This window comes from Luteimonas sp. A478, assembly GCF_054052025.1.
In genome coordinates this window covers 1-57,671 of sequence record NZ_JBSVRF010000008.1, presented here as the reverse complement: position 1 = coordinate 57,671, position 57,671 = coordinate 1, and the positions used below count along the sequence as shown (strand labels likewise).

The window sequence follows — 57,671 nt, the reverse complement described above, 5'->3', positions numbered from 1 at the left end:
TCGCGATCGCGCTGGCGCTGTTCAGTGCAATCAAGATCCTGCGCGAGTATGAGCGTGCGGTTGTATTCCAGCTGGGCCGGTTCTGGAAGGTCAAGGGGCCGGGCCTGATTTTCCTGATCCCGGTGCTGCAGACCATGGAGCGGGTGGACATGCGCACCATCGTCATGGATATCCCGCCGCAGGACCTGATCTCGCGCGACAACGTGTCGGTGAAGGTCAACGCGGTGGTGTATTTCCGCGTGGTCGATCCGCAGAAGGCGATCATCAATGTGGAGCGCTACTACGAAGCCACCAGCCAGCTGGCCCAGACCACGCTGCGCTCGGTGCTCGGCCAGCACGAACTGGACGAGATGCTGGCCGAGCGCGACAAGCTCAACGGCCAGATCCGCGCGATCCTCGACGAGCAGACCGACGCCTGGGGCATCAAGGTCGCCAACGTCGAGATCAAGGATGTGGACCTCAACGAGACCATGGTCCGCGCGATCGCCCGGCAGGCCGAAGCGGAGCGCCAGCGTCGGGCCAAGATCATCCACGCCGAGGGTGAGCAGCAGGCCGCTGAAAAGCTGGTCGAGGCGGCCAAGCTGATGAGCCAGGACCCGCGTGCGATCCAGCTGCGCTATCTGTCCACGCTGACCGAGATCGCCGGCGACAAGAGTTCGACCATCGTGTTCCCGCTGCCGATCGACTTCATCGAATCGCTCAGCAGCAGGCTGCTGGACCGCAAGCCGGACCGCGGAGACTGACCATGGGCCAGAATGCCGAACGTGTGTATACATCCGATGCGGACATCGCCCGGCTGGAGGCGCTGGTGCAGCAGTTGCCGGATGAGGCGCGGGTGGAACTGCTGCTGGCCGATGGGAGCAGCATCACCGGCGCGGTGGTGGTGCGCCCCACCGTGCAGACCTTCCGCGGCCCCGACGGGTCAGAAGGCATCAACGGCAGGTTGAGGGTGGATGACGCCGGTGATCCGGCGCGCTCGCATCTGATATGGCTGGATGTGATCCGCGAGGTGCGTCGTCTCGATCCTATCGCCGACCCCATGCCGCCGCCGCGCTCGCCACCCCGGGAGGGATAGCGCCGCGCCGGCGGTCAGCGGTCAGCGGCAATCATCCGCGGCCACCACCACCACGGGGTCCACCACGCGGCCCGCGCGGGGCCGGGCGGCGGTTGCCGCCGCCAGCCGGCGGACGGGGTCCGCGCGGGCCGGCAGTGCGAGCGCCCGGGGTGGCGTGATCGGAAGGAAAGTTCGGTGCACTGTCGGGATGACCATAGGGGCGCGCGCTGCGCTTCTTGGCCGCGCCCGGGCCTCTGGCCTGCGGACGGCCCGGTCCGCCCTTCTTGGCCGGCGGCTTCTTCGGGCCGCGGCCGTCAGCGTTGCGATGACCGCTGGGGCCGGTATCCACGCCGTCGGGCACGTACCAGCTGCGGAAAGCGGCCGGGTTGCCCTCCGGCAGTGCCCGCGCGCTCTTGTCACGGCGCTGCTTGAAGGGTTTCTGCGACTGGTTGGCAGCCGCTTCGCCGCTGACGGTCAGGCCGCCGTGCGGCTTGCGTCCACCGCGGCGGCCGCGGTCCTCGCGCATGTTGTCGAAGCGGCGCAGCTCGCGGCCTTCGTCGGCCGTGGTGTGGCCACCGACATAGCCGGCCGAACGATGCTGGCCGCCCACGTGCACGGTGGATTTGGCCGCCTTGCGCTGGCCGATCACCGGCAGCAGCGTGAGCGCGGGAGGAGGGCCTTCCTCGAGCTTCAGTTCGCGCCGCAGTTCTTCCACCTGGGCGGTGGGCAGTTCCTGCGACTGGCCGCGCAGCAGCGGCTGGGGCAGGGACACGCCGCCGTAGCGCACGCGCTTGAGGCGGCTCACCTGGCAGCCCTGCGATTCCCACAGCCTGCGGACTTCGCGGTTGCGGCCTTCGGTGACCACCACCTTGAACCAGTCGTGCGAATCGGTACCGCCGATCCGCTCGATCCTGTCGAACTTCGCCGGGCCGTCTTCAAGGGCGACGCCGCGGGCCAGCCGCTCGATGATCTTCTCCGACACGGTTTCCTCGCCCTCGGGGGCGCGGACCCGGCACACGTATTCCCGTTCGATCTCGAACGAGGGGTGCATCATCGAGTTGGCCAGCTCGCCGTCGGTGGTGAGCAGCAGCAGGCCGGTGGTATTGATGTCCAGACGACCGATCGCGATCCAGCGCGCACCCTTGAGGGCGGGCAGGGAGTCGAAGATGGTCGGGCGGCCTTCGGGGTCCTCGCGGGTGGTCACTTCACCCTCGGGCTTGTTGTAGATCAGCACGCGGGCCGGTTCGGTCAGCGCACTGGCGACGAAGGTCTTGCCGTCCAGTGCGATGCGGTCTCCGCCGCGCACGCTCATGCCGACCTGCGCGGTCTCGCCGTTGACCTGTATCAGGCCATCGGCAATGCGCTGTTCAAGCGCGCGTCGCGAGCCGAGCCCGGCCTGGGCCAGGACCTTGTGCAGACGTTCCTCCAGCCGCGGCGCGGCGGAATCTTCGCCATCGCGCTTGAGTGAAAGTTTGCGGGTGCCCTTTGCGGGCTGGGTGTTGCGGTCGTTCATTGAATGCTCCGGTCGCTGTCGCCTTCTTCGGCGAGGGCGCTGTCATGGTGTGGTTGTTGTGGATGGGAAGTGGGGTCGGCGCCAGTGGTCACCGGGCCGGCCGGGGTGTCGGTAGTGGGGGTGTCGGTAGTGGATCGGGCATCGCTGTCGGGTCCGCTGGATTCGCTGCCTGCGTCGAGGGGCGTGTCGCCCACCGGCAGGGCTTCGTCGCCGGCTGATTCATCACCATTGAGCCGCAGCTGCGGCTCCAGGTCGCCGAAATCCTTGAGTTCGGACAGCGGCGGCAGTTCATCCAGGCGTTTGAGGCCGAAGTAATCCAGGAAACCCCTGGTGGTGCCGAGCAGCTCCGGGCGACCGGGCACATCACGATGGCCAACCACCCGGATCCATTCCCGCTCTTCCAGGGCGCGGATGATGTTGCTGTTGACCGCCACGCCGCGCACCTGTTCGATCTCGCCGCGGGTGATCGGCTGCCGATAGGCGATCAGGGCCAGGGTTTCCAGGGTGGCGCGGGTGTAGCGGGTCTGGCGTTCGGTCCACAGCCGGGCGACCCAGGGGTGCACTCCGGCCTTCACCTGGAAGCGCCAGCCGGTGGCCACTTCAACCAGTTCCACGCCGCGCTCGGCGCAGCCGGCCTGCAGGAACTCCAGGGCCTTTTCGATGCTGTCATCGGGCGCGGGCTCATCCAGCGGAAACAGCTCGCGCAGCTGGACCACCGTCAGCGGCTGGCTGGCGGCGAGCAGGGCGGCCTCGACGATGCGGTTGATCAGTGACTGGTCCATGGCGGCAGGGTGTCAGCTAGTGGAAAAGAACGGCGCGAAACACGCGGCGTCAGAGGTCGTTGGCGGCGGTGGGTTCATCGTCGAACTCGCTGGACAGTTCCAGCGCGGTGTCGCCGTCGCGCGTGGCCAGCGATTTGACGTAGATCGATGGTGGTGGCTGCTCGGGAACGGCGTCTTCCCAGTCTTCCTGGACGATGTCCAGCAGCCGTTCCTTGGCCAATTCAAGCAGCGCCAGAAGCGTCACCACCACGCCGAGCTTGCCTTCGCGCGGCTCGAACAGGGTTTCAAAACGGTGGAAGCTGCCGTCATCCAGCCGCGTCAGCACTTCACCCATGCGCTGGCGAACGCTGAGTGCGTCGCGCCGGATCGCATGGCCGGTGAACAGCTCGGCGCGCTTGAGCACATCGTGCAGCGCCAGCAGCATCTCGCGCAACTCCACCGGTGGCGGCAGCCGGACTTCGGCACGGTCCGGCACGTGGGCCGATACCGGCGCAGTGTCGCGCTCCATGCGCGGCAGGGTGTCCAGATCTTCCGCAGCCTGTTTGAAGCGTTCGTACTCCTGCAACCGGCGGACAAGGTCGGCGCGGGGATCGTCTTCCTCATTTTCATCAAGTGGAGGCCGCGGCAGCAGCATCCGTGATTTGATCTCGGCCAGGATCGCCGCCATCACCAGGTACTCGGCGGCCAGTTCGAACCGCAGCTCCTGCATCACCCCGATGTAGTTGACGTACTGGCGTGTGATCTCGGCCACCGGAACATCCAGGATGTCCAGGTTCTGCCGGCGGATCAGGTACAGCAGCAGGTCCAGTGGGCCCTCGAACGCTTCCAGGATCACTTCCAGCGCATCCGGCGGGATGTACAGATCCTGCGGGATCTGCAGCACCGGCTGCCCGTGCACCACCGCCAGCGGTATTTCCTGCTGTAGCGGATGGACGCTCATGGGCTGTGCGGTCTCCATCGGGATGGAGGCGTCGGGTCCGGGTTGTGTCATGCGTTGCGGCCCCCTCCGGGCCGGCAGTGATCTGTGGGTTGCGGCGTGATTGCGCGCGGAATGTTCTTATATCCAGCTCCGGGTGCACAGGACCGGCGGGGCCGGGAGCCTGGTGACCTGCGGAGATCTGCCCGGGGCGCGGCGCGAGCCGCCGGTCGCAGCCGGGGACGGCGACAGGGGAACTGGCGGAGGCGTAGGGCGGGGCCGGTTGGAGGCAGCGATATGGCGTTGCGGGGGCGACGGCCGCTGCTGTCCGGCCTTAAACACGTGCCCAGAGTACGGGCAGGCTGGGCCGCTGTCCAGCACCGGCCTTGGCTACAATTCATCCGTGCCCGGCGTTGGGTCGGGTTGGGGAATGGCATGTGGTATCTGATCGAAGGATATGACGGTTCGCAGGGACTGGAGCGGCGTGCGGCCGCACGACCGGCGCATATGGAACGGCTGGTGGCGTTGCGTGACGCCGGCCGGCTGCTGTTGGCCGGGCCATGCCCGGCGATCGACGCCGCGGATCCCGGCCCGGCAGGTTTCAGCGGCAGCGCGGTGGTGGCGCAGTTCGAATCGCTGCTGGCGGCACGCGAATGGGCGGAGACGGATCCCTATGTGGACGCCGGGGTATACGAGCGGGTCGAGGTGCGGCCGTTCAAGCCGGTGCTTCCCTGACCCTGTGCTCCGTTACAGGCTGATGTCCTCGTAGCTGCGCGGGTCTGAAATCGGCTCCAGGTGGCCGGTCACGCGCATGGCCGGGAACTCGGCCACGATCTTCTCGATCAGGTCTTCCATGGCGTCATGGCCGCGCAGCACGGTCCAGTCGCCGGGAACCAGCATGTGCATTTCCATGAACTGGCGGGCGGCGGACTCGCGGGTGCGCACGGCGTGGAATTCGATTCGGCCCTTTTCCGTATGCGCCTCCAGGATGGCGAGGATCCTGGCGTTGTCTTCTGGCGACAGCGACACATCCATCAGGCCGGCGGCCGACTCGGAGATGAGTCTGTAACCGGTGACGAGGATGTTCACTCCCACCAGGATGGCAACCACCGGGTCGAGCCATTCCCAGCCGGTCAGCCAGACCAGCAGCAGGCCCAGCACAACGCCGACCGAGGTGTAGACGTCGGTCATCAGGTGCCTGCCGTCGGCGCGCAGCGTCACCGAGCGGTGGCGGGTGCCGACCTTGATCAGGATCCGGCCGACAACGCCGTTGAGCAGCGCGGCCACCAGTGAGATCACCATGCCGATGCCGATCGACTCCAGCGGGCGCGGGTTCACCAGCCGGTCGATACCCAGATAGATGATCGAGGCCGCAGCGATGAACACCATGACCCCTTCCAGAGCCGCGGAGAAATATTCGGCCTTGGTGTGACCGAAGTGGTGGTTGTCATCGGCCGGCCTGGCAGCGACGGTCAGGGCAACGAGGGCTGCGATGGCGGCCACCAGGTTGACCATGGATTCGGCAGCGTCCGACAGCAGGCCCACCGAGCCGGTAATGGCCCAGGCGCTGCCCTTGAGCAGGACCGTGACCACCGCGGTCCCGATTGCCAGCCAGGCGTACTTCGTCAGATCGGTTGTGCCCGCCGATTTTCCGGTTCGTTTCATGGCCATATGGTACTTCCCGGCCATGAAACGGCTCGACCATCCAAAGACGTTCGCCGGGCGGTCGGTTGCGGTGGGCAGCGGCTTTGGGGGAGGCTCAGGGGCACCAGTGCACGTGCAGCGGCGCCCCCGGGGTCAGCAGGGCGATGCGGGCCGGGTATTCCAGCGGGTCGTCACCGGCGACGATTTTTTCCAGCAGGGCGCGTTTTTTGGCCCCGCGGATCAGCAACATCCGGGACCGGGCCGGCTGCAGGCCCGCCGGTGTCAGGCTGATGCGCCGCAGCCAGCGTCCGGCACCGGAGCAGCCGCTGGCGTCTACCGCCACGTAGGCGGCGGGGCTGGACAGCGCCTGCTCCAGCCCGATCATCCGCGGGAACAGTGAAGCCGTATGTCCGTCTTCACCCATGCCCAGTACCACCACGTCGGCCGGGGTGCGGGCGTGCATGTTGGCCACTGCGACCGCTTCCTCGATCCCGCGTCCGGGCTGGGTCAGGGTTTCAAGGCGCGCTGCCGCCGCCTGGTGGCGCAGCAGCGATTCGCGCACCAGCCGCGCGTTGCTGTCCTGGTCATCGGGCTGCAGCCAGCGCTCGTCTACCAGCGCCACATCCACGCGGTTCCAGTCCAGTGGCGCCTTGGCCAGGGCCGAATACACCGGCCCGGGCGTGCTGCCGCCTGACAGCAGCAGCCGCGCGCGCAGCTTGCCATCCAGCGCCTGCTGCAGTGCCGCAGACAATGCCACCGCCGCGCCCCAGGCCCACTGGGTCGGCGAGTCGTAGGTATGCAGATGCATGGGCACGCCGGCGCGAGTGCCGTCCGCAACAGTCTGCTGCTGGCTCATCGTGGTTCTCTCCCCTGCTGCTGGCCTGCGATCGCCGCTGCGCCCAACAGGCCCGGATGGCGATGCAACACTGCCACGGATGGTACCCGGGCCATGGTGGCCGAAAACCGCCCCTTGTGTTCGAAGCGCTCGCGGAATCCGGAGCGGCGCAGCTGTTCAAGCAGCCTCGGCACCATGCCGCCGGTCAGGAACACGCCCTGCCAGGCGCCAAGGGTCAGCACCAGGTCGCCGGCGATCGCGCCGAATACGTTGCAGAACACCTCCACCGCCTGCGCGCTGTGCGGGTCGCCGGCGGTGGCCGCGGCGGTAATGTCCGCGGGCTCCGGCGAGCCGGGATCTTCGCCCGCCATCCCGGCCAGGGCCCGGTGGATGTTGACCAGGCCCGGTCCGCAGACCAGGCGCTCGTTCGACACGCGGTCGAAGCGGGTGGAGAGGTGTTCGAGGATTGCCAGCTCCAGCGCCGAGCCGGGGGCGAAGCTCACGTGTCCGCCTTCGCTGTCCAGCGGATGCGGCCGGCCATCGCGCACCACCAGGCCGCCCACGCCGAGCCCGGTGCCGGGTCCGACTACGGCCAGCACCTTATCGGCCTGCATCTCATGGACATGACCCTGCAGCGGTTGCCACGGGGCCGGGCCGATCACCGCATAGTCGTCCGGGCCGAGCAGCGGCACGGCCATGGCCTGGGCGGTGAAATCGTTCACAAGCACCGCTTCCGCCAGGCCCAGCTGCGCACGCAGCCCGCTGCCGGAGACCACCCAGGGGTGGTTGAGCATGCGGGCCTGGTCGCCGGAGATGCGCGCGGCGATGGCGAACACGGCGCGATCCACCCGCGCGCCGGTTTCCTGCAGGTAACGTCGGGCAGCGTCTTCCGGTGAGCCGGAAGACGCGACTGGATACGCACGGACGCTGTCGGGCAACAGCGGCATCGGGGCGGCGGGATCGGCCAGGGCGAACCGGGCGTTGGTGCCGCCGATATCGGCGAGCAGGGTGTATGCGCCGGTCACGGTCGCCGGGCTCCGCGACCTGGCACGGTGGACGGGAGAAATCCTGCAGCCGCCTCAGGCCCCCAGGATCCTGCGGGATATTCTTCCGCCCGGATGCCGGCCTGCTCCCACGATCGACTGATGCTGTCGATCCAGTGCCACGCGGCTTCCACCTCATCATCGCGGACGAACAGCGTCTGGTCGCCCTTGAGGGCGTCGATCATCAGCCGTTCGTAGGCGATGCGACGCGTGGGCGTGGGCGCCATCGACAGGTCCAGCATCATCGGCTGCAGCTCGGTAGCGCCCCATTCCGGAGCGGCCAGGCTGCCCATCAGCCCCAACTCGATGGTTTCCTCCGGCTGCAGGCGCACCCGAAGGCGGTTGGAGGTGGCGCGTTCGGCGCTGGGGCGGCCGAACACCCAGTGCGATACCGGCCGGAACGACACCACCACCTCGGTCATGCGCCGGGCCATGCGCTTGCCGGTCACCAGCCGGAAAGGCACCCCGGCCCAGCGCCAATTGTCGATCCAGGCGCGCACGGCGACAAAGGTTTCCACATCGCCCGCGTGGCGGAATCCCTGTGCGGCGCGGCCCTCCACCACGCCGTCGGCGTAGCGGCCGCGGACGCTGTCGGCGGCGGCTTCGGTGGGGGTCATCGGCCGCAAGGCGTGCAGGACCTTGCGTTTTTCATCGCGCACGCTGTCGGGGTCGAGCGAGGCGGGCGGCTCCATCGCGATCAGTGCCAGCAGCTGCAGCATGTGGTTCTGGACCATGTCGCGCAGGGCGCCGTAGCCGGCGTAGTAGCCCTCGCGGCCGTCCACGCCGGTGGTCTCGGCCACGATGATGTCCACCGACTCGATCCACTGCCGCTGCCACACCGCCTCCAGCAGCGTATTGCCCAGGCGCAGGGCCATCAGGTTCTGCACCGGCGCCTTGCCCAGGTAGTGGTCGATGCGGAAGGTGCGTGACTCATCCAGCGCGTCGCCGAGGATGGCGTTGATTTCCCGCGCCGAGGCGAGGTCATGGCCGATCGGTTTCTCGAGCACCAGGCGCGAGGGGTCTTCCAGCAGGCCGGCCGCCTTCAGGCCCATGCAGGCGGGACCGAACAGATCCGGCGGCACCGCGAGGTAGCTCACCGCGGGGCGGTCCGCGTAGCGTGACAGGGTGGCGGCCATGGCGGCGCCGTCCGTGAGGTCCACGGGGTGGTAGTGGATGCGTTCCAGCAGGCGATCAAGGGACGCCGATGTGACGTCTTCGCCCTCCATCTGTTCGCGCAGCCAGCTGCGGAAGCTGGCATCGTCATGGTCACTGCGCCCCACCGCGATCACGCGGAAGCTGTCGGGGAGCAGGCGGTCGCGCAGCAGGTGGTGCAGGGAAGGGAACAGATAGCGCCGTGCCAGGTCGCCCGTGGCGCCAAACAGCAGCAGGGTGTCGTGCATCACTACTCCTTCGGGCAGGGGCAGGGCCGGCGCGGTGGATGACGATACCAAACCGCTTCCGGCAGGCGGGCTAAAATGCGAGGCTGTTTCCGCCAGCCTTGGACAGTTCGTGAGCAAGACCGCCCCCGCCGTGATCCGGCAAGAAGATTTCATCCAGTCCGTCGCCGACGCGCTGCAGTACATCAGCTATTACCACCCGGTGGATTACATCCGGAACCTCGCCGCGGCGTACGAGCGCGAGGAATCCCCGGCGGCCAAGGACGCGATGGCGCAGATCCTGATCAACTCGCGCATGTGCGCCGAGGGCCACCGGCCGATCTGCCAGGACACCGGCATCGTCACCGTGTTCCTCGAGATCGGCATGGACGTGCGCTGGGACGACGCCACCATGGGCGTGGAGGACATGGTCAACGAAGGCGTGCGTCGCGCTTATGCGCACCCGGACAACAAGCTGCGCGCCTCGGTGCTGGCCGACCCGGCCGGCGCGCGCCGCAATACCGGCGACAACACCCCCGCGATCGTCAACATGAAGACGGTGCCGGGCAACAAGGTGGACGTGATCGTGGCGGCCAAGGGCGGCGGTTCGGAGGCGAAGGCGAAGTTCGCCATGCTCAACCCGTCCGACTCGGTGGTCGATTGGGTGCTGGAGATGGTGCCGACCATGGGCGCGGGCTGGTGCCCGCCGGGCATGCTCGGGATCGGCATTGGCGGCACGGCGGAGAAGGCGATGCTGCTGGCCAAGGAATCGCTGATGGAACCGATCGACATCGTCGATCTCAAGGCCCGCGGCCCGGCCAGCCGGCTGGAGGAAATGCGCCTGGAGATCTTCGACAAGGTCAACGCGCTGGGCATCGGTGCCCAGGGCCTTGGCGGGCTGACCACGGTGCTGGACATCAAGATCAAGGATTACCCGACCCACGCGGCCAACCTGCCGGTGGCGATGATCCCCAACTGCGCGGCCACCCGCCATGCGCACTTCACCCTGGACGGAAGTGGCCCGGTGGCGCTGGATCCGCCGTCGCTCGAAGACTGGCCGGAGATCACCCGCGACGCCTCCAACGGCCGTCGGGTGAACCTGGACACCATCACCCCGGAGGAAGTGGCCTCGTGGCAGCCGGGAGAAGCCCTGCTGCTCAGCGGCAAGCTGCTGACCGGCCGCGACGCCGCACACAAGCGCATGGTGGACATGCTGAACCGCGGCGAGGAGCTGCCGGTCGATTTCCGCAACCGCTTCATCTACTACGTGGGTCCGGTGGATCCGGTGCGCGAGGAAGCGGTGGGTCCGGCCGGCCCGACCACGGCCACCCGCATGGACAAGTTCACCCGCCGGATGCTGGAAGCCGGCCTGCTGGGCATGGTCGGCAAGGCCGAGCGCGGGCCGGAAGCCATCGAGGCGATCCGCGATCACCGTGCGGTCTACCTGATGGCGGTGGGCGGCTCGGCGTACCTGGTGTCCAAGGCCATCCGCGCCTCGCGGGTGGTGGCGTTCGAGGACCTGGGCATGGAGGCGATCCACGAGTTCACCGTGCAGGACATGCCGGTGACGGTGGCCGTGGATTCCACCGGTGAATCGGTGCACGAAACCGGCCCGCGCGAGTGGCAGGCGCGGATCGGCAAGATCCCGCTGGCGGTGATCGACCCCGCCTGACACGCGCCTCCAACCCGACCGGCCCAGTCAGGTCGGCCCGGGTAGGAGCGCGCCATGCGCGCGAAGCCGCGTGACATCCGTTGTGGTCCCGCCGGCCCCTCACGTTTCGGGGCTGCGGAGCCGCCCGGCGGTCCGCTTGCACAGGCACACATGATTCACGCGGCTTCGCGCGCATGGCGCGCTCCTACTGCTGAGGGATGGCGCGGTGAGTGCAGGTACCGGTTCAGGGGTGGCTGCGGTCAGTGCAGGAACTGGAGACGGGCCAGCTCGGCGTACAGGCCGCCCTGGGCCAGCAGTTCGTCATGGGTGCCTTCGGCCACGATGCGGCCGTGGTCCATCACCACGATCCGGTCGGCCTTGAGCACCGTGGCCAGGCGATGGGCGATGACCAGGGTGGTGCGCCCGCGCATGAGGTGTTCCAGCGCCTGCTGCACGGCCCGCTCGCTCTGCGCGTCCAGCGCCGATGTGGCCTCGTCCAGCAGCAGGATCGGCGCATCGCGCAGCAGCGCCCGGGCAATCGCCACGCGCTGCTGCTGGCCGCCTGAGAGGCGCGTGCCGCGCTCACCCAGCTGCTCGTCGTAACCGTTGGGCAGGGCGGCGATGAATTCATCCGCCTCGGCCATGCGGGCCGCGGCCTCGACTTCGGCATCGCTGGCCTCCAGGCGACCGTAGCGGATGTTGTCGCGGGCGCTGGCGGCGAAGATGGTCGGGTGCTGCGGCACCAGGGCGATTTGTTCGCGCAGTTCGACCGGGTCCAGCTCACGCAGGTCCACTCCATCAACGCGCACAGCGCCCTGCTGCGGATCGTGGAAGCGCAGCAGCAGCCCCAGCACGGTGCTCTTGCCGGCGCCCGAAGGCCCAACCAGGGCAACGGTCTCGCCGGGGCGCACGTGGAGGGAAAAGTCCTGCAGCGCAGGCGTATCCGGGCGGGACGGGTAGTGGAAGCCGAGCCGGTCAAGGACGATCTCACCTTGCACCGGCTGTGACAGGCTGCGAGGCTGGGCCGGCGCCGTCAGCTGCGGGGATTCCACCAGCAGCTCGTTGATCCGGCCCATGCCGCCGGACGCGCGCTGCAGTTCGTTCCACACTTCCGCCAGTGCGCCCACCGAGCCGCCGCCCAGCAGCGCATACAGGACAAACTGGCCCAGCGTGCCCGGGGTGAGGCGACCGGCCACGACGTCCTGGGCGCCGGACCAGAGCACGATGGTGATGGCGCCGAAGATGGCGGTGATCGCCACCGCCGTAACCATCGCCTGGGTGCTGATGCGCCGACGGGCGGTCGCGACCGACAGGGCCACGGCCTCGGAGAAGCGGCTGCGCTCCCAGGCTTCGCGGGCGTGGGCCTGCACGGTGTGGATTGCGCCCAGGGTTTCGGCGGCGAGGGTATTGGCATCGGCCACGCGGTCCTGGCTGGCGCGGGAGATCTTCTGCAGCCGGCGTCCGCCGAGCACAATCGGCAGCACGAACACCGGGATGCCGATCAGGGTCCAGGCCGCCAGCCGCGGGCTGGTGATCACCATCATGGCCAGGCTGCCCACCACCATCACCACGCTGCGCAGGGCCACCGACATGCCGGAGCCGATCACCCCGCGCAGCAGCTCGGTGTCTGCCGACAGGCGCGAGACCAGCTCGCCGCTGCGGCTGCGCTCGAAGAACGCCTGGTCCAGCCCGACCAGGTGCCCGTACAGCCGTGTGCGCAGGTCGGCGATCACCCGCTCGCCCAGCAGGGAGACGAAGTAAAACCGCGCGGCGGTGGCCAGCGCCAGTCCCAGGGCCACCACGAACAGCACCGCGAAGGCGGCGTTGATGTTGCTGGCATCGCTGAAGCCGCGGTCGATCATTATTCGCACCGCGACCGGCAGGCTCAGGGTGGCCGTGGACGAGGCGGCGAGAGCCAGCAGCCACGCGGCCACCAGCCCGCGCTGGCGCCCGAGGAAGGGCAGCAGCGTGCGCAGTACCCCAATCCGCGCCTTGGCGGAGGGGGCGGCTGCGTCAGGCGCAGCGGGGGATGGGTCGGTGGCTTCGGTCATCGGCGAGGGCAGGGTCCGGCAGGGCTGGGCGCGCAAGCCGCCCATTGTAGAAGGCCGGACCCTCAGGCGTCTTCGAACCGGATCCGGTCGCGACTGGCATCGCGCAGGTGGATCCGCAGCGCACCCACCCGCGCGGCTGGCAGGCGCAGCTGGAAACGGGCGCCGGTGGCGTCGAACTGTTCATCGACTTTCTCCGCTTCGAACGGCTCAAGCGCGGCGTGAACGGAGCCGAGGTCTTCAAACGGGACGTGCAGTGCGACGTCCGCATATTCCACCAGCGGGCGGCGCTCGGCCTGGCGCAGACACTCTGCGGCGGACCCGCCGTAGGCGCGCACCAGGCCGCCGGCGCCGAGCTTGATGCCCCCGTACCAGCGCGTCACCACCACTACGATCTGGTCATAGCCCTGGCCATCGATGGCGGCCAGGATCGGCCGGCCGGCAGTGCCGGCCGGCTCGCCGTCATCGCTGGAGCGGTAGTCGTCGCCGATCCGCCAGGCCCAGCAGTTGTGGGTGGCTTCGGGCACGCGCACCGATTCCAGCCACGCCGCCGCCTCGGCCGCACCGCCAACGGGTATGGCGCGGGCCAGGAAGCGGCTGTGCTTGACCTCGATTTCGTGCGAGGCGGGTGCGGCAAGAGTGTCGAGTGTCATTCGTCCAGCAGGCCGTCAAGATCGTCGGGCAGGGACTGGGAAGGATAGCGACGACGGTACTCGCGCAGGCTTTCCCGGGCGACATCGAGCTCGCCGGCATCGCGCAATTCGCGGATCCGGTCGAGCCACAGGCGCTGGAATGCAGGGGAATCCACCGTGGCCGGGGGGTCGCCGTGGAGGTCATCGTCTTCGAACAGGATGTGGCCATGGGCTGAGTCGGCAGCCTTGTCCGCCTGGATCTCGACGGTTGCCGGCGGGGAGGGGGGAGCAGGCGGCGCCGGAGGGGCCGGAGGTGGCGCCATGGCCCGCTGGCGGGTGGGCGCCGGCCGCGGGGTGGGTTGCTGGGCCGGTTCGGATTCGCGGGCAGTAGCCTGCGACGCGGACGCTTCCTGCGGCTGCGCGCGGACGGGCCCGGTGTCCTTCACTGGCCTGGAAGCATCACGCATCGCCGGAGCGCTGTCTGCAGCCTCCTGGTCGTGCTCACTGGCAGCAGCCGGCGGCGGGGAGCTTTTGATGCGCGCGGTGGCCGGCGGTGCGGGTTCCACGGGGCGGGTCTCTTCGCCTGCTGCCAGGGCGGAATCGGCTGGAGCCGGAACAGTTCGGGGCGATGTCGCCGATGCTGCTTCGGGAGCGGATACAGGACGGACCGCCGTTGTTTCGGACGCCGGCCGGCCCTGACTGGCCGGTACAGGCCCTTCGGCGATCGCCGGAATCCCGTCCCCGGGAGCCGGACGCAGCTGCCAGGCAATGCCAACGGCGAAAACCAGCGAGGCGGCAATGCCGAGTGCCGCAGGCCAGCGCCTGCGGGAACGAGGCGCGAGCCGCGCCGCCTGCCCCGACAGCGCCGCGCGGGCGCTGGCCAGCACCGCGGCGTCCACCCCCGGGGGTGGACCGCCGTGCGGAATGGCCCGCGCCAGGGCATCGGCCATGGCGCGTTCTTCCGGGCTCAGGGGATCCTGATCGTGGCTCATGGCACAAGTCTCGCGCGCAGCTTGTCCATTGCATAGCGAAGCCGCGACTTCACCGTTTCCCGGCCCACCCCGGTGACTTCGCCGATTTCCTCCAGGGTCAGCTCCTGATCGAGGCGCAGCAGGAGCACTTCGCGCTGTTCCGGCGGCAGGTCGTCCAGCGCCAGCTGCAGATGACGCCGCCGCTCGAACTCGGACAGGCTGTGTTCGGGCGTCTGCTCGTCAGTCATCTGCGCAACGCGCTCGTTGGCATCACCGGGCGCCGGGGGGCGGTGCCGGCGCGCACGCCAGTGGTCGGCGACGCGGTTGCGGGCAATCCGGTAAAGCCAGGATGCAAAGCCGGCCTCCGGGCTCCAGCCATCGCGGGCGCCGATGATCCTCTGCCACACATCCTGGAACACTTCATCGGCCAGCGCGGAGTCGCGCAGCTGGGCCAGCAGGAACCGGTGCAGGCGCTGGCGGTGGCGGGCGTACAGCTGTTCGAATGCGCCCATTTCGCCGTTGGCATAGGCCTGCATCAGCGCCTCATCGCTGGGCGCTTCGATGACCTGGGCTGGGGCGAGCGAGTCCTTCACCGTTGGCAGGTTAAGCGCTGCCGGTGTGAACGGGAAGCCAGCGGGGGTTGCCTGTTCCGGCGCTCTTTGCCGTTGGAGTGGGGAAGGGCAAGGGGATCGGGCATTGGCGTGGACGGAGTGGGGCTTATGACGGACGGGCCCTGGACAAGGGTGGAGGCTGCGGGTGCGCTGGTCGAGATGCTCGCCGCGCTGCTGCCGGCTGCCAGCGCCGTGGCATTGTCCTGGGGCGAGGGCGGCGCGCAGGACTGCGTGGCCTGCGGCCCATACGATCCGCGCTTGCAGGCCCGCGCCGCGCAGCGACTTGCAGCCGAGGGCGAGGACGGGCGCGATGAGTGGCCGCTGGACATTTCCTGCCCTGAAGGAGACAGCCGGATCGCGGTCGCGGCCGATCCGGGTAGGGGCATGGAGGCGGAGGGGGTGGCCCGCTGGCAGCGGCTGGCACCGTGGATGGTCAGGACCTTCATGCGCGCGGAAGGCGAAGCCGGGCAGGTGCGTGCGCTGCGCAAGTCCGAACGCCTGCAACAAGCCCTGTACGGCATCGCCGACCTGTCCGGCTCGCAGCTTGAAATGGACGAGATGCTTGAGCGCATCCACGCGGTGGTGGCTTCGCTGATGTCCGCGGACAACCTGTACATCGTGCTGTACGACCCGGCGCGCGAAGTCGCCAGGTTCCTCTATTTCGTGGATCAGAACGATCCCTGGCAGTGCGATCCACGCGAGGAGATCGTGCTGGAGCAGATTCCCACCAGTCTGACGGCAGCGCTGCTGCGCGATGGCCGGGCCTGGCGTGGCCCGTCGGAAACGGTGTGCAGGGAGCTGAACGTGGCGCGGGATCCCAGCCTGGGGCCGGACAGCGTTGACTGGCTGGGCGTCCCCATGCACCGCGAGGGGGCGATCAGCGGTGCGGTCGTGGTGCAGAGCTACGAGCAGGCGGACGCCTACTCGGACGAGGACCGCGCGCTGCTCGAATACGTCGCCCAGCACATCCTGACGGCCGTGGATCGGCGCATGGCCCGTTGCGAGCTGGAGCGCCGGGTGGCCGAACGTACCCTGGAACTGCAGCAGGCCAATGCCGTTTTGCAGGCGGAGATCATCGAACGCCAGCATTCGGAGCAGTTGCAACGGGCGCTGTTCCGCATCAGCGAACTGTCGGTGACCGCGGTCAGCCTGGAGCGTTTCTATGCCGATGTACACGAGCTGGTGGACGGCCTGCTCTACGCGAAGAACTTCTATGTGGCCATGCTGTCGGCGGACGGGCAGCGCATCGAGTTTCCCTACTCGGTGGATGAGCGCGATCCGGTCAGGGAGTCCCGGTCGCTGACCAGGGGACTGACCGAATACGTGATCAACAGCGGGCGCGCGCTGTTGGCCGACCGGGAGGCGATCGCCGGGCTGGAGACCAGCGGAGATCTGGTCAACTACGGCACGTTGGCCCACAGCTGGCTGGGCGTACCGCTGGAACTGGACGGCGAAGTGGTGGGAGTGATCGCCGTGCAGAGCCACTCGGCGAAGATCCACTTCGGACGGCGCGACCAGGAATTGCTGACCTTCGTGGCCCAGCACATCGGCATTGCCCTGTCGCGCAAGCGCGCGCAGGACTCGCTGCGGGCCGCACACGCCCAGCTGGAGTCGCGGGTGGAAACCCGCACCCGCGAACTCAAGGAGGCCAACCGCGAGCTGCGGGCCCAGGTCGGAGAGCGGATGCGGGCAGAGCAGCGGCTGCTTGACCAGGCGCGCCACGATGACCTGACCGGGCTGCCGAACCGGGCCCACCTGCTGGAAAAACTGGACGCGGCGATCAGCCGCATGCACGAACCGGGGTCGATCCCCTTCGCCGTGCTGTTCATGGACCTGGACCGGTTCAAGCTGGTCAATGACAGCGTCGGCCATGCGGCCGGCGACGACATGCTGATCGAAGCCGGGCGCCGGGTGCGGCGCGCGTTGAACGCCAACGACACGGTGGCGCGACTGGGCGGCGACGAATTTGCGGTGCTGCTGGAGAACGTGGCCACGGTCCATGCGGCCGAGGGGGTGGCGGCGCGCCTGCTGCGCGAGCTGTCGCGGCCGGTGTGGATTGCAGGCCGCGAACTTTTCCCGTCGGCCAGCATCGGCATTTCGGTGTGGCAGCCGCGCTACCGCTATGGCGAGGAGATGATCCGCGACGCCGACGCGGCCATGTACCGCGCCAAGGAGCGGGGCCGGGCACGCAGCGCTGTCTTTGATGAGGCCATGCGCGCCGAGGCCACGCGCCTGCTGGATCTGGAGGCCGACCTGCGCCGGGCGATCAACAAGAAGGCGTTCGAACCGTATTTCCAGCCGATCGTGCGCCTGTCCGACGGCAAGGTGGTGGGACACGAGGCGCTGCTGCGCTGGAACCATGAGATCCGCGGGATCCTGACGCCGGTGGATTTCATCGGCGTGGGCGAGGACAGCGGGCTGATCGAGCAGGTGGACTGGCTGCTGTACCAGGACGTGGCCAGACAGCTGCGCGTGCCGGGCGAAGGCTATATCTCCATCAACGTGTCGCCGCGGCATTTCCATTCCGATGATTTCGCCAACCGGCTGCTGTCGCTGCTGGACATGGAGAAGGTGGATCCCGCGCGGCTGCGGATCGAGATCACCGAAGTGGCCCTGCTCGACGATGCCCCTCGGGCCCTGCGCATGCTCAACATGCTGCGCGAGCGCGGGGTGGTTGCCCTGTTGGACGACTTCGGCACCGGCTTTTCGGCGCTGTCCTACCTGCATCGGTTTCCGATCCAGTCGCTGAAGATCGACCAGAGCTTCGTCGCCGGGCTCGAGGGCGAGGTGCGCACGGAAAGCCACGCCCTGGTGCGCGCGATCCTGGCGCTGGCGGGAACCATCGGCATCGAGACCGTCGGTGAAGGCGTGGAAACGGAGCGGCAGCGGGACGTGCTGCTGCGCCTGGGATGCGAGTACGGGCAGGGCTTCCTGTACGGAAGCCCGCAGCCGTTCGAGGCCATGGTCAGCTGACCGCGCAGGCTGGGCTCAGCGGGTCGACACACGCCCCGGCTCCGCAGCCCGCACCTGCCTGCGCGCCTCGCCGATCAGATCCACCAGCTCGGCGCGCAGCTGCCAGGGATCGTCACCGACGGCTGCGCGCGCGCTGCCCTCGATCTCATCCCAGCTCCAACCATCGATCTGCGCTCCGCCGCGCAGGGCATCGGCATAGGCCGCCACCGCCGCTGCAAAGCGCAGCTGTTCACTTGGACGGCTGCGCATTGCCTGGCGGGTCACCGGGGTTTCGATCAGCCTGCTGCTGTCATGGCCGGGGAGCTTGTAGCGCAAGCGCAGGTGGGCAAGCTCCCCGCCGGGTCCATCGGTGGCCCTGGAAGCCGCGCCGTAGCGCAGCGGCGGCAGCCGCTCGCCACCGGACCCCACGAGCGCTATCTCATACAGGGCCGTGACTTCGTGGCCGGCACCGATGTCTCCGGCATCCACGCGGTCATTGTCGAAGTCCTCGCGTTGCAGCAGCCGGTTTTCGTAGCCGATCAGGCGGTATTCGGCTACTTCGGCTGGATTGAACTCGACCTGGATCTTGACGTCATGGGCGATGGTCAGCAGCGTGGCCGACATCTCCTCAACCAGTACCTTGCGGGCCTCGCGCAGGGTGTCGATATAGGCGAGCTTGCCGTCGCCGGCCTGGGCCAGCCGCTGGGCCAGTGCATCGTTGTAGTTGCCCTGGCCGAAGCCGAGCACGGTCAGGGCGATGCCTTCCTTGCGGCGGTCGGCGGCCAGGGTTTCCAGGGTGCCGCCGTCGATGTTGCCAACGTTGAAATCGCCATCGCTGGCCAGGATCACCCGGTTCACGCCGTTCTCCGCGAACGCCTGCCGCGCCATGCTGTAGGCCACCCGCAGGCCGTCGCCGCCGTTGGTGCTGCCATGGGCCTGTAGGCGTTCGATCGCGGCGTTGATCTCGTCGTGGCGGTCGCCGGGCGTGGGTGGCAGGACCACGCCGGCGCTGCCCGCATAGGCGACGATCGAGACGCGGTCCTGCGGGCGCAGCTGGTTTACCAGCTGCGCAAAGGCCTGTTTGAGCAGCGGCAGTTTGTCGTGGCTGTTCATCGAGCCCGAGGTGTCGATCAGGAACACCAGGTTGGCCGGCGGCAGCTCCAGCTTCGGCACGTCGTAGCCCTTGATGCCGATCATGAGCAGGTGGCGGTTTGCGTTCCACGGTGCGGGTGCCAGCTCTGTGGTGACCCGGAACGGGACGTCACGTGAGTCGGGCGCGGGGTGGCCGTAGGAGAAATAGTTGATGAACTCCTCGGCACGCACCGCGTCTGCCGGCGGACGGATGCCGTTGCGGAGCATCCTGCGCACGTTGCTGTAGCTGCCGGTGTCGACGTCGACGGAGAAGGTGGATACCGGCTGTTCGCTGGCCCGCTGCACCGGGTTGTCGCTGCGCTCGTCGTAACGTTCGGTGTTGGTCAGGGGAGGAGGCAGGAGCCGCTCGCCCGCGGCGGACACAGCGGAGCGCAACGGGAGCACAGCTTCCATGTAGAGCGGCGGTGATGGCGGCGCAGGAGGCGCTGGCGGCGCGGGTGGTGGCGCATCGAACACGACAGGCGGGTTGTCAGCCGCTCCAGGTGCAACCTTGGATTCCCCCTCGACGCGGGTGTCCGGGGCGCTCTGGCAGGCGGACAGGGTGAGGCTGCCGAGCAGCAGGGCGGTCAGGATGGGGCGTTGCATGGCACTCTCCGTGTGATGGTCCTGGCTGCCAACGTACGGGGAGGGTGAAAGGGGTTGCAAGCCGCGGAACGCCCGGAGGCGCTCCCGGCAGAGGGCTCAGCCGCGGATCACCAGCAGGCGCGGCTCGGTCATGTCCTCGATCGCGTAGCGGACGCCTTCCCGGCCCAGTCCGGACTGTTTGACCCCGCCGTAGGGCATGTTGTCGACGCGGAAGCTGGGGATGTCGCCCACGATCACGCCGCCGACTTCCAGCTCATCCCAGGCCCGCATGGCGTGCGCCAGGCTGGCGGTGAACACGCCGGTCTGCAGGCCGAAATCGCCGGCGTTGACGGTGGCAAGCGCCTCGTCGAAATCATCAAAGGGCTGCAGGCAGGCCACGGGGCCGAACACCTCCTGGCGGTACAGGTCGCTGTCGGGTGGCACCTGCTCCATCAGCGTCGCCGGAACCATGTTGCCCTGGCGCGGGCCGCCGGCGAGGCGCTTTGCTCCGCTTTTGATGGCGTCCTCCACCCAGGATTCGATCCCCTTGGCTGCGTCCTCGTCGATCACCGGGCCGATGAAGGTGTCTTCCTCGCGCGGATCGCCCATGGGCAGGCTGGCCACTTTCTTCTTCAGCTTCATGCGCAGCGGTTCGTACAGGTCCCGGTGAACCAGGATGTGCTGCACGCCGATGCAGCTCTGGCCGGACTGGTAGTAGGCCCCGAAAGCGAGCCGGTCGACCACCTGGTCCAGGCTGGCTCCCGGGTCGGCATCAACGATGCAGGCTGCGTTGCCGCCCAGCTCCAGGGTCACCTTCTTGCGACCGGCCCGGGCTTTCAGGTCCCAGCCGATCAGCCCGCCGGTGAAGCTGAGCAGCTGGATGCGCTCGTCCTCGACCAGCAGCGAAGCGTCGTCGTTGCTGCAGGGCAGGATTGAAAACGCACCCCTGGGCAGATCGGTTTCGGCAAGGATCTCGCCGATGATCAGCGCCCCGACCGGAGTCTTGGCGGCGGGCTTGAGCACGAACGGACAGCCGGCGGCGATGGCGGGCGCCACCTTGTGTGCCACCAGGTTGAGCGGGAAGTTGAACGGGGTGATGAAGCTGCACACGCCGATCGGCACCCGCTTGACCATCCCGCGATAGCCGCGGCTGCGCTCGGAGATCTGCAGCTCCACGGTCTCGCCTTCGATCCGGGTGGCTTCACCGGCCGCGATGCGGAAGGTATCGATCAGCCGGTCCACCTCGCCACGGGAATCACTGATCGGCTTGCCGGCCTCGATGCAAAGCGCCAGCGCCAGCTCGTCGTAGCGCTCGCGGAAGCGGCGCACGCAGTGTTCCAGCACATCGCGGCGCGCGTCGGGGGTGAATTCCTGCATCGGCCGGCGGGCACGGCTGGCAGCGGCGATCGCCTTGCGCACCGCCGCGGTATCGGCGAACGCGACGCGGGTGGCGATGCGTCCGGTGTATTTGTTGCGTACTTCAAGATCCGTATTGGCTGCTACGGCCTGGTTGGCGATGTAGTACGGATAGCTGGCGGCAAGGCTGCCGCGCACGCGTTTGGATGTGGTCTTCTTGCTGGTCATTGCATTGGCCTCGTATCAGAGCGTTCGCCAGCTGTAGGAGCGCGCCATGCGCGCGAAGCCGCGTGAATCATGGTTCGCGGAGACGCTTCGGTGAATGCGTTGGGTCCGAAGCCACGCAGCGCCGATCGATGTCACGCGGTTTCGCGCGCATGGCGCGCTCCTACGGGGGGGCGGGTCATTTGACTGCGGCGCTCATGTGGGGGATGTCCTCGTTGAGGATGTGATCGTCGTCGGAATAGTCAATCGGAAGCTCGATCAGGTCGACGCCCGGCCTTTCCAGCACATCGCGCAGCAGCGGGGCGAATGCTTCGGCGGACTCGACCCGATGCCCGCGGACGCCGTAGCTCTCGGCGTACTTCACGAAATCCGGGTTGCCGTAATCCATGCCGAAGTTGGGGTAGTCCTCGTGGCTCTGCTTCCACTTGATCATGCCGTAGGCATCGTCGCGCAGCACGATCACCACCAGGTCCAGCTTCAGCCGCACGGCGGTCTCCAGCTCCTGCGAATTCATCATGAAGCCGCCATCACCGCACACCGCCACCACCTTGCGGTCCGGGTGCACCATGCGCGCGGCCATGGCGACGGGCAGGCCGGCGCCCATGGTGGCCAGCGCGTTGTCCAGCAGCAGCGTGTTGGGGCGCTGGCAGCGGTGGTTGCGCGCGAACCACAGCTTGTACAGGCCGTTGTCCAGGGAAATGATGTCCTCGGGCGCGAGCACCGCGGCCATGTCGGCCACCAGGCGCTGGCTGACCATTGGGAAGCGCGCGTCGTCCACGCGGTCCTGCAGCTGCTCCATGAGCGCGGTGCGGGCGCGGTCGAAACAGCCGAAGTCCCAGTGTTGCTGCGGCTCCAGCGCCTCGGCCAGCTGCCATACGGCATTGGCGATGTCGCCGACCACTTCCACCTGGGGGAAATACACCGGGTCCACCACCGCGCCCGAGTAATTGACGTGGATGACCGTACGCTTGCCTTCGCGCATGAAGAACGGCGGCTTCTCGATCACGTCGTGGCCGATGTTGATGATGCAGTCAGCCTCATCGATGGCGCGGTGGACGAAGTCGCCGTCGGACAGCGCCGCCGTGCCCATCCACAGCGGCCCGGTTTCATCCAGCACGCCCTTGCCCATCTGGGTGCTGAAGAACGGGATGCCCAGCTTGTCGATGAAGGCGGCAAGCGTGCGCGCGGTGGTCTTGCGGTTGGCGCCGGCGCCGACCATCAGCAGCGGGTGCCGGGCGTCGCGGATTGCCGCTGCAGCGCGCTCGATCGCCTTGTGTTCGGCCAGCGGCCGGCGCGAATGCGATGGCGGGATCAGACGGGCATCGGTCTGATCGCCGGCAACGTCCTGCGGCAGCTCCAGATGGGCCGCGCCGGGACGCTCCTCCTCCGCGCGCCGGACCGCCTCGCGCACCCGGGCGGGAATGATGTCGGCTGAAACAAGCTGACGGGTGAACTTGGTCAGCGGCCTCATCATCGCCACCACGTCCACGATCTGGAAGTGGCCCTGGCGGCTGCTGCGGATCGGCTTCTGGCCGGTGATCATCAGCATCGGCATGGCGCCAAGCTGGGCATAGGCGGCGGCGGTGACCAGGTTGGCGGCGCCGGGGCCCAGCGTGGCCAGGCAGGCACCGGCCGTGCCGGTCAGGCGTCCCACGGTGGCGGCCATGAAACCGGCGGCCTGTTCGTGGCGGGTCAACACCAGCTGGATCTTCGACTCGCGCAGGGATTCGATCAGGTCGAGATTTTCCTCACCCGGTATCCCGAACATATATTCGATCCCTTCTGCTTCCAGCGCGGCGACGAACAGGTCGGAGGCTTTGGCCATGGGGATGGTCCCGTTGAGAAACCCCGACCATAAGCCGCGTTCCGTGATCACCAGGCGACGGCCCTTTTTGTAGGAGCGCGCCATGCGCGCGAAGCCGCGTGACATCTGGCAACTGCCAAAGCTCCGTCAACGACACAGAATCCGAAGCCCCGCTGCGAATCCGGATTCACGCGGTTTCGCGCGCATGGCGCGCTCCTACATGACTTCGAGGTGGAGCTCGCCGTTCTGCAGGCGGGCGCTCACGCGCTCGCCGGACTGCACGTCACTGACACTGCGGACAACCTGGCCGTCTTCGCGGCGCACGATCGCGTAGCCGCGGGCCACCGTGGCCAGGGGGCTGACTGCTTCAAGCGCACGGGCAACGCCCGACAGGCGCAGGGATTCGTGCCGCAGGCGACGGGGCAGGATGGCGTGCAGGCGCGGTTCGAGTTCCTGCAGCCGCGCGCCCAGCATGTCCAGCTGGCGGTTGGGCGACTGCGCGCGCAGCACCCCCTGGGCGTGGCGCAGCGCGGCCTGTCGACGCTCCTGCTGGATGGCGAAGGCCGACTGCAGCCGGCGCAGCGCCTGCTGCTTGCGCTGGCGCAGCGCATCCAGTCGCGCCTGTGGACGCAGTGCGTGCAGGCGCAGGGCAGCACGGTCCGCCCGCTGGGCGGCCTGGCGCAGCTGGTGCGTGCCAAGGGTGACCAGGCGCCGGTGCTGGGCGCGCAGGCCGGCCAGCAGATCGGTGCGGTCGGGCACCAGCAGTTCGGCCGCTGCCGAAGGAGTGGGGGCTCTCAGGTCGGCAGCGAACTCGGCCAGGCTGAAGTCGGTTTCGTGGCCGATCGCCGCCACTACCGGGACCGGAGATGCGGCCACCGCGCGGGCCAGGCCTTCATCGTTGAACGCCCACAGGTCTTCCAGCGAGCCGCCGCCGCGGGTCAGCAGCAGGGCGTCATAACGGCCGCTGGCTCCGGCGCGCTGCAGCATGGCGGTGATCTGCGCAGCGGCGCCTTCCCCCTGTACGGGTACCGGCAGCACATCGACCTCCAGCAGCGGGAAGCGCCGACCGATGACGCTGAGCACGTCGCGCACCGCAGCGCCGCTGGGGGAGGTGATCACCGCCAGCCGCTGTACGAGCGCGGGCAGGGGGCGCTTGCGCTCCGGGTCGAACAGGCCTTCGGCCTGCAGCCTGGCCTTCAGCTCCTCGAACGCGCGCCTCAGCGCGCCTTCACCGGCTTCCTCCAGCGAGTCGATCACCAGTTGGTAGTCGCCCCGGGCCTCGTACAGCGTCAGCCGCCCGCGGGCCAGCACCTTGAGTCCTTCCCGCGGCTGGAACTTCAGCCACGTGCTCTTGGGCCGAAACATCGCGCAGCGCACCTGCGCGCGCGCATCCTTGAGGGTGAAATACAGGTGCCCGGACGCCGGCCGCGCCACGTTGCCCAGCTCGCCCTCCACCAGCACCAGCGGGAATGTGTCTTCCAGCAGGCTGCGCGCGAGGGTGTTGAGCTGTGAAGGGGTAAGGATTTCGCCGGTGACCGCATCATTCATCCGCACAGGATATCGCGCCGGTCGGGGCAGGGGCCCGGCCGCTTGCTGCCTTCCCTACAATGCCGACACAGCCAATCCGGGAAGACCATGCATGAAACGTATCGCGCCAGCCCTGAAGTGCAGCCTGATCGCCCTGGCTATCACCGCCTGCAGCCCAGCTCCCCAGGCGGTCGAAGAAGATGCGGGGACCTCTGTGGAAACGACTGCCAGGGTGCAATCGCAGGAAATCTCGATCCAGGAGCCCTGGGTGCGGCAGCCGCCTCCGTCCGCCCGGGTCGCCGCGGGCTACGTGCGCATCGACAATCCCGGTGCAGAAGCCGACCGGCTGCTGGCAGTGGAAACGCAAGCCGCGACACGGGTCGAGATCCACGAAATGGAAGAAGTGGACGGGATCATGCGCATGCGTGAAGTGGAGGGCGGGCTGGAAGTGCCGGCCGCCGGCCATGTGGAGCTGATGCCGGGTGGCTACCACCTGATGCTGATGGAGCCGCGCGAGGGCCTGGCTGCCGGCCAGCAGCTGGAGGCGACGCTGGTGTTCGAGCGCGCAGGCGAGGTGCCGGTGGTCTTCAACGTGCGCCCGGTCGATGGTGCGGCAGAATCGCACGACCACGCCCATGGCGACGATCACGGGGACGGCCACGGCCACTAATGTGCCCGCAGGGACGGGGCCGGGCCGGTCCCGCCCGGCCGGCCACCCGGCGTCATGCGCGGTTGGGCTGCGCCCGGTAAAATGCCGCCATGTCCGCTCAGCCTGAATCCATTCCCCCCTGCCACGCCGATCCGGCGCCCGCCTACGGACCGGCGCCGCGCCGTGCCACGCGTCAGGTGCGTATTGGCAACGTCCTTGTCGGCGGCGACGCTCCGGTGGTGGTGCAGTCGATGACCAATACCGACACCGCCAATGTGGCGGGTACCGCGAAGCAGATCGCCGAACTGTGGCGCGCCGGCTCGGAGCTGGTGCGGATCACTGTGAACAATCCCGAGTCCGCGGCCGCCGTGCCGCGGATCGTGGAGCGCCTGGCCATGCAGGGGCTGGAAGTGCCGATCATTGGCGACTTCCACTACAACGGCCACCAGCTGCTGGCGGCCGAGCCGGCCTGCGCCGAGGCGCTGGCCAAGTACCGGATCAACCCCGGCAACGTCGGCTTCGGCAAGAAGCGCGACACCCAGTTCGCCCAGCTGATTGAATTCGCCATCCGCTACGGCAAGCCGGTGCGCATCGGCGCGAACTGGGGGTCGCTGGACCAGTCGCTGGCCGCGGTGCTGATGGATGAGAACGCAAAGCGCGCCGAGCCCTGGGACGCCGGGCGGGTACTGCGCGAGGCGCTGATCCGTTCGGCACTGGACTCGGCCGAGCGGGCAGTGGAGCTCGGCCTGGCGCACGAGAACATCGTGCTCAGCGCCAAGGTCAGCGGTGTGCAGGAACTGATCGCGGTGTACCGCGACCTCGCGGCACGCTCTGACTTCGCCCTGCACCTGGGCCTGACCGAGGCCGGGATCGGCAGCAAGGGCATCGTCGCTTCCAGCGCCGCGCTGGCGGTGCTGATGCAGGAAGGCATCGGCGACACCATCCGCATCTCGCTCACGCCAGAGCCGGGACAGGCCCGTACCACCGAGGTGGTGGTGGCCCAGGAGCTGCTGCAGACGCTGGGACTGCGGGCCTTCACCCCGATGGTCACCGCTTGTCCGGGCTGCGGGCGCACCACCAGCGAGTTCTTCCAGGAGCTGGCCCAGGTGGTGCAGGAGCACGTGCGGGCCAAGATGCCGGAGTGGAAGATCAGCCATCCGGGCGCGGAGAACATGACCCTGGCGGTGATGGGCTGCATTGTGAACGGGCCGGGTGAATCACGTCACGCCAATATCGGGATTTCCCTGCCGGGCACCGGGGAGGCGCCGGCCGCGCCGGTGTTCGAGGACGGCAAGAAAACCGTCACCCTGCGTGGTGAGGGCATTGCCGGGGAGTTCGTTGGCCTGATCGACAGCTACGTGGATCGCCACTACGGCACCGCGGGCACGGCGGCAACGGACTGAATCGGCGCCCATCGCGGCTCCTCGCGGCGCCGGCGTTATCGCCCGTCTGTTTGCGGTCCTATTCCGGCGGCTTGTTGGCCGCCGGCGTGGCGCCGGTCACCTGACGCCGTTCGCGTCGGGCGATCACCGCCTCGCGGTGGGCGATGTAGCCGTTGGCGGCCAGAATGATCGCCGCGCCGGCGATGGTCCATCCATCCAGCGCCTCGGCAAACAGCAGCCAGCCGAGCAGGGCCACGATTGGCAGCTGCAGGAAGCTGATCGGCGACAGTGCGCTCACATCGCCGATGTTCAGCGCGCGGGTCCAGAACATGTGCCCGGCAGTGCCCAGCACGCCGGCCGCGATCACCCATAGCCAGGTGATGCCCTGTGGCCCCTGCCACACCGCCAGCGCCGGCAGCAGCGACATCGGCACCCACAGGATGGTGGTCCACAGCACCACACGGTCAGCCGGCTCGCTGCGGGTGAGCTGCTTGATCTGGATTGCCACTGCGGCGCTGATGACCGCGCCGGTGACCGCCACCATGCTGCCCCAGCTGAAGCCGTCCGAGCCCGGCCGTACGATCACCAGCACGCCGATGAACCCGGCCAGCACCGCGCTCCAGCGCCGGGCGCGCACCTGCTCGCCCAGCCACAGCGCGGCGGCGATGGTCACGAACAGCGGCGAGGAGTACGACAGCGATACCGCGTGGGCCAGCGGCAGGTTGGCGATCGCCCAGAAGCCGCACAGCATGGCCAGGGTGCCGAGCACGCAGCGGAACACGTAGCGCGGCAGCTGGGTGGTGCGCAGCAGCCCGATGCCGTGCAGCCGCAGCAGCGGCAGGGCGGCGAGCATGCCGAAGAAGGAGCGGAAAAACGCCACTTCGAACGCGTGCAGCTGTTCGGAGGCCAGTCGGATCGTCAGCACCATCAGCGCGAACAGCACCGTGCTGGAGAGCATCAGCAGGGCCGCCTGCACCGGTACCGGACGGCTCACCAGTCCGCTCCGATGATCCGCGGCTCGGGCTCCAGCATCACCCCGAAGCGTTCGTTGACCGAAGCGGCAATGCGTCGTGCCAACGCCAATAGCTGACCGCCCGTGGCATCACCGTGGTTGACCAGCACCAGGGCGTGCCGATCGGAGACGGCTGCGTCTCCATCCCGGTGACCCTTCCAGCCGCAGGCGTCAATCAGCCAGGCGGCCGACAGCTTGCGGCTGTCCGCATCAGCGCCCGGGAAAATCGGCAGCTGGGGATGCAGCTGCAGCAGCTCTTCGGCCAGTACCGCTGGCACGATCGGGTTCTTGAAGAAGCTGCCGGCATTGCCCTGCACGGCGGGATCGGGCAGCTTGCTGCGTCGGACCCGGCACACCGCCTCGGCCACCTGTGAAGCCGTGGGTGCGGTGATGCCGGCGCGGTCCAGTTCGCCGCTGATGCCGGCATAGCCCAACCGCAGGTCTGCCGTGCGCGACAGCTGGAAAGTCACCGCGGTGATCACCCAGCGTCCCGCTTCGCGCTTGAAGCGGCTGTCGCGGTAGGCGAAGCCGCATTCGGCGCCGCTCAGCTGCAGGAGGCTGCCGGTGTCGCGGTCGAAGGCTTCCACCGCATGGATGTGCTCGCCCGCTTCCACGCCGTAGGCGCCGATGTTCTGGATCGGGGCAGCCCCCACCGTGCCCGGGATCAGCGCCAGGTTCTCCAGGCCCGCCAGGCCGTGGCCCAGGGTCCAGAGCACCAAATCGTGCCATTCCACGCCGGCCTCTGCACGGACCAGCACGGCGTCGCCATCGTCATCGGTGATGTGGATGTCCTGGCCAGTGAGGGTCAGGACCACACCGGGCGGATCAGCGGCGAAGAGCAGGTTGCTGCCGCCGCCCAGTACCAGCACCGGGCCCTCGCGCAGCGCGGCATTGGTGAACAGCTCCGGCAGGGCGGCCGCGTCCCGCACTTCCAGCAGCAGGTCGGCATGCGCCTGCACGCCAAAGGTGTTGCGGGCGCGCAGCGGTGCGCGCTCAGCCAATCGCCAGGCAGGACTCATCGATCCCTCACAGGGGTGGCAGGGGACCGCGGCTGGGCGCTTCCCGGCGCCGCCGGATTGCTTCCACGCACTCTCCGATCAGGGCAGGGCCGCGATAGACCAGGCCCGTATAGCACTGCACCAGGGTGGCGCCCGCGGCGACTTTCTGCACCGCGTCGGCGCCGGACAGGATCCCGCCCACCCCCACAAGGGGGATGGAAGACGGCAGCCGCGTGCGCAGCATGCGCAGCACGGTGGTGGACTTGGCCATCAGCGGTGCGCCGGACAGGCCCCCGCTCTGTCCGGCGTGCGGATCGTCCTTGACCTCGATCCGGGAGATGGTGGTGTTGGTGGCAATCACGCCGTCCACCTGCAGCTCGGAGAGCACGCGCGAGGCGGCTTCCACGTCATCGTCGTCCAGGTCCGGCGCCACCTTGACCAGCATGGGCACCCGCTTGCCGTGCCGGGCGCCCAGCCGCTCCTGCGCCTCGCGCAGGTGGCCGATCAGGTGCCGCAGCGCCTGTTCTTCCTGCAGCTCGCGCAGGCCCGCGGTATTGGGCGAGGAGATATTGACGGTGAGGTAGTCGGCCAGTGGGTACACCCGCTCCATGCAGTGCACATAATCCAGGTGCGCCGACTCGTTCGGCGTGTCCTTGTTCTTGCCGATGTTGATGCCCAGCATGCCGGGCCCGCTGCGGCGCGCGCGCTCCACGTTGCGGACCAGCGCATCGACGCCGGCGTTGTTGAAGCCCAGGCGGTTGATGACTGCGCGGTGCCGGGGCAGGCGGAACATCCGCGGTTTTGGATTGCCTTCCTGCGGCTTGGGCGTCACCGTGCCGACCTCCACGGATCCGAATCCCAGCGCGAACAGGGCATCGATATGGGCGCCGTTCTTGTCGAGCCCTGCGGCCAGACCAACCGGATTGGGGAACTGCAGGCCAAAAGCCTGCACCGGCATGTCCGGGCTGCGGCGGGCAAGCAGCGGCCCTGCGCCGCAACGCCATGCCGCCTGCAGGGCTGACAGGCCAAGGCCATGGGCCTTTTCGGCATCCACGCGGAACAGCAGGGGTCTCAGAAGGGGATACATGTCAGCTGGCCATCCCGAACAGGATCGCGCTGCCCAGCAGGCCGAAAATCACCAGGATGCCGAGGGTCCACAGGGCGATCATGAGGTAGCCCAGCACCAGGCCGGCAACGGCCATGCCGTCACCGTCAAAGCGTTCCGGGGCCCGGCGGATTTCGGTCCGGGCCAGATGTCCGGTGACAACCGCGATCACGCTGGCCAGCACGGGAATTGGAAACACCCCAAGGATGCCGCTGACCAGGCTGATGACGGCCAGGACGCTGTACTGCCGGGGCGGGACGCTCATGGGCAAGGCCCTGCATTGACAGGAAAAGGACGGCGCGCGGCCCGGAAGCCGCGCGCCGTTCGGTTACAGCTCGAACTTGATGCCCTGGGCCAGCGGCATTTCATCGGAGTAGTTGATGGTGTTGGTCTGGCGACGCATGTAGGCACGCCATGCGTCCGAGCCCGACTCGCGGCCGCCACCGGTTTCCTTCTCGCCACCGAAAGCGCCACCGATCTCGGCACCGGAAGTGCCGATGTTGACGTTGGCGATGCCGCAGTCCGAGCCGGCAGCGGACAGGAACTTTTCCGCAGCCTTCAGGTTCTGGGTGAAGATCGACGACGACAGGCCCTGCGGCACGTCGTTCTGCATGTGGATGGCTTCTTCAAGCTCCTTGAACTTCATCACGTAGAGGATCGGGGCGAAGGTCTCGGTCTGGACGATTTCAGCATCAGCCGACAGGTCGGTGATGATGGTGGGCAGGACGAAGTTGCCCTTGCGGTCGGTCAACGCCTGGCCGCCGGTGGCAACCGTGCCGCCCGAAGCCTTGGCCTTCTCGATTGCGGCCAGGTAGCCCTGCACGCCTTCTGCGCTGTTGAGCGGACCCATCAGGTTGGCCGGGTCGGTCGGGTCACCGATCTTCTTTTCCACCTGCTTGTAGCCGGCGACCAGCTTCTCCAGAACATCGTCGTGGATCGACTCGTGCACGAACACGCGGCGGGTGCTGGTGCAGCGCTGGCCGGCGGTACCGACCGCGCCGAACACGATGGCCGGGATTGCCAGCTTCAGGTCGGCGCTCTCGTCGACGATCATGGCGTTGTTGCCGCCCAGTTCCAGCAGCGAACGGCCCAGGCGCTTGGCCAGGCGCTCGCCCACGGTGCGGCCCACCTTGGTGGAACCGGTGAAGCTGATCAGCGGGATGCGCTTGTCGTCAACGAACTTCTCGGCCAGCTCGGTGCCGGCGTCGTTGATCAGGAAGAAGATGTCGGGGAAGCCTGCTTCGCGCAGGGCCTCGTTGCAGATCTTCATCGAGGCGATCGCCGACAGCGGGGTCTTCGGCGAGGGCTTCCAGATGCAGATGTCGCCGCAGACGGCGGCCACGAAAGCGTTCCACGACCACACCGCGACCGGGAAGTTGAACGCGCTGATGATGCCCACCAGGCCAAGCGGGTGCCACTGCTCGTACATGCGGTGGCCCGGGCGCTCGGAGTGCATGGTCAGGCCGTAGAGCTGGCGGGACAGGCCAACGGCGAAGTCGCCGATGTCGATCATTTCCTGTACTTCGCCGTCGCCCTCCGGCTTGGACTTGCCCATTTCCAGGGCAACCAGCGAACCCAGGGCGTCCTTGTGTTCGCGCAGGGCGTTGGCACACAGGCGGATCGCTTCACCGCGGCGGGGAGCCGGGGTGGTGCGCCAGACCTGGAAGGACTCCTGGGCGCGTTTGACGATGGTCTCGTAATCCTCGGCGGTGGTTGCCTGCACCTTCGCCAGCACCTCGCCGTTGCTTGGATTGACCGGCTCGATCACGCCGGCGCCAGACGCCTGCGACCATTCACCACGGCCGAGATAGGTGCCGGATTCGGTATCAGTCAGGCCGAGGGCGGTGAGGACGGGATGGGGCATTGGACAACTCCTGGAGGGTAGAGGGTTGAAGCGGCGCGACCTGTGGGCCTGCCCCGCGCACGAGGCGGGCGGCTGCAACAGCCTTGGCGGCGACCGGATCCGTGGATTGGCGACCCCGGCACGATTCGAACGTGCGACCTTTCCCTTAGGAGGGGAACGCTCTATCCAGCTGAGCTACGGGGCCATGATCGCGCCATTTTCGCATGGAGCGGAGAGTTTCCCAACCGCGTTGGCGAACACCGTCGCAGCTGCGACCGAAGTGGCGGAAGGACGGGATGAAAGGGCGGGATGGGGCGATTCAGCAGGTGCCCGGCAACAGCAAACTGCGTGCGTGCTTGATCTGCATGGGCCGAATGCGTCCGGGTTCGAACGCAGTGGAAATGGTGGAGCGGAGGAGGATCGAACTCCCGACCTTCGCGTTGCGAACGCTAAGGATAGTTGGCGTAAAGTGCTGTACAACCTAGGTTATTTTTGATTTTACGGATTGTTTGTCACAATGAGGGCACACTTAGGCGGGGACTCTCAATGGCGGCGATTCGGAAGCGCGGGGATGATCAATGGCAGGTTCAGATACGTCGGCGGGGCTATCCCGCACAGTCCAAGACGTTCGCCAAAAGAGCAGAAGCAGAAGCTTGGGGCCAGATGATCGAGTCAGAGATGGCGAGGGGCGTTTGGCTTTCCCGCAGCGAAGCAGAGTCAACAACTCTGCTGGAACTTCTAGACCGGTACGAGAAGGAAGTTGTGCCGGCAAAGAAGGGCCGGGTCCAGGAGATCTCGGTGCTGGGCGCGTGGCGAGAGACGGATCTTGCCAAGAGAACGGTTGCCCATATCCGCGGCGTTGATCTGGCTCAGCTCCGCGACCATTGGCTACGCAGCTACGAGCCTGCCACTGTCGTGCGCCGGCTGTCCGTGCTGTCCCATCTGTTCAATGTCGCTCGCCGCGAGTGGGGGATGGAGAGCTTGGCCAACCCTGTTTCGTTGATTAGAAAGCCCACCTTGAATAACTCGCGGACCAGGCGAATAGCTGCGATAGCGGCTAGGGATGGCAATGGTGATGCCACTGAGCTGGATATGGTGGTCGCGGCAACGGGGTCGCGTGTACTCCCGGCTATCATTCGACTGGCGGTCGAGTCCGCGATGCGCCGTGGTGAGATCATGAGTTTGTGCTGGGAGCATATTGATCTTGAGAGACAGGTCGCACACCTTCCCAACACTAAGAACGGGAGTGCGCGCGACGTGCCGCTGTCCAAGGCCGCCGTCGCTGTACTTGCAGAACTCAAGCAACGGCACGGAGACCCTGCTACCCCTGGAGCCCTTCGGGGGCCTGTCTTTACTATTCGCGGTGACGCGGTGACCAGAGCGTTCGAGCGTGCAGTTGCGAGAGCCCGCCAAACATACGAAGCAGATTGCATCGAGAGTGACCGTAAGCCCGACCCGCACTTTTTGACAGACCTTTGCTTTCACGATCTTCGGCATGAAGCAACTTCAAGAATGGCAGCGGTGTACCAGCTGCATGAGCTCGCCAAGGTCACCGGCCATAAGGATCCAAGGATGTTAATGAGGTACTACCACCCAAGGGCCGAAGACTTGGCCAAGAAGCTCGGGTAGCGCGTTATGACCGGTCTGGGGGGTAGGAGAAGTTGGCGACATCTGTGGCAGTCTAGACGGGATCGCGATCTTGGAGCAGTGCGTGTCTACTAGCTTCTCCACTTCTTTTGGCGCGAAATGCGCAGGGCCTTCGTTGGCTACTTCGCTCCCCTCAGGCCGAAGGTGTGGCGCTATGTCGGGCGTATTCGGCGCGAATCGGGAGGCGGGCGGCCCTGATGGCTCTCCTGGTAGATGGGCCGGACCTGGCGATGGATGGCAGATTGGACCAGCTAGAAGGCCGGCCGGTCTAAACGCAAGCCGGCTGCAGAGGGGTTCAAAGGAGGCTATATGGGCAATGTCTGGGATACTTTGGTATTCGCCGGCGTGTTCATCGGAGGTGTCGCACTTCTCGCCGTGATCGTGGCGGCCTGGGCGTTTCGCCAGAATCGTCGTGTCTTGGCTGATCAAGCAGACGAGAGAGTGCAGTCGATGCTCGAGGCAGGTGAGTTCCTTGGGGAGCTGGTGAAAGACGACTCTGTACCAGAGAGCTGGAGGAGTCGCGCGGAGCAGCTTGCCAAGTCGTACCCGCAGGGGGACCAGCTGGCAGTATTTGCGGAAACGCTAGCCCGGGATCTCCGCCGCTCGGGATAATGGCCTGCCATTTGCCCTTGTGGCCGCCCTGCGGACGCACGTTCCCTGTCGATTACGGGCCGGCACTGGTAGCGCATGGGCTTTATCACCCGCTTGCCTTCCTCCCACACCATGACAGGTGCATACATGTCCGGGAAAATCCTGTGGTCGCTGGGGCGCTCGTCCTTGCGTTTGAGGTTGGCGAGCCGATCCTTGATTTGCTCGATCTTGCGCGGCGCCACTTCGGTATCTTTTTCAGCCGCCTTCGTGGGCTTGGTCAAAAGCTTTCGCTTGGCATCAGCCAGCGCTTGGTCTGCTTGAAAAGCTCCTGCTCCATCTGGCCGATTTCCTGAGCGTGAATCTCGGCTACCAAGCCCTGAATCTTCGCGTGCTCGGGCCCAGACTTCGCTTGGAACGAACGATCCATAGCCCGCGGAGTCTTCAGCTCTGGTCTTCCTGCCGCCGAATGTAGAGCTCAACGAAGGTGCAAATGTCGATATCCGCGCCGTAGTTGGGCACGAGTGAGTCGTAGTCCGCCCACACTTGGGCCGAATAGCACATGGTCAGGGCACCTCATCGATGGGGGCCAAAGTAATGTAGCGCCCGTGATGAGCGAGCATGTCGGCGATGCGTCGCTCGACATGCGCCCGGTGTGGTCCGGCCTGGTCTTGGATGGCATCGGCCGGCGGGATGAATGTCGCCCAGAAGCGTGCAGGGTCCGGGTTCTTCTCGATGAGCTCAGGCAGCTGTGCCTCAAGGGCATCCAGCCGTTCAATCAGTTTCGGCAATGTCTCCATTTGATCCTCCGGGGCCGGGGGAGCCATGGTAGCGCCACGTCTGGGGCTGGACCTGTTCAGGTGATTACTAACTGACAACGTAGGGCTGCCGGCCTAACCTCCGAAAAACCGTACACTTTTGTAAAAAAGGATACACATTAGGCAAAAAGGATACACATTCGACTCGCTCAGGCTCCGGTCGCACGCAAAAAGAATACACATTAGGGCCAAATGTGCACCCTTTTCATCCAATTATCGCGTCCGCAACCGGCGGACGTATCCGAGCCTAGGCCAGACCGGCAGCGATCCTCCTTTCGGCATTGTCCTCACCCACTCTCCGGTGATCTTTTTGCGCAGCTCCTCTCGCTGCGCGCGGACGCGGTAGAAACCTGGCCAAGTCCGTGTTCGGTCGATCAGAAGTTGGAGTGCCTCCTCCTCCCTTCTGCGAACTGTTGCCCGCATAAGCGCTACGCCTTTGGCAAAGGCGTCTGCGCTGATCTGCCACGTCCAAACCACTCCAGAGCCAGCTTTGGTCGAACGGACGGCTTCATATTCATAGAACCGGACACGAGCACGCCGATCCGTAACCGAGATCCATTGTTCGCATGTGTCGGGCACATCAGTCAGCAAGACGAACAGCAGTTCTGAGCCCGATCGGTTAGCGAAGCACACCAACTTGTGCCTTGCCCTGGAAGCTTGCCGCTGACGATAGGCATATTTGCGGTCCCTCTTCAGGCCAGGATATCGGTGCTGAAGCTTCTCAATGAAAGATGGTCCTTTCTGTAGCGATAGAGTTCCCTGAACGGCGAACCCGTAACCCCCATTGATCGCATCGGTGACGCGCTGCATTGCAACCGGAAGCGAGGTGCAGATAATTGTTTGCTCAGACGAGAGCGCAGAGAGTAGTGGCTGTGCTTGGGATGACATGGGACACAATAATAGTGGAGCTCTCGAAGCGAGACAGAACAATATTAATCTTCCCGTTTTTCGAGCAGGAAGCCGATGGGACCTCCGTATCTCACCTGCTTCCTTTGCGGGTTTCGGGCTGGATTGCATCCAACTCGGCCCAACTCTTGAACGAATTCTTGAACATCATAACTTTCTGCGTACCCCATAGAGCTCCTTCTGGAGGAGCGTCGGGCATCGGCGAGTCTGTTTCGACCAACAAACGCGTGAGTAGAGATGACGCACGGTCAGCCGCTTTGATCAATTCCGTCGATAGGAGTGTGCCGCCCGCATCAGCGCTGGCATAGCTCATCGTCCAGCCATCAGCGAGCATCTGGTTGCCCATCAGGCCCTGCTCCCGCCTGTTGATGGCCACGAGATCACCCAAGTTGGCATCAACGACCAGGCCGACAGGCTCTCCGGGGCGGATGAAGCCGTCAACAGCGAGCTGATTTAAGGCGACCATCCACCCGATACGCTCTTCGAACTCGTCTCGCAAGTCGGCAAGCTCAATACAGTAAGGACTCGCATATACGCCGGATCGGCCGTACAGCACGATGCCAACCACGGAGCGGCGTCGACCTTCAAAGTTGATTGTGTTCGTATCAATTGCGACCGTTTTACCCAGCTCAAGAAGGGCCTGGTCAACATCCAAGAGCCCCTTTTGCTCGTCGCCAAAGATTCGCGCAACGACCTTTGGGCTTTTCTTTGGATTTTCTCTGTCGTAAGTGACTTCAGCGTAAGAGAACTCGCACGCCACTTCAGAGGCAATTCGGCCTGTAGTTGGATCCAGCGTAATTGTGATATTTGATGTGCCAGGCGCGGTGCGGAAAAGAACTTGCTCTGTTCTTTGTTTCAACGAGGAGGACCGTCTATTGGTGCTCCTAGATCGCCGCGGTTTCAAGTTTTTAGCCAAGGCTTCACTCCAAAGTCGGAACCCAGTCTCGGTGGGACTTCAGTGATGACAACTCATCCCAGTCTCATTTGTTGCGAAACCCCAATCACGAGCATAGTTCACGTTTAGAAGGTCGGAAGCAACTTTTTGTGGCGCAGCACAGCCCAGTTCAAGATCACCATCCTTTGCACTCACATTGGCGGTCTGATCTAAAGCACCAACCTTCACGGACTGCTGTTCTAAAACAGTGCAACAAGAGTTCCAGGGCGGGCCCGACATATCTGACCGTCACTGCATGGGGCCGCCACCCCTCATCTACTACGAACTGGGCGGCCAAGCCCCTTCGTAGTGCCGCCTGGATCTACCGCCAATTGGTCCAGGGTGTTGCTGAAGTCGCGTGCCTCTAATAGGGCTGGCGCGACTACGAAGGGCGCTGGTGGCTGAAATGCCACCTTCGACCCAATCCGGCCGTAGCGGGCTAAGCGGGGCGCAATGCCCGTGGCAATCATGGGCGACAACGAAACGGACCTGAGCAGGAAATGGCTCAGCGATCCTGGTATCAGTGAAAGAGGGTGGAAGTCCCTCCCAGGGGCGGCTCGGAAGGGTCGAACCTGTGCTCCAGTTGCAGGCTGCTGAGGCGTCGGAAACGGCGCAGGGCGATGAGGGGAAACCTGGACTCGCTGGGACCGATCGGGGCAACCTGGTCGGCTCGCTGGATAGCTCAATCAACTAACGCTAGGCCACATGGGGTGCGTCCTGTGTAGGTCGGTGTGGAGAACTCATGAGAAGCCCGGAAACGGGTGCGGTGGAACCGATGAGGCGTGGATGCGTGGCATGGGTAAGGGAGGCTTTTTGGAAGATTTTCCCCCTGAAAGCCCGAAAGGGTGAGACCTCTGAGGTCGCTGTGACATGCGGAGCCGACCGCTACGTGAGTGAAGTAGCTGATGTCTAAGTTGGGAAGCGCTGACGGCCTTTGATCCTGGGTGGCACCAGGGGACGGCACAAGCGTGGGAGAGCTGGTGAGTACGAGCCAGCAGTGGGCTGAGTCGGATGGTCCAATGCTGATCCGCCAAGTGCGGGTAGGAAAGCTGGCGGCAACACATGGCAATGCGTTGCAGTGACATTGCCCGCCCGGTTGGCCCTGGGCGGGAGGTAAGGCACGGGTTGGCACCCTAGCCGGATATACGAAGGAGGACAGCGTGCTGTTCTCGGACCTGGTAGGTCCAATTGGTAGGCAACGCCAAGTTGCTTGGTCATGGTCCCAGACACCGTTGGGGCCTAGGAGGAGCCCCCGGATAGGCGGCAGTCCTCAATGCAAACACCCCCGGCTTCGGCCGGGGGTTTCTTGCTTTCGAGGTGGTCCACAGCGATGCCAGGCCCAGCCAGGAGGCGTTGGCCAAGCTAGCTACATTCAGAAATGCATAAGAAGTCGGCTGTAGCGACCACTCACGACCTAGGCGAGGCGCTCATCGTTGCGACGGCTGCCGGGTTCCGCGCCTCAGATCGTCCAGCAGGCTTTCGGCGAATACCCTCAGTTGATCGCCACTCGGATAGTCACGCGCCAGGTTCTGTGCGCGTCGGCGCTGCACTTCGGGCACTGAGGCGTCTTCGGCCAAAGCGCTCAGAAAACTCCCGGCGTGCAGCATCGCTTGCAAGCTCCTGTCAGCCCGGTCCGCCAACACGCGCTGATTCTGCCGATGGACCAGGAACCACACGATCACCGTGAGCGTCAGCGGTGCGAAAATGATCATGGCTGCAAGAAGGGCCAGCTCCGTCATCTGCATCTCCTTGTCTCCTGTCCGCTATTGGAGTGATGTTGCCGGGCGCACAAGGCGATCCGGGCTATCGGTGAAGTTCACGCCCGGACGTGTCCAAGCGGCCGTCCATGAGTAGCTGGGCCGCTTCAAATAGGGCTCCAAGACCCACCAGCCAACCCGAACTGCGCCAGGCACGCGCTACGAATCGCCACACTCGGGGGCGCAGCGGGGCGAAGTAACCGATCGGTGCTTTTCGCATGTCATCGTAAAAGGTGCTGAGGAACGAAGGTGAAGACACGGTGGGCTCCGAAAACTGGTGTTGGATCCAGTCTGCCACAGCCAGCCTTGCAGCCGAAATACCCAGAGGCACCAAATCAAAAGGTTGACTGCCCCACACGCGGCGGGAGATTGATACCCGAGCGTCACTCGGGCTTGTGCGGCTGATCTTCGTCAACACTCTCGGCTCTTGCATAAAGCAGACCAAGCGCGCACACGCCCAGAGTGAGAAAAACCAGCACCACGGATGGGATGTCAATGTGCTGGAGCATCTTCTATCCCTCCTTGCCGGACATGTCTCGAAATTCTCCTTCTCAATGAGGGTCATTACAAGGGTGTCATTACAGGGGTGATGTACAGCTGGGACCTTGCCAGCCAATCACGACAGGACATCGAAGGCATGGTCAAGGTGCGCATGAAGGTCACTGGCTGACGCTCTAGGGCACCGCTTTGCGTCTGGCGTCCACCCATGAACACCCGCTTCCGAGGATAGGCATTGCGTATACTTTGGATGGCTTTAAGCTGCTAGCTCCAGACGATCCAAGCAAGGGGAAGGAAGCACACAAGGGGATACGTGACGTGCCGATCAAGCCTCAACCGATGGTCTATGAGTGCTCTGCTTGCAAGTGGAGCAAGTATGTTGCGCCCCGAAGCGATGCCTTGATGCCTGGCGAATATTTCGACAAGTGCCCGCACTGTGGCCACCAACCCCTCATGACGCGATCCCCTGGCTGGCTTCGCAACTCGTTGGCAGGCGTGATCGAGACCTTGGGTATGCGAAGGTGAGATAGAAGTTGGGTAAGCAGGAACAGAAGGGAGGCGCTGACAGAAGCGTCTAAGGAACAGGGGAAAAATGGGTATTCAAGGTTGCCGTCACTTCGACGCCATGCTGGTGTCGTATGGGTGTTAAAAGTCACGGGGTGGGGGAGTTGGTTTTTCTTGACGCTTCCTCACCAGAAGATATCTACAGCTATGTCATCAATAGCGTGCGGGATATTATTCGTGCTCTAGAAGTCGAAACAGACGACGATGATGATGTCGCTGTGCAAAGCGAGATCCTTGCCGCCCTTAGCGTGATGCATGCCAAGGTCGCACGCAACCAAGAAGATCTTAAGGCTTCGGCCAACTGGAAGGCTTTCACCGTGGCGCTGTACGGTGAAACCAACGCCGGCAAGTCCACCATCATCGAAGGCCTGCGTCTTTATTTTGGCGAACCCACCAAGGTGGAACAGCATCGCAAGTTCGATGCTCTGAAAGCCTCTTTGGGTCTAGATGACACTGCACTCCAAGCTATCCGTGAGGACATTGAAAGCGCTCGTCTCGCCATCACGCAAGCCAAAACCCGCATCCAGACATTGGAATATGACGGGCCCGCTCAGCTGAAAGCGTTGGAGGTGGAGCGTGACCAACTGGTCCAGCAAGCCGAAGCCTCCCGCTCAGCACGCGCATGGTGGGAAAAGCTCATCGATCTCCTCAAGCTCAAGAAGACGCCTGAGCCTGGTCTTGAAGTACAAGACCGGATCACTGCCTTGCAACAAAGTCAGCAGGAAGAGCTTCAGCAGGCATCGAAAGAGCAATTGGCCGCCGAAGCCGCGTTTACAAGTGCCGAGGACACTTTGGCTCACCGGTTGTCGGCTATGCCACAGCTTCTTCAGCACGCTGATGGAGCGATCATCGGTGACGGCAGTCCTGACTATACCCTGGCCAATCAGCGCTATACCTTTACCGCTGACGGTACATCATTCGATTTGCTGGACGTGCCGGGCATTGAAGGCGACCAAGGCAAAGTCAATCCCCAGATCGAAGGTGCCGTCAGAACCGCTCATGCCGTGTTCTATGTGACTGGCAAAGCAGCTCGCCCGCAACATGGCGACAAGGAGCGGGGAACCCTAGAGAAAATCAAGGCCCATCTGGGTGCGCAAACGGAAGTGTGGGCGGTCTTCAACAAGCGCGTGTCTCACCCATTGCCTCTTCGGAGCAAGACCAGCCTGTTCACGAGAGATGCAGTCGGTATCGCCGATCTGGATGAAGGACTGTGCGAAGCTCTGCCTAGTACCTTCAAGGGTGTCCTTCCTGTAAGCGCCTACCCAGCTTTTCTTGCGCTGGCTGATCGTTTGGCACCTTCTGAAGCCCTCGTCAATCTGACGAAGCGCACACAAGACAAGAACTCGGACCGAAAGCTTTTCATGTCGGAGTTCGACAAGGATGTGGTGCTTGACAAAAGTGGCTTCACGGACCTGGCCAATCATCTCCTAAGCATCGCCATTGATGCGCCAAGGAAGATCAAGCTGGCCAACGTTTACAAGGTAAATCAGTCGTTGCAGGACTTTGTAGGCGAGCTTGAGCGGCATGCGGTCAGCATGGAAGCTCACGCCAAGAAGGTCATCACTGAAACCAAGGCTGTCCTTGGTCAGGTGGACCTTGCTGTCTCCAAGTTGGGATCCAGTTTGCGAAACGACGCAATCAATGTGATACGTGATCTTGAGACAGGTGTGCGGAAAAAGGTCTATGCCCTAATTGAGAAGGGAGCCAAGAACGACGACCTGGAGAAAGAAATGGAAGCGATGCTGTCAGATCACTCCCGTATCCTGAAAGAGGATGTTGAGGAGAAATATAAAGCGTCGATGACACAGTTCCAAAACACCATCACAAGGGCCGCCAAGCGCTTCCAAAAGCATCTCCAAGAGCTTGGTGAAATCGCAGGCTCTCAGATGCACGACCAGGTCGATCCGAAGTTCTCACTGAACTTGAAGGTGGATAATGGGGTAAACGTGCTTGGACTTGTGCTGACCACAATCGGCACCATTTCTCTTCTGGTGTCTAACCCAGCAGGTTGGCTCATCATTACATTCAGTGTCTTGGGTCTAGTGATAAGCCTTGGCAAAGCTTTGTGGGCTTTGGTGGATAGCAATTTCAAGAAGTCCCAGCAACGCAAAGCCGTGGATGAGAACCTGTCGAAGGCTGTGTCTGAACTGAAGAAGGATCTCAACGATGGCCGGAAATCCATACTGGACACGCTTCAAGGACCATGCAACGACGTGAAGAAACAACTCGGCGCGCCCTTGAGGAACATCAAGCTTCAGGCATCTGTGTTGCGTCTGTCCACTACCCGTATGCAGGCGCTGATCACTAAGATTGAAACGGAAATGGTTTAGGGGAGACAACGTTGAACACAACACTTGATCGTTTTAAAGCTCAACAAGACAACGCCATCGGCTTGCTGCGGGATCTTCTTGCGTTCCTCAAGGATGGGCAGGATTTCGGTGTGGTGATGGACAAAGCGTTTGAAGACAAACTGACAACGGCCATTGATGCCGTTTCAGGTGAGCGCTTGAAGGTTGCCTTGGTGGGAGGCTTCTCAGAAGGCAAGACAGCCATTGCCGCAGCCTGGTTGAACCGTCTGGATGACGAGGGCATGAAGATCTCCCAAGAAGAATCGACAGACGATGTGTTGGAATATGAAGTAGGTGACAACCTTCTGCTTGTGGACACGCCTGGGCTTTATGGCTCAAGGAAAGTTGATGGGGAAGCGTTCAAGAACCTCACCAGAAAGTACGTCAGCGAAGCCAATCTTGCTTTGTACGTCATGGATCCGGTCAACCCTATCAAGGAAAGCCACAAGGAAGAACTGGAGTGGCTGTTCCTTGAGTTGGGCCTTTTGTCGCGCACCGTGTTCGTTTTGAGCCGCTTCGATGATGTGGCCAATCTGGAAGATGAAACGGTGTACCAGGCCGCTTTGCAGGTCAAAGCCACAGGTATTCGGCAACGTCTTGTTGAGCTGGTTGGCCTTCCTAAGCAAGAAGTGAACGCCCTGAGCATCGTTGCTGTGGCCGCCAATCCGTTTAATCAAGGTATCGACTACTGGATCGAGAACGAGGAGCAGTATCGCAAGCTTTCGCACATCGAAACGCTCCAGAAAGCCACCGAGGACAAGATCCATTCAAGCGGTGGCACTGACAAGCTTGTCGCTGAAACACGCACCGCGATCATCGGAGACGTTCTGGGCAAGCATTTGCCAATGGCCATCGAGCGTGGCGCGATGATCGATGCCGAAGTGGATAGGCTTACTGACACCGTTCAAGAACTCAGTGGCCAACTAGACCAAGCGTTTGGTCAAGCGCAACAAGCTGAAAGCCAGATCAGACGTTTCCTTATCGATTACTACCCTGACTTGATCCTTCAAGCCAAGGGAGCAGATCTTCAGACATGGTCCAACTTCTTTGAACGGGAGGTTGGTGCAGAAGGCATCATTATTCGCATGAGGCTTCAGGACGAATATGCCAAGGTTCTGCGCACTGTCCAACTCAACATGGAGGCTTTGCAAGCAAGCTTCGTTGGTGAGATCAATCATTTCAACACCGTCATCTCCTCATTGGGCGAACAGGGTGTGAAATACCTGCTGGACGGCAAGGTCATCAACAACAAGTCCATCCTCATGTTTCGTGATGGAGTTGTGTCAGTGGGGAAGAAGGTTGGCGTTGATCTGAGCAAGAACCTGAAGTTTGCTCCTTGGGGTGCACACAACCTCGCAAAGGGCGTCAATGGGGGCTTGGCGGTGCTGGGTGTCGCCATTGAGCTTTGGGATACATATCAGAGCTACGAGAAAGAGAAGAAATTTAGGGAAGGACTGGAGCTGTTCGTTACAACGCTTGAAAATCAGCGTAAATCACTGGCCTCTGAGCTCGAAGGCTCTGGTGATGAAAGTGTTTTCCTGAAGACCTACTTCCCTGATCTACTGGAGCTCAAAGACTTCATGAACTCCCTCAAGGCCGCGCTTGAAGAGATGTCTCAGAAGAAGCAACGTTTCACCAAGTGGTATCAACAAGCCGATGCCCTGAAAGGTGAGTACAAGCATTTGCGTGCGGGATAGATCGCAACACACAGTGTCTCCACAAGAACGATGCACAGGACGGCCCGCGAAAGCGGGTCGGGACTTCCTACGCAAAAGTGGACACCCTGTGGGGGATTAGCCAGCCGAGCGGACTCTTTAAGTCGCTTTTCACATCCACGGTTCATGCCCAGCTCTGCCAGCATCACTCGTCACCAAAGTCCGCATCCGAGTACAGCGCACTAATAGCGTCCTTGGCGTCTTGGTAAGAATTGCTGGGCAGAAATCGACTGGCCACTTCGAGCCAATGGAGAAACAGTGGGGGCTCTTGGAGCATCACCCTCTCGGGGTCTTTCCCGATTTTTGCGTTCTCAAGGATCTTCTCGAAGGCTGTGAGCGCATTCGTGCTCCGCCATGCTTCGTCATGATCCAGAACCGATACCAGCGAACGCGAGTGTGCTACGAGAAATTCCACGGAGCCACTGTACTGGGCGTAGTACTCGTCCGCGATACTGAGCGCTTTGATCGAAGCGACTCTTGCTTCATCTTCTTGGACTTCCCGCTCTTCAATCACGAACACCTCGAACACGGCTGCCATCTGAGATGGCACCACAGGCTTTCTCGTGACCCCCGCTTCACGACGCAGGAAGTCCGCGGACGCGATGACAGAGTCAAGTAAGGCAGTGGCAAGGTGGGCTGTCAGATATTTCCCATTGCGTGCATCTTGCTCAATCGAATCGATCATGGGCTCAAGGATGTCAACGAAGTCCCTTGCCAATACCTGCTTCACCAGCATTGCTTGCTCAACCACGCGAGCAGTTGCACTGGCAAGCATCAACTGGCCTTCTGGAATGCTCAGAATTCCTTCCGTCCCGTGGGGAGGCTTATGCTTATAACGAGATGCTAGGACTTCTCCAAGATCGTCAGCACCACGGCTAAACAGCGCGCTCACTTCGGAGTCATCAGCATCCCTTCCCTCCAGTGCTGGAAAGACCTGCAACTGGACAATCGACGTAAAGCCTCGAACAAGCCGTGTTGAAATTTCAGAAGTGCTTCGGTTTGCCACGTCGAGGGCCGCGTTCTTCCAAGCGGTCAGCCCTTCCCGAATTTTCTGATCATTCTGGAAAAGTGGGGCGCAGCGTTCCATGGCGGTTACCAATGAGTTCCCCATAGTTGCTGCCAACTCCTCACTCAACTTTCCATCCAGACGTTGAAGTGAAGTTACGGTGTAGTCCGCAGCGATCATGTGGGAGTGAGCTGCGTGTAGGACATGTCCGAATGCGTCCCTCGTTCGCGCAACCATGTCTAGTAAGCGAAGTTTCTGAAGAGTAGACGCCTCACCATACTGCGAGTGGTCATGAGCTCTGACATGCTCGTAAACGGTTGGTGCTAGGAGCATCGCCCAAAGTTCAGGTTGAACCTCAAGACCGGACGGTATGTTTGGTGGCCGAACCCCGAATCTCGAAAGCACTCGCAACCCATGCTCTGCGAAGTCAAGCGTGCTCTCAGGCCAATAGAGCGTTTCAGAGTTGGCAATCAGAGCGAGTTGCTCGAACGCCAACTCGTACCGTTGTGACATGCTGAGCCATTGCATGAGCACTGCGCGGCACTGGTTGCGAAGCGCCGAATCAGCAGTTGACTTCGCGAACTTCTCAATCAGATCGATGTGATTCTGATCCAGATCTTGAACCTCACGCTGAAGCAGCGCCGGAACGGTCGCGCCATAAGCGCCTTCCACTTCCTCGATACCTGACGCATCGAGGCTCTTCCGAACAGTCCTCCAGTACGGTCCGGGCAGAAACTCTTTGGATAACTCACTGACCGTTGAAACCATTGAGCCAGGGCGTTCGGCCTCATCAAGGAGCTTGGGCGCTGACTTGCTGATGAAGTTTGGTTGCGCCTTCAGCAGCTCATCCACCGCCCCCGCGGTCAGCGTCGTGTTGAACTGGACGCCTTGGTAGGAGGAGACCTCCAATGCCCGCTGGATGTCGATCGACAACTGCGAGAAGCGAAGATCGACAAGGTCGTCAAGGTCTGTTTCCTTCGTTTCCAGCTCACGCCGGCCTCGCAAAGAGAGACGAGATGCTGGGTCACCACCTTCAAAGTGTTGCGTCTTCCTGAGCAAGTAGTTACACAGTTCATGGATATGCCTAACGTTACCTCCGCTCCGGGCATGGATGGCCGTAATGTCATCGCTGGCCAAGCCAGGTGCAAATCGAAGCATGATTTTGGCCGCGTCGCCCTCTTTCAAGCCGCACAGGGACATCTCGTGCGTCTGGCCAAGGAAGGCGCCAACCATGGGCTTTCCAGTGTCCATGTCCCGGGCCAGTAGCGCGGCAAGGGGGTGGCCATCCTTGCTGCGATACTCGCGTTCCCAGCTTGTTGATATCACCATGAACTTGTACTTCTGGGACCCCAGCTCGTGACAAAGAGAGGAGATGATCGCGAGGGACTCCGGGTCAAGCCACTGACAGTCGTCCAGCACAAGAATTACAGGCACTTGGGACTTCAGGTAGCACATTAAGGAGTCGACAATAAGCTTCTTGAGGTCCTGGAACTTTGCGCTTGCAGTATCCCGGGGACTGACCTGACTGCCTGCTTTCGCTACGCGACCAAGCTTCTTTGAGATTGAAATAATCGCAGAGAAGGATTCATAGAGGGCCATTCCAGGTATGAGCGCGAGCGCGTCGCCCGCGATATCGAGTGCCGCGTTGCGAGCCTCATTTTTCCTGACCAGCGGCTCCATATGCATGGTGAAGGGCTCGAGCGCGTCGGCGAACGCACATCGAGCCTCGCTGGAATTTCTTCGGTCAGGATCGATACTTCGAATTCCCCACCACAGCCATGGCAGATCTGCGGTGAAGTCTGCTGTTGGAAAGTCCTCGGGTCTCGGATTCAATTCAAGAATTTGGCCGTTGATCCGGATGGAGTCTGGCCAGTACCCTTTGGGGTCGTCTGCCATTGAGATCCTGCGGTAGAACTCCTGCACCAGTCGCGTTTTCCCCGTGCCGCTCTCGCCAAGGATCATCAGCCATTGCGGCTCACCGGCTTTGGCGCGAGCCCAGATTGCGGTCATCTCGTCGAGTTCAGACTCTCGTCCCAGTGCCTCGTCATTTTCCGTTGCCGAGTGCCCGGCTAACTGATCGCTGTTCATGGAATCTCCATCAGTCATCTGACTGCCCCCTTTGATTCCGGCCTGCGAGTGTTTACAAAAAGGCTGGCCGGTCCACAAATCCAAGAAATGAAGATTACCTCATGGATTGGTGGATGGACGGCTGCTCTGCAGCGGTTCGATGGTGGGTAGATAAGTGTGCAGGAGGGGTGTGCCAAGTGAGCGAACCAACGCCCCGTGACTTCGGCTCAGAGCCGTCCATCAACCGGCGCCTGCGGGCGCAGAGGTTGGCCTGTCAGTGTGACCGGATCAAAGCTGAAGACGTGTTCGGTCGGGGCATCATGGCAACGCCCCACAAGACGCCCCGGGAACTCGAGCCTGCCGTCATCCAGATCCACCTCCGCTGCGCACGCGGTGCATGTGCCCCAATGGCGGACCACTGAGAACATCCGTCTGCGATCACCCGTCCCGCTCTCGGGCATTGCCCTGAACTGCCCGGAGTGCTGGTTGAGCGTCAGATACGGGGCAGAGGCCAGAGTGACCCGCTGGCTGGGAAGCATTCGGACCGGTCGAGTCCCCCACCAAAGCAGTCCTGCCAGGGCGACAGTGACCAGAAGACCTGCAATGGCGTCCGTCGTTACGGGCACCGGCCTCGACCACCGCATGTACTGAATCCATGCAAGCAGGGCGATTAGCAGGAAATTCACGACGGCCGTGCCTAACAGGATGTAGCCGCGCCAGGAGGCGATGGGGAACGGCTTGCTGCCCAGTAGAAGGCGCAGCCAAAGCGCTGGCCGGGCTGAGTCGATCCGATAGGTCAGCGTCTGACTGGGCTCCTGCCCGGACTGATCGTCATCCAACTCCACTGTGGAATCCGGCGCCAGTGGCTCGAACGCTAGGCGATAGCGATTCGGATTGCTCCGCCCACCCCCGCGGAGCACTTCGAGCACCGGTAGCAGCTCTACGCTGCGATCCTGCAGCCGCTGCAGAAGAGACTGTTGCCGGGCCTTCCACCAATCCTCGACAACCTTGTTCCTCAGCGCGGCGACATCGGTGGTTCGCGGTGCCATTTCCTGGCGCCAGATCTCGGCCAGCGTCCCCGAATCCATCGCGGGTGGCGCCTGGCCGCTGCGCAGGGCGTCCTCGGTGGTCGTGACCAGCGTCTTGAGCAGGTGCCCCGGGCGGCTTGCGCTGCCTTCTCCATCCAGCCACTGCACCGCTATTGCCAGCGAAGAAAGCTGTGCAAACGTGTTTTGGTCAGGTTTGGAGCTGTTTTCGTCCATGGCCGTCGATCAATTTGAGCTTTCCCCAACCCAGAGGAAAGCACATGATGACCAAGCCTATCCACCTTCAGCCCCAGCCGGACGCGGGATGCGCGTCTCGGAACCGCAGTGGTTTGCGGGTTCCCTTCGGTCTTCGAGAAGGCCGAGTGTGGGCGCCAAGGGAAGTCGACCCAGGGCTGGCGTGCGGATGCATCTGCCCGGCCTGCCATCAGCCGCTGGTCGCCAAGGCCATCGCGAGCAGCAAGCGCGTGCCCCATTTCGCCCATTGCGGGGAGGTGGCATGCGAGACCGGGGCCGAGACCGGCATCCATCTGCGCGCCAAGCAGGTGATCGCCGACCGGATGCGTGTACTCCTGCCAAGCTGGGGAGGCAACCTGCTCGACAAGCCCAACCCACCGGCCGGTCGTGACAACCTCCGTCGCCCGCACGAGGGCGAGCGGATCGACATCCCCGGCTACGAGTCTGTCCTGCGGGAGGTCCATCCGGAGTACGTCATGGACGGCTTCACTCCCGACGTCCACGCCATTGACGCCGATGGGGAGCTGTTGATCGAGATCCGCTACACCCACGCGGTGGATGAGCAGAAGGCGCAACGGGTGCGCGCCGGCGGATACCGGATGATCGAGATCGACCTTTCCGGAATGGATCGGGACACCCCGCATGATCCGGATGCGTTCGAGCGGCTGGTGCTGGACGAACCCGGCAACCGCGCTTGGATCTCTTGCCCGGCGAAGGAAGCCGCCTGGGCCGAGTCCAAGCGCCAACTGGACGCGCGCATCGATGAGATCAACCGTCAGATCGAGGAACAAGCCCTGTGCGAGCAACGGGAGGCCCGACAGCGGCTTGAAACACTACGGCAGGACGCGAAGGACAAGAAGGGTCGCAGGGCGTACATGCGGCAGCAGTTGCGAACCCCGCACCTGGCAGCCCTGGCCGAGCTTCCCGGCCGGGTCGCGCCCGCTCGGGTCGCGCGCCTGACCGCCGACCTTGAGGCCCAAGCCACCGACAAGCTCGTCGAGTTGCGGCGAGGTCTACCGTCCGCTCTGGACCGGGTCTGTATGGCGCCAGATGAGGATGACTGGATCTACGGCGTCGCGCCCGCCCTATGGCGCCTTTGCCTGCTTCGGCACTTTGTGCGGCGCCACAACCCGGGCGACCGCTTCAATAACCGAGACGTCTTCCAGTGGATCAAGAGCCGTTTCCCGATCGACAGTGATCTCTACGGGCTGTTCCTGGCCCAGTACCGAGCCCGGCGCGAGGCCCGCGAAGCCGGCTACCGCAAGCGGTCGCTCGACTTCTGGGCGTTCACGGAGGGGGAGAACGCACTGATCCCGAACTTCTACCTCCCGGTGAACCGCTTCATCGAGCGTCTTGCCCACCTTGGTCTGCTGAAGCACGTCGCCGCGGAACTGGGCGGCTACGAGGTGGCATCGCCGCCCGAACATGGGATGCTTGCGGACGCCGCGGTGGCCCCGGACTGAAGAAATGCCCCGGCAGCCGTGCCCTAAGCCGCCGCACAGGCATCCCAAGGCGCCGTGAGACAGCCGCGCCGAAACGTGCGAGCGTTTCGCCCGGCGCGGTGGCCTCCACTACACTGGTGCTATCGCCGCCTGAAGGCCGAATTTCCACCGCCGCCCGCCTCATCTGCGGCGGCGGCCGGCTGGCGGACTCGTGGGGGATATTGCCGCACCGCTTTTCCTCCGATTCGCTGTGCAAGAAACGGAGCCCGTGCCGCACGATGAACGCCGTTGAGATCGAACAAGCGCTGACCGACCTCGCCCTACAACCTTTCGAAGCTGCGGAGTTCCCGTTCCAGTTCCTGGCGGCGTTTGGCAACAAGACCGTCACCATCGATCGCCTGCGCAAGGGCAACACCAATCACTCCGACTTGCCCGGCGGGGTGCTGCAGCGCAACTACATCCATATCGCCGTGACCGAGGCGGGCCAGGTCGGGCAGACCCTCAGCGCGCTGAAGGTCAGCCCCGGCACCGCCAAGGCAAAGGTCAAGTTCATCCTGGCCACCGACGGCACCACCCTGGAGGCCGAGGAGCTGGCCACCGGCGAAGCCATCGCCGCCGACTACCCGCAGTTCCCCGACCATTTCGGCTTCTTCCTGCCGCTGGCCGGCATCTCCACCATCAAGGAGATCAAGGACAACCCCATCGACGTCCGCGCCACCGGGCGCCTGAACAAGCTGTACGTCGAGTTGCTGAGCGAAAACCCCGAGTGGGCCACGGCCGCGCGGCGCCCGGACATGAACAAGTTCATGGCCCGGCTCGTGTTCTCGTTCTTCGCCGAAGACACCGACATCTTCCCCGGCACCAGGCTGTTCACTGCCACGGTCGATCGGATGACCGAGCGTGACGGTGGCAATGTGCACGAGGTGCTGGAAACCATCTTCCGCACCATGAACACCAAGACCCAGGAGCGCGCCGCCGCGGGCCTGCCGCGCTGGGCGATCGAGTTCCCCTACGTCAACGGTGGACTGTTCTCCGGCAGCACAGAGGTACCGAAGTTCACTCGTACCGCCCGCGCCTACCTTTACCAGGCCGGGCAACTGGATTGGAAGGAGATCAACCCCGACATATTCGGCTCGATGATCCAGGCCGTGGCCGACGACGAGGAGCGCGGCGCCCTGGGTATGCACTACACCAGCGTGCCGAACATCCTGAAGGTGCTGAACCCGCTGTTTCTGGACGATCTGCGGGCGCAGCTGGAAGCGGCCGGTAACAACAAGATCAAGCTGTTGAACCTGCGCAAGCGCATGGCCCACATCCGGGTGTTCGATCCAGCCTGCGGCAGCGGCAACTTCCTGGTCATCGCGTACAAGGAAATGCGGGAGATCGAAGCCGAGATCAACCGGCGGCGCGACGAGTCAGAGCTGGCGTCGGAAATCCCGATCAACAACTTCCGCGGCATCGAGCTACGCGACTTCCCTGCCGAAATTGCGCGATTGGCGCTGATCATTGCCGAATACCAGTGCGATGTGCTGTATCGCGGCCAGAAAGAGGCGCTGAAGGACGTGCTGCCGCTAGATAGCCAGAACTGGATCACATGTGGGAATGCGCTCCGCCTTGACTGGCTGGAACTTTGGCCACCGACAGAGACACGTGTGAAGCTGGTCGGTGATGATCTATTCAACACACCGCTGGATCAGGCGGAAGTTGACTTTGCGAATGCAGGCGGCGAAACCTACATCTGCGGCAATCCGCCTTACATCGGGCGCAAATATCAAACCAATGAGCAAAAGCGCGAATTGAAAGCAGTCTTTCAGGGGCGTGCCAAGGACACGCTTTCCTTGGACTATGTGTCCGGCTGGTTCATGAAGGCCGTTGATTACATGGCTGTAACAGAAGCCGACGTAGCTTTTGTCTCGACCAACTCGATTTGCCAAGGAATTCAAGTTTCGTCGTTGTGGCGGACCTTGCTGAGTGATGGTGTTGAAATTCGCTTCGCAGTTCCATCGTTCAAGTGGACAAACCTGGCTGCGAAGAATGCAGGAGTGACCGTGTCGATCATTGGCATGACACGTCGTCAAGGAACGCGCAAGCAACTGTATTTTGAGGATGAGAGTGGCGCATCCATCGTGCGCTCCGTATCGAACATCAATGCTTACTTGGTGTCCGGTATGGATGTTTTTGTGGAGGCTAGAGCTCAAGTTCCGGACGAGCGTGGGGCTTTACAGTTCGGGAACCACCCATATTACGCAAACGACCTCATGCTTTCCCGGAGTGAGGCTGAAGCGCTAGTACATGCTGAGCCGCATTCTGCTGAGTTCATCCGGCCTTTGTATGGGGCACGAGAAAGTATAAACGGATCGCCTAGAGCTTGCCTTTGGATTACAAATGAGACTGTGGAGGCTGCTAGGAGAATTCCAGGCATCGAGTCGCGAATAGAAGGTGTTAGGGCGGCTCGAATGGAAAAGCAGAAAGATGCGCAGGCGCAGAGGTTGGTTGATACGCCGTGGCGCTTTCGCGACCAGTATGAGGCAAGAGAGAGATTGATGGTGGTGCCTATTGTCAGTTCGGAGAATCGCCCGTACCTGCCTGTAGTTTTGTTGTCCGATGAGGCCATAGTTCATAACAAGGCGTTCGCGATGTATGACGCGCAACTTTGGAATTTCGGGCTCATTGCATCGCGACTCCATTGGGTGTGGGTCGGTGCTGTATGCGTTCGGTTGGAAATGCGTTTTTCCTATTCCAACACTTTGGGTTGGAACACCTTCCCGGTCCCAACTCTTACTGAGCAAAACAAGGCTGATCTGACCGCAAGTGCCCAAGAGATATTGTTGGTCAGAGAAGCGCATTTCCCGGCCACTATCGCTGATCTCTACGACCCGAAAGACATGCCGGACGACCTGCGGCGTGCGCATGAGAAGAACGATGAGACGCTGGAACGTATCTACATCGGCCGCAGGTTCAAGAACGATACCGAACGGTTGGAGAAGCTTTTCGACCTGTACACCAAGATGACGGCGAGCCAGTCCAAGCCGAAGAAGAGGAGGGCAGAATGACATCAGAAGGCACGAAGGCGATCCCGTCGGTTTCGATCGCGACCGCCCGCACCGGCGCGTCCAGCAAGATCAACGAACTGGGCATGCGGCCCATGCAGGAGCGCGCCTACGCCAAGCGCGGCGAGCAGTACCTGCTGATCAAGTCGCCGCCGGCCTCGGGCAAGTCCCGCGCCCTGATGTTCATTGCGCTGGACAAGCTGCACAACCAGGGGATGAAGCAGGCCATCATCGTGGTCCCGGAGAAGTCCATCGGTGGCAGCTTTGCCGATGAGCCGCTGACCGAGCACGGGTTCTGGGCAGATTGGATCGTGCAGCCGCAGTGGAACCTGTGCAATGCCCCCGGCGACGATGAGGAGAAGGTCGACAGGAGCAAGGTGAGGGCGGTCGGCCGCTTCCTGGAAAGCAAAGACAAAGTGCTGGTCTGCACCCACGCCACCTTCCGCTTCGCGGTGGAAGAATACGGCATTGCCGCCTTCAATAGCCGCCTGATTGCGGTGGACGAGTTCCATCACGTCAGCGCCAATCCTGACAACGTGCTGGGCCGCCAGCTCACCCAGCTTATTGCTGCGGAATCGGTCCACATTGTGGCGATGACCGGCTCCTATTTCCGTGGCGACTCGGCCGCGGTTCTGGCGCCGCAGGACGAAAACCGCTTCGAGACGGTGACCTACACCTACTACGAGCAGTTGAACGGTTACACGTGGCTGAAGTCGCTGGAGATCAGCTACTACTTCTACACGGGCCGGTACCTGGATGCGATCGCCAAGGTGCTCGATCCGGAGCTCAAGACCATCGTCCACATCCCGAACGTGAACTCGCGCGAGAGCCTGCAGGACAAGTACCGGGAAGTGGAGGAAATCATGGAGGCCTTGGGCACCTGGAAGGGTGTCGATGGCGCAACCGGGTTTCATCGGGTCGAGCGGGCGGATGGCACGGTATTGAAGGTCGCCGATCTTGTCGACGATAGCGATGCCACCAGGCGCGCCAGGGTGCTCAGCGCGCTGAAAGATCCGGCGCAGAAGAACAACCGCGACAATGTGGACATCATCATCGCTCTGGGCATGGCCAAGGAAGGGTTCGACTGGATCTGGTGCGAGCATGCCCTGACCATCGGCTATCGCAGCAGTCTGACCGAAATCGTCCAGATCATCGGCCGGGCCACCCGTGATGCGCCAGACAAGGAGCGGTCTCGCTTCACGAACCTGATTGCCGAACCGGCGGCAGGCGAGACGGAGGTGGTGGCTGCGGTGAACGACACCTTGAAAGCCATTGCCGCCAGCCTGCTGATGGAACAGGTGCTGGCGCCGCGCTTCGAATTCACGCCCAAGGACCAGGGCAAGCTGCAAGGCTTCGAATACGAAGGTGGCTATGTCGAAGGCGGCAACAATATCGGCGTCAATGCCGCCACCGGACAGGTGCACGTGGAGGTCGGCGGCCTGAGCATGCCGGAATCGCAGGAAGCCAGCCGGATCTGCAAAGAGGACCTCAACGAGGTCATCACCGCCTTCGTGCAGGACAGGTCGGCGCTGGAGCAGGGTCTGTTCAACGACCAGACCCTGCCGGAGGAGCTGACCCAGGTGCAGATGGGCAAGATCGTACGCGATCGCTACCCGGATCTGAGTCAAAGCGACCAGGAGGCCGTTCGCCAGCATGCCATCGCCGCGCTCAACCTCACCCAGCAGGCCAAGCAGGCGCTGGCCTTGGCCGAGGAGAAAGGCGAGTACGCCAACACCGCGCTCATTGACGGGGTGCGCAAGTTCTTCAATGTCCGCGATCTGGACATCGACATGATCGACCGGATCAATCCGTTTGAGGCAGCGTATTCCGTGCTCGCCCGGGCCATGGACGAGAAGGTGCTGCGCCAGGTGCAGGCCAGCATTTCCGCCAAGCGCGTGAAGATCCCCATCGACGAGGCACGCAACTTGGCCCGCCGTGCGCTCGCCTTCAAGACCGAGAAGGGACGCCTGCCCGACATCAATGCGGCCGATCCCTGGGAGAAGCGCATGGCCGAGGGTGTCGCCGCCCTGGCCCGCTACCAGGCCGAGGCTAGGGCCCGGGAGTCCGGTGGCAATGGCTGACATGAAAGACGATGAGCTGCTGGACGCGCTGGGCGTGGAGGTCGCGCCGGTCAAGGCGGCGGCCTACACCCGGCTGGAGGAACGGCTGATCGCCGGCTTTGAGGACATCCTACGCTTCGTGGAGACCCACGGCCGGGCGCCGCAGCACGGCGAGGACCGCGACATCTTCGAGCGTCTGTATGCCGTGCGCCTGGACCGCCTGCGCGGCTTGAGCGATGCGTGTGAGCTGCTAGCACCGATGGATCCGGCGGACTTGCTCGACGTTTCCGGTTTGACTGCGGCGGTCGATGCCGATTCGCTGGACGACGAAGCCCTGCTAGCCGAGCTGGGCGCCGATGAGCCAGTGGGTGAGGATGACATCACCCGGTTGCGCCATGTTGTCAGCCATGCCGAGCGCATGGCGGCCGAGGAGATCGCCAATCGTACCCGCTGCGAGGACTTTGAGCAGTTCCAGCCCCTGTTCGAGCGAGTCGAACAAGACATCAAGGATGGGCGGCGCAAGACACTGCGCTTCGGGCGTGATGCCAGCATCGAACAGGGTAATTTCTTCATCCTGGATGGCCAGATCGCATATGTGGCCGAAGTAGGGGAGCGAACGCGCACGCCAAATGGCGAGACGAATGCACGCCTCCGGGTGATCTTCTCCAATGAAACCGAAAGCAACCTGCTGGAAAGGTCACTGCAGCGAGCGCTCTACAAGGACGAAACGGGCCGGCGGATCTCCGATCCGGACACCGGCCCATTGTTCGGTGACGCCTTGGAGCCGGACGACATCGTGTCCGGGACCATCTACGTGCTGCGCAGCAAGTCGAAGGTGCCGTACATCGCCGAGCACCGCGAGCTGATCCACAAGATCGGCGTCACCGGTGGCAAGGTGGAGACGCGAATCGCCAACGCCTCGAAGGATGCGACCTACCTGCTGGCGGACGTGGAGGTGGTGGCCACCTACCGGCTATCCAACATCAGCCGTACCCGGCTGGAGAACCTTTTCCACCGCATCTTCAGCCCGGCCCAGGTCGACCTGACCATCGACGACCGCTTCGGCAACCCGGTCAAGCCCCGCGAATGGTTCCTGGTGCCATTGCAGGCCATCGACGAGGCCGTGGAGCGCATCCGCGACGGCACGATCACCGACTACACATACGACCCGGCTGAAGCGCAGTTGATCCGGGTGAAGCAGTAGGGAGAGAAAGGTTCCAGGAAGCCAAGTAAGTTACGATCGGAGAGCCTGCTCGACGCCCAGAATTAGAGAATCCTGGCGCAACCCTCGAAGCGCGCACCTTGGAGTCCCCAAAGCGTGCCCTTGCGAGCCACGAGCGAAAGCTCTTCAGGTTGAGCCGTCCGGCTAGCCCCGGGCGGGCGGTAAGGCACGGGGTTCGCGGTTGTTCGTCAAGCATGTCGGCGAGAACCTCGCCCGGCACCTCGCCTGCTGCGCCGCATCCTCTGCGCGATGGCATATCGGTTGGGCAGACGTTTCAATACAGACTCATAGCGGACAGGACAATGCAAATGGAAACTCGCGCTTCTCGCAGCCATGTTCGTGCTGGCACCTCTCACGCTCACAGTGATCGTGGCATTCCTCGTGCACAGTCAAAATCAGCGCGTGCTGGCATGGCAGGCTGACAAGGCCTTGCAGGCCATGCAGCAGGCAGGAGATGTCCTTGACGGCATGGCCCAGGAGGTCGCACTGCCTGAAAACCAGCACCGCCGCGCTAAAGTTCTAGCGCGCGAGTATCCGAGGGGGCACCAGTTGCGCGTTTTTGCCGAAAGCCTGCTGGCTGATCTCAGGCGTGCGAACCGGCATTCGTCCCGTTGAATTCCCTACCGACTATCGTGTGCGGCCGTTGCGGCCGACTCTCGTTGGAATGTACCTATGTCCAAGAGGACGAGCGGGCACCCTACTCGTGGTGGTGCGAGATCTGCGTGGAAGGCGAGTCGGATCCTGAGAAATTGATCTGAGGCCGCGATCATCTAGACCTGCAATAGCGGGAAAGCTCCAGTGCCCTGGTCCACGCCGGTGGCCGTGGCGACCTATTGCACCGAATCAGACTCCGAGCCACGTCTCGTGGAGTAGGCATGCGGAAATTATGGTTGGACCATAAATTATGATTTGGCCATAACCACTCATAAGCTTCAGAGCTTACGCGCCCCCAAGTGTCATCTGCTCTCGCACTGACGAAGCAAGATCAATGCGCGCTAATGACGGCCTCACCCGGGGACCTTTCAAGGACAATCTCGAGAAAAAAGAAGACCCCAGCCGAAGCTGGGGTCCATGTTCATCAGAGCAAGTCCCTGGGCACGGGCTCAGGGTCTTCTGCGAAGACCTTCCCTCCCAACGCAATCTGAAGCAATGGGAGGAGAGCAGTCAAGATTGATTGAAGCATCGCATCCGACTCGTCGAATCCTTCTGCCTCCGCATGATTGCGGCGTTGCCAATTGGCAGTAGTTAGCTCAACCAAGGCCTCCGCCTTGGCCGTGCAGCCTGCGCCGTCAGGGTTCGCCGGCGTCTCCAGCGGTGCCGCATAATGAATGCTCCAGCGTACGTCACCTGCCTTTTGTTGCAGCTTCTGCAACAGGTACACGATTGATTCGCACTGTGCGTCGAACCTTCCGATACCGTTGATCAATGCGGCCAAGCTCTTCTTATCTGTCACAGACAACATTGCCTTTCCTCTCACAATTCCCGCGAGACGGTCGCGGGTTCGAAGGTGTTGCGTCGAGGGGAAAACTGACGATGTTGCATTGAATTAGAATCCGAGTTGGCCACCACTGCATCCGACGGACGTCTACCACCTCTAGGGTGTGCTCCCATCGGGCCGTCTCTAGCCGTCTGAAGGCTGCAATTTGCCTATGAGAATCGCGTTTTTCTCCGTAAGGGCATGGATCTCGCCTTGCAAGCGCCCAAACTCAACTTGCGCACCCTCCATAGCTGCTAGTTCGGACGCCAATCGCTGCGTTTGCTCGCGTTCGCTGACAAGCTGTTCGTCGATCCGGGCCAGTTTGATCTCTAGTTCCTTGGCTTCTCCTTTGGAATCTTCTAGTGCTTGGCTGAGGGCATCTTTGCTCTCGCGTTCCAGCAGTAGCTGGGAGTTAAGATCCTCGATCAGCTCCGAGGCTTCCGTCAGATCTTGATCAGCGCACCGTCGCGACTCATCTGCTGCCTCAATCGCGGCTTGCACACGCCGCTCGGCTTCGGCAGCCGACGTTTGATGGGTTTTGCATACAAGTCGTTCATGTAATGACCCAGTGATTTCCTGCTCAGGTGTTACTTTGCGAAGGAGGCACCCATGAGCGTGATGATGGAAGAAGAAATCAAGCGTTGGAC

General features: G+C 63.6%; 44 protein-coding genes, 1 tRNA gene and 1 pseudogene (1 of these 46 running past the window's edge). 16 read left to right on the top strand and 30 right to left on the bottom strand.

Going from position 1 to position 57,671, the window contains the following annotated elements:
* Both ACW7G3_RS13600 and ACW7G3_RS13595 read left to right on the top strand, forming a co-directional pair.
* Positions 1-743, top strand: partial view of a slipin family protein gene (locus tag ACW7G3_RS13600; RefSeq protein WP_456972597.1) — the 3' portion only. Its footprint begins 34 nt before the window's first position; only the last 743 of its 777 coding nucleotides appear in the window; its start codon lies beyond the left edge, outside the window; the stop codon is at positions 741-743.
* Between the two features lie 2 nt (positions 744-745).
* On the top strand, positions 746-1,075 hold the full coding sequence (locus ACW7G3_RS13595; protein WP_456972595.1) for a DUF3247 family protein: 330 nt from the start codon (positions 746-748) through the stop codon (positions 1,073-1,075).
* A gap of 31 nt (positions 1,076-1,106) precedes the next feature.
* On the opposite strand, the gene ACW7G3_RS13590 is transcribed toward ACW7G3_RS13595, so the two are convergent.
* From ACW7G3_RS13590 to ACW7G3_RS13580, 3 genes and pseudogenes are all read right to left on the bottom strand, one after another.
* Positions 1,107-2,567, bottom strand: coding sequence for a pseudouridine synthase (locus ACW7G3_RS13590; RefSeq protein WP_456983404.1), 1,461 nt, complete (start codon positions 2,565-2,567; stop codon positions 1,107-1,109).
* Positions 2,567-3,349, bottom strand: a pseudogene (scpB, locus tag ACW7G3_RS13585) (SMC-Scp complex subunit ScpB); the annotation flags it as partial. The gene ACW7G3_RS13590 and the pseudogene scpB, both read right to left, overlap by 1 nt.
* Before the next feature lie 49 nt (positions 3,350-3,398).
* Complete coding sequence (locus tag ACW7G3_RS13580; protein WP_456983428.1) at positions 3,399-4,307, bottom strand: segregation and condensation protein A; 909 nt, start codon at positions 4,305-4,307, stop codon at positions 3,399-3,401.
* 393 nt (positions 4,308-4,700) lie between these two features.
* Between ACW7G3_RS13580 and ACW7G3_RS13575 the strand changes: the two genes are divergently transcribed.
* On the top strand, positions 4,701-5,000 hold the full coding sequence (locus tag ACW7G3_RS13575) for a YciI family protein (protein ID WP_456983403.1): 300 nt from the start codon (positions 4,701-4,703) through the stop codon (positions 4,998-5,000).
* 12 nt (positions 5,001-5,012) lie between these two features.
* Here the strand turns inward: ACW7G3_RS13575 and ACW7G3_RS13570 are convergent, their stop codons facing one another.
* The 4 genes from ACW7G3_RS13570 to zwf all read right to left on the bottom strand — a co-directional run bounded on the left by ACW7G3_RS13570 (position 5,013) and on the right by zwf (position 9,187).
* Complete coding sequence (locus ACW7G3_RS13570; RefSeq protein WP_456983401.1) at positions 5,013-5,930, bottom strand: cation diffusion facilitator family transporter; 918 nt, start codon at positions 5,928-5,930, stop codon at positions 5,013-5,015.
* Between the two features lie 94 nt (positions 5,931-6,024).
* The gene (gene pgl, locus ACW7G3_RS13565; RefSeq protein WP_456983426.1) at positions 6,025-6,717 is read right to left on the bottom strand and encodes a 6-phosphogluconolactonase; all 693 of its coding nucleotides are present in this window, start codon (positions 6,715-6,717) and stop codon (positions 6,025-6,027) included.
* A 44-nt stretch (positions 6,718-6,761) separates the two neighbouring features.
* The gene (gene glk, locus ACW7G3_RS13560; protein ID WP_456983400.1) at positions 6,762-7,769 is read right to left on the bottom strand and encodes a glucokinase; all 1,008 of its coding nucleotides are present in this window, start codon (positions 7,767-7,769) and stop codon (positions 6,762-6,764) included.
* Positions 7,766-9,187, bottom strand: a complete 1,422-nt coding sequence (zwf, locus tag ACW7G3_RS13555; RefSeq protein ID WP_456983398.1) for a glucose-6-phosphate dehydrogenase — start codon at positions 9,185-9,187, stop codon at positions 7,766-7,768. Before zwf ends, glk begins: the two co-directional genes overlap by 4 nt.
* 130 nt (positions 9,188-9,317) lie before the next feature.
* Between zwf and ACW7G3_RS13550 the strand changes: the two genes are divergently transcribed.
* Positions 9,318-10,835: a fumarate hydratase gene (locus ACW7G3_RS13550; protein ID WP_456983425.1), complete on the top strand. Its 1,518-nt coding sequence runs from the start codon at positions 9,318-9,320 to the stop codon at positions 10,833-10,835.
* A 239-nt stretch (positions 10,836-11,074) separates the two neighbouring features.
* Here the strand turns inward: ACW7G3_RS13550 and ACW7G3_RS13545 are convergent, their stop codons facing one another.
* The 4 genes from ACW7G3_RS13545 to ACW7G3_RS13530 all read right to left on the bottom strand — a co-directional run bounded on the left by ACW7G3_RS13545 (position 11,075) and on the right by ACW7G3_RS13530 (position 15,001).
* Entirely contained in the window at positions 11,075-12,865 is a 1,791-nt protein-coding gene (locus tag ACW7G3_RS13545; RefSeq protein WP_456983423.1) for an ABC transporter transmembrane domain-containing protein, read from the bottom strand.
* A 62-nt stretch (positions 12,866-12,927) separates the two neighbouring features.
* Positions 12,928-13,515, bottom strand: a complete 588-nt coding sequence (locus ACW7G3_RS13540; protein WP_456983397.1) for an IMPACT family protein — start codon at positions 13,513-13,515, stop codon at positions 12,928-12,930.
* Entirely contained in the window at positions 13,512-14,486 is a 975-nt protein-coding gene (locus tag ACW7G3_RS13535; protein WP_456983395.1) for a hypothetical protein, read from the bottom strand. The genes ACW7G3_RS13540 and ACW7G3_RS13535 overlap by 4 nt, the downstream gene beginning before the upstream one ends.
* Complete coding sequence (locus ACW7G3_RS13530; RefSeq protein ID WP_456983422.1) at positions 14,483-15,001, bottom strand: RNA polymerase sigma factor; 519 nt, start codon at positions 14,999-15,001, stop codon at positions 14,483-14,485. Before ACW7G3_RS13530 ends, ACW7G3_RS13535 begins: the two co-directional genes overlap by 4 nt.
* Positions 15,002-15,184: 183 nt before the next feature.
* On the opposite strand from ACW7G3_RS13530, the gene ACW7G3_RS13525 reads away from it, so the two are divergent.
* A complete protein-coding gene (locus ACW7G3_RS13525; RefSeq protein WP_456983394.1) occupies positions 15,185-18,049 on the top strand; it encodes a bifunctional diguanylate cyclase/phosphodiesterase in 2,865 nt (954 codons plus the stop codon).
* Positions 18,050-18,064: 15 nt separating this feature from the next.
* Here ACW7G3_RS13525 and ACW7G3_RS13520 read toward each other — a convergent pair whose 3' ends face one another.
* The 4 genes from ACW7G3_RS13520 to xseA form a co-directional block, all read right to left on the bottom strand.
* Positions 18,065-19,765 carry a vWA domain-containing protein gene (locus ACW7G3_RS13520; RefSeq protein WP_456983393.1) on the bottom strand — a complete coding sequence of 567 codons (1,701 nt, stop codon included), beginning with the start codon at positions 19,763-19,765 and terminating at the stop codon, positions 18,065-18,067.
* Positions 19,766-19,861: 96 nt separating this feature from the next.
* The gene (locus ACW7G3_RS13515) at positions 19,862-21,328 is read right to left on the bottom strand and encodes an aldehyde dehydrogenase family protein (RefSeq protein WP_456983391.1); all 1,467 of its coding nucleotides are present in this window, start codon (positions 21,326-21,328) and stop codon (positions 19,862-19,864) included.
* A gap of 175 nt (positions 21,329-21,503) precedes the next feature.
* Entirely contained in the window at positions 21,504-23,150 is a 1,647-nt protein-coding gene (locus ACW7G3_RS13510; RefSeq protein WP_456983389.1) for an acetolactate synthase large subunit, read from the bottom strand.
* A 195-nt stretch (positions 23,151-23,345) separates the two neighbouring features.
* On the bottom strand, positions 23,346-24,677 hold the full coding sequence (gene xseA, locus ACW7G3_RS13505; protein ID WP_456983387.1) for an exodeoxyribonuclease VII large subunit: 1,332 nt from the start codon (positions 24,675-24,677) through the stop codon (positions 23,346-23,348).
* 91 nt (positions 24,678-24,768) lie between these two features.
* On the opposite strand from xseA, the gene ACW7G3_RS13500 reads away from it, so the two are divergent.
* Both ACW7G3_RS13500 and ispG read left to right on the top strand, forming a co-directional pair.
* Positions 24,769-25,326 (top strand): copper chaperone PCu(A)C, encoded by a 558-nt coding sequence (locus tag ACW7G3_RS13500; protein WP_456983386.1) that lies wholly within the window; start codon positions 24,769-24,771, stop codon positions 25,324-25,326.
* Between the two features lie 89 nt (positions 25,327-25,415).
* Positions 25,416-26,708 (top strand): flavodoxin-dependent (E)-4-hydroxy-3-methylbut-2-enyl-diphosphate synthase, encoded by a 1,293-nt coding sequence (gene ispG, locus ACW7G3_RS13495; protein WP_456983384.1) that lies wholly within the window; start codon positions 25,416-25,418, stop codon positions 26,706-26,708.
* Between the two features lie 58 nt (positions 26,709-26,766).
* On the opposite strand, the gene ACW7G3_RS13490 is transcribed toward ispG, so the two are convergent.
* The 6 genes from ACW7G3_RS13490 to ACW7G3_RS13465 all read right to left on the bottom strand — a co-directional run bounded on the left by ACW7G3_RS13490 (position 26,767) and on the right by ACW7G3_RS13465 (position 31,850).
* Positions 26,767-27,684, bottom strand: a complete 918-nt coding sequence (locus tag ACW7G3_RS13490; RefSeq protein WP_456972841.1) for a DMT family transporter — start codon at positions 27,682-27,684, stop codon at positions 26,767-26,769.
* Complete coding sequence (gene murB, locus ACW7G3_RS13485; RefSeq protein ID WP_456983382.1) at positions 27,678-28,718, bottom strand: UDP-N-acetylmuramate dehydrogenase; 1,041 nt, start codon at positions 28,716-28,718, stop codon at positions 27,678-27,680. The genes ACW7G3_RS13490 and murB overlap by 7 nt, the downstream gene beginning before the upstream one ends.
* 7 nt (positions 28,719-28,725) lie before the next feature.
* Complete coding sequence (locus ACW7G3_RS13480) at positions 28,726-29,784, bottom strand: quinone-dependent dihydroorotate dehydrogenase (RefSeq protein WP_456983380.1); 1,059 nt, start codon at positions 29,782-29,784, stop codon at positions 28,726-28,728.
* A 1-nt stretch (position 29,785) separates the two neighbouring features.
* Entirely contained in the window at positions 29,786-30,067 is a 282-nt protein-coding gene (locus ACW7G3_RS13475; RefSeq protein WP_456983379.1) for a DUF4190 domain-containing protein, read from the bottom strand.
* Positions 30,068-30,130: 63 nt separating this feature from the next.
* Positions 30,131-31,666, bottom strand: coding sequence for an L-piperidine-6-carboxylate dehydrogenase (gene amaB, locus ACW7G3_RS13470; RefSeq protein WP_456983377.1), 1,536 nt, complete (start codon positions 31,664-31,666; stop codon positions 30,131-30,133).
* A 107-nt stretch (positions 31,667-31,773) separates the two neighbouring features.
* Positions 31,774-31,850 (bottom strand) — tRNA-Arg (locus ACW7G3_RS13465).
* A 458-nt stretch (positions 31,851-32,308) separates the two neighbouring features.
* Here ACW7G3_RS13465 and ACW7G3_RS13460 point away from each other — a divergent pair.
* Positions 32,309-33,274 (top strand): site-specific integrase, encoded by a 966-nt coding sequence (locus tag ACW7G3_RS13460; protein WP_456983375.1) that lies wholly within the window; start codon positions 32,309-32,311, stop codon positions 33,272-33,274.
* 327 nt (positions 33,275-33,601) lie between these two features.
* Positions 33,602-33,904, top strand: a complete 303-nt coding sequence (locus ACW7G3_RS13455; protein WP_456983373.1) for a BPSL0761 family protein — start codon at positions 33,602-33,604, stop codon at positions 33,902-33,904.
* A gap of 256 nt (positions 33,905-34,160) precedes the next feature.
* On the opposite strand, the gene ACW7G3_RS13450 is transcribed toward ACW7G3_RS13455, so the two are convergent.
* The 5 genes from ACW7G3_RS13450 to ACW7G3_RS13430 all read right to left on the bottom strand — a co-directional run bounded on the left by ACW7G3_RS13450 (position 34,161) and on the right by ACW7G3_RS13430 (position 38,804).
* Positions 34,161-34,310: a hypothetical protein gene (locus ACW7G3_RS13450; RefSeq protein ID WP_456983371.1), complete on the bottom strand. Its 150-nt coding sequence runs from the start codon at positions 34,308-34,310 to the stop codon at positions 34,161-34,163.
* A gap of 136 nt (positions 34,311-34,446) precedes the next feature.
* Positions 34,447-34,680: a hypothetical protein gene (locus ACW7G3_RS13445; protein WP_456983370.1), complete on the bottom strand. Its 234-nt coding sequence runs from the start codon at positions 34,678-34,680 to the stop codon at positions 34,447-34,449.
* A 997-nt stretch (positions 34,681-35,677) separates the two neighbouring features.
* The gene (locus tag ACW7G3_RS13440; protein WP_456983368.1) at positions 35,678-36,463 is read right to left on the bottom strand and encodes a hypothetical protein; all 786 of its coding nucleotides are present in this window, start codon (positions 36,461-36,463) and stop codon (positions 35,678-35,680) included.
* Between the two features lie 1,502 nt (positions 36,464-37,965).
* Complete coding sequence (locus tag ACW7G3_RS13435; protein WP_456983367.1) at positions 37,966-38,283, bottom strand: BPSL0761 family protein; 318 nt, start codon at positions 38,281-38,283, stop codon at positions 37,966-37,968.
* A gap of 395 nt (positions 38,284-38,678) precedes the next feature.
* On the bottom strand, positions 38,679-38,804 hold the full coding sequence (locus ACW7G3_RS13430; RefSeq protein ID WP_456983365.1) for a hypothetical protein: 126 nt from the start codon (positions 38,802-38,804) through the stop codon (positions 38,679-38,681).
* A 657-nt stretch (positions 38,805-39,461) separates the two neighbouring features.
* Between ACW7G3_RS13430 and ACW7G3_RS13425 the strand changes: the two genes are divergently transcribed.
* Together ACW7G3_RS13425 and ACW7G3_RS13420 are read left to right on the top strand one after the other, a co-directional pair.
* On the top strand, positions 39,462-41,687 hold the full coding sequence (locus ACW7G3_RS13425) for a hypothetical protein (protein ID WP_456983364.1): 2,226 nt from the start codon (positions 39,462-39,464) through the stop codon (positions 41,685-41,687).
* Between the two features lie 11 nt (positions 41,688-41,698).
* The gene (locus ACW7G3_RS13420) at positions 41,699-43,402 is read left to right on the top strand and encodes a LeoA/HP0731 family dynamin-like GTPase (protein WP_456983362.1); all 1,704 of its coding nucleotides are present in this window, start codon (positions 41,699-41,701) and stop codon (positions 43,400-43,402) included.
* A gap of 163 nt (positions 43,403-43,565) precedes the next feature.
* Here the strand turns inward: ACW7G3_RS13420 and ACW7G3_RS13415 are convergent, their stop codons facing one another.
* On the bottom strand, positions 43,566-46,514 hold the full coding sequence (locus ACW7G3_RS13415) for an AAA family ATPase (RefSeq protein ID WP_456983360.1): 2,949 nt from the start codon (positions 46,512-46,514) through the stop codon (positions 43,566-43,568).
* A 206-nt stretch (positions 46,515-46,720) separates the two neighbouring features.
* Positions 46,721-47,755, bottom strand: a complete 1,035-nt coding sequence (locus ACW7G3_RS13410; RefSeq protein ID WP_456983358.1) for a hypothetical protein — start codon at positions 47,753-47,755, stop codon at positions 46,721-46,723.
* 47 nt (positions 47,756-47,802) lie between these two features.
* Between ACW7G3_RS13410 and ACW7G3_RS13405 the strand changes: the two genes are divergently transcribed.
* The 5 genes from ACW7G3_RS13405 to ACW7G3_RS13385 all read left to right on the top strand — a co-directional run bounded on the left by ACW7G3_RS13405 (position 47,803) and on the right by ACW7G3_RS13385 (position 56,162).
* Entirely contained in the window at positions 47,803-49,236 is a 1,434-nt protein-coding gene (locus ACW7G3_RS13405) for a hypothetical protein (RefSeq protein ID WP_456983357.1), read from the top strand.
* 257 nt (positions 49,237-49,493) lie between these two features.
* The gene (locus ACW7G3_RS13400) at positions 49,494-52,268 is read left to right on the top strand and encodes a class I SAM-dependent DNA methyltransferase (RefSeq protein ID WP_456983421.1); all 2,775 of its coding nucleotides are present in this window, start codon (positions 49,494-49,496) and stop codon (positions 52,266-52,268) included.
* Entirely contained in the window at positions 52,265-54,346 is a 2,082-nt protein-coding gene (locus ACW7G3_RS13395) for a DEAD/DEAH box helicase (RefSeq protein ID WP_456983355.1), read from the top strand. The genes ACW7G3_RS13400 and ACW7G3_RS13395 overlap by 4 nt, the downstream gene beginning before the upstream one ends.
* Complete coding sequence (locus ACW7G3_RS13390) at positions 54,339-55,529, top strand: GIY-YIG nuclease family protein (protein ID WP_456983353.1); 1,191 nt, start codon at positions 54,339-54,341, stop codon at positions 55,527-55,529. Before ACW7G3_RS13395 ends, ACW7G3_RS13390 begins: the two co-directional genes overlap by 8 nt.
* 351 nt (positions 55,530-55,880) lie before the next feature.
* Entirely contained in the window at positions 55,881-56,162 is a 282-nt protein-coding gene (locus ACW7G3_RS13385) for a hypothetical protein (protein ID WP_456983351.1), read from the top strand.
* 463 nt (positions 56,163-56,625) lie between these two features.
* On the opposite strand, the gene ACW7G3_RS13380 is transcribed toward ACW7G3_RS13385, so the two are convergent.
* Positions 56,626-57,009 (bottom strand): hypothetical protein, encoded by a 384-nt coding sequence (locus tag ACW7G3_RS13380; protein ID WP_456983349.1) that lies wholly within the window; start codon positions 57,007-57,009, stop codon positions 56,626-56,628.
* Between the two features lie 159 nt (positions 57,010-57,168).
* On the bottom strand, positions 57,169-57,671 hold a 503-nt coding region (locus ACW7G3_RS13375; RefSeq protein WP_456983347.1), incomplete at its 5' end, for a hypothetical protein.

Coding starts and splice junctions, on each gene's coding strand:
- ACW7G3_RS13540 (WP_456983397.1), bottom strand. CDS start 13,515: ATGACACTCGACACTCTTGCCGCACCCGCCTCGCACGAAATCGAGGTC.
- ACW7G3_RS13475 (WP_456983379.1), bottom strand. CDS start 30,067: ATGAGCGTCCCGCCCCGGCAGTACAGCGTCCTGGCCGTCATCAGCCTG.
- ACW7G3_RS13380 (WP_456983349.1), bottom strand. CDS start 57,009: ATGTTGTCTGTGACAGATAAGAAGAGCTTGGCCGCATTGATCAACGGT.
- ACW7G3_RS13510 (WP_456983389.1), bottom strand. CDS start 23,150: ATGGCCAAAGCCTCCGACCTGTTCGTCGCCGCGCTGGAAGCAGAAGGG.
- ACW7G3_RS13460 (WP_456983375.1), top strand. CDS start 32,309: ATGATCGAGTCAGAGATGGCGAGGGGCGTTTGGCTTTCCCGCAGCGAA.
- amaB (WP_456983377.1), bottom strand. CDS start 31,666: ATGCCCCATCCCGTCCTCACCGCCCTCGGCCTGACTGATACCGAATCC.
- ACW7G3_RS13405 (WP_456983357.1), top strand. CDS start 47,803: ATGACCAAGCCTATCCACCTTCAGCCCCAGCCGGACGCGGGATGCGCG.
- ACW7G3_RS13400 (WP_456983421.1), top strand. CDS start 49,494: ATGAACGCCGTTGAGATCGAACAAGCGCTGACCGACCTCGCCCTACAA.
- ACW7G3_RS13580 (WP_456983428.1), bottom strand. CDS start 4,307: ATGGAGACCGCACAGCCCATGAGCGTCCATCCGCTACAGCAGGAAATA.
- ACW7G3_RS13515 (WP_456983391.1), bottom strand. CDS start 21,328: ATGACCAGCAAGAAGACCACATCCAAACGCGTGCGCGGCAGCCTTGCC.
- xseA (WP_456983387.1), bottom strand. CDS start 24,677: ATGAATGATGCGGTCACCGGCGAAATCCTTACCCCTTCACAGCTCAAC.
- ACW7G3_RS13500 (WP_456983386.1), top strand. CDS start 24,769: ATGAAACGTATCGCGCCAGCCCTGAAGTGCAGCCTGATCGCCCTGGCT.
- ACW7G3_RS13570 (WP_456983401.1), bottom strand. CDS start 5,930: ATGAAACGAACCGGAAAATCGGCGGGCACAACCGATCTGACGAAGTAC.
- ACW7G3_RS13430 (WP_456983365.1), bottom strand. CDS start 38,804: ATGCTCCAGCACATTGACATCCCATCCGTGGTGCTGGTTTTTCTCACT.
- ACW7G3_RS13530 (WP_456983422.1), bottom strand. CDS start 15,001: ATGCAGGCCTATGCCAACGGCGAAATGGGCGCATTCGAACAGCTGTAC.
- murB (WP_456983382.1), bottom strand. CDS start 28,718: ATGAGTCCTGCCTGGCGATTGGCTGAGCGCGCACCGCTGCGCGCCCGC.
- ACW7G3_RS13545 (WP_456983423.1), bottom strand. CDS start 12,865: ATGACCGAAGCCACCGACCCATCCCCCGCTGCGCCTGACGCAGCCGCC.
- ispG (WP_456983384.1), top strand. CDS start 25,416: ATGTCCGCTCAGCCTGAATCCATTCCCCCCTGCCACGCCGATCCGGCG.
- zwf (WP_456983398.1), bottom strand. CDS start 9,187: ATGCACGACACCCTGCTGCTGTTTGGCGCCACGGGCGACCTGGCACGG.
- ACW7G3_RS13410 (WP_456983358.1), bottom strand. CDS start 47,755: ATGGACGAAAACAGCTCCAAACCTGACCAAAACACGTTTGCACAGCTT.
- ACW7G3_RS13525 (WP_456983394.1), top strand. CDS start 15,185: ATGACGGACGGGCCCTGGACAAGGGTGGAGGCTGCGGGTGCGCTGGTC.
- ACW7G3_RS13595 (WP_456972595.1), top strand. CDS start 746: ATGGGCCAGAATGCCGAACGTGTGTATACATCCGATGCGGACATCGCC.
- pgl (WP_456983426.1), bottom strand. CDS start 6,717: ATGCATCTGCATACCTACGACTCGCCGACCCAGTGGGCCTGGGGCGCG.
- ACW7G3_RS13385 (WP_456983351.1), top strand. CDS start 55,881: ATGTTCGTGCTGGCACCTCTCACGCTCACAGTGATCGTGGCATTCCTC.
- ACW7G3_RS13520 (WP_456983393.1), bottom strand. CDS start 19,765: ATGCAACGCCCCATCCTGACCGCCCTGCTGCTCGGCAGCCTCACCCTG.
- ACW7G3_RS13390 (WP_456983353.1), top strand. CDS start 54,339: ATGGCTGACATGAAAGACGATGAGCTGCTGGACGCGCTGGGCGTGGAG.
- ACW7G3_RS13455 (WP_456983373.1), top strand. CDS start 33,602: ATGGGCAATGTCTGGGATACTTTGGTATTCGCCGGCGTGTTCATCGGA.
- ACW7G3_RS13450 (WP_456983371.1), bottom strand. CDS start 34,310: ATGGATCGTTCGTTCCAAGCGAAGTCTGGGCCCGAGCACGCGAAGATT.
- ACW7G3_RS13445 (WP_456983370.1), bottom strand. CDS start 34,680: ATGGAGACATTGCCGAAACTGATTGAACGGCTGGATGCCCTTGAGGCA.
- ACW7G3_RS13395 (WP_456983355.1), top strand. CDS start 52,265: ATGACATCAGAAGGCACGAAGGCGATCCCGTCGGTTTCGATCGCGACC.
- ACW7G3_RS13535 (WP_456983395.1), bottom strand. CDS start 14,486: ATGAGCCACGATCAGGATCCCCTGAGCCCGGAAGAACGCGCCATGGCC.
- ACW7G3_RS13435 (WP_456983367.1), bottom strand. CDS start 38,283: ATGCAGATGACGGAGCTGGCCCTTCTTGCAGCCATGATCATTTTCGCA.
- ACW7G3_RS13480 (WP_456983380.1), bottom strand. CDS start 29,784: ATGTATCCCCTTCTGAGACCCCTGCTGTTCCGCGTGGATGCCGAAAAG.
- ACW7G3_RS13415 (WP_456983360.1), bottom strand. CDS start 46,514: ATGAACAGCGATCAGTTAGCCGGGCACTCGGCAACGGAAAATGACGAG.
- ACW7G3_RS13590 (WP_456983404.1), bottom strand. CDS start 2,567: ATGAACGACCGCAACACCCAGCCCGCAAAGGGCACCCGCAAACTTTCA.
- ACW7G3_RS13575 (WP_456983403.1), top strand. CDS start 4,701: ATGTGGTATCTGATCGAAGGATATGACGGTTCGCAGGGACTGGAGCGG.